Source organism: Amycolatopsis sp. NPDC004169, assembly GCF_040610315.1.
Lineage (GTDB): Bacteria > Actinomycetota > Actinomycetes > Mycobacteriales > Pseudonocardiaceae > Amycolatopsis.
Genome location: NZ_JBEXMD010000011.1, coordinates 55,307 through 111,084, shown reverse-complemented (window position 1 = coordinate 111,084; position 55,778 = coordinate 55,307). Strand labels below are relative to the sequence as shown.

Below are 55,778 nucleotides of genomic sequence, written 5' to 3'. Positions count from 1 at the left end.
CGCGGCCAAGGCCAAGGAGCTCCTGGCGGCGGAGGCGGCCGGGGTCAAGCCCGCGGTGCCCGCCCAGCCGTCCGCGCGCGACGCGGCCCGGGTGCCCGATTCCAAGGTCGGCTGAGCCACCACTACTGTTCACCAGTGCGTTTTTTCTACGACACCGAGTTCATCGAAGACGGCGTGACGATCGACCTGGTTTCCATCGGTGTCGTCGACGAGCGGGGCCGCGAGTTCTACGCGGTGTCGACGGAGTTCGACCCTTCCAAGGCGGGGCCGTGGGTCCGGGACAACGTCCTGGACAAGCTCCCGTCGCCGGCTGACCGAGCGTGGCGGAGCCGGGAGAAGATCCGCACCGACCTGCTGGAGTTCTTCGGGAAGCCGCCGGGCGGGATCGAGCTGTGGGCGTGGTTCGCCGCGTACGACCACGTGGCGCTGGCCCAGCTGTGGGGCCCGATGCCGGCGTTGCCCCGGCAGCTGCCGCGGTTCACGCGAGACCTGCGCCAGCGGTGGGAGGACGCGGGCAAGCCGAAGCTGCCCGCGGCGCCGACCGACCAGCACGACGCGCTGGCGGACGCCAAGCACAACCTGGCCCGGTGGGAAGTCATCGAGGAGTACTTCCCGCGGCGCTGACTCGCTGGCCGCTGACCTGCCGGCCGCCGCGGGGCGCTGGCCGCTGACCCCGCTGGCTGCTGACCTGGCGGCCGCCGCGGGGCGCCGGGCACTGACCTGCCGGCCGCCGGGCAGTGACCCCGCGGCCGCCGCCGAACGCTGGGCGCTGACCCGCCGGCCGCGGGGGCGCCCCCCGTTTTCCACGCTACCGGCAGGCACCGACACTTTCCGCCGCCCGCTGGACTGACCCCGCCCCGGAACGCCCCAATGCGGCCTTCGGTGCGCAAGACGCAACCAAGGCCGCCTCGGGGCGCACGGCCCGGAATTGTCGGGGGTCCCCGGTAACGTAAAAACCGGGGGACCCCCAGGCCGGGGACCTCTCAGCGGCGCGCCCGGACCGCCGAGGCCAGCTCGTCCAGCAGCGGCGCGGTGTCGTCCCACGCCAGGCAGGCGTCCGTGATCGACTGCCCGTAGGTCAGCTCCGAAGCGTGCCCCAGCGACAGCTCCTGCCGCCCACCCGCCAGGAAGCTCTCCATCATCAGGCCGGAAATCCCGCGCTCCCCGGCAGCGATCCGCGCAGCCAGCTCGGAAACCACCACACCCTGCCGCACGTGGTCCTTGCCGCTGTTGCCGTGGGAAGCGTCGATGATCACCCGCTCCGGCAGCCCCGCCTTCGCCAGCCGCGCCAGCGTGTCCGCGACCGTCGCCGCGTCGTAGTTCGGGCCGCCGTTGTGGCCGCGCAGGATCACGTGGCAGTCCGGGTTGCCCGACGTCGTCAGCAGGGCCGCCAGACCATCCGTGTTGATGCCCGGGAACACGTGGCTCGCCGCCGCCGCGCGGGTGGCGTCGATCGCCACCTGGACGTCGCCCTCCGTCGAGTTCTTGATGCCCACCGGCATCGACAGCGCGCTGCACAGCTGGCGGTGCACCTGGCTGGCCGCCGTCCGGGCGCCGATCGAACCCCACGTCACGATGTCCGCGATGAACTGCGGCGTGATCGGGTCGAGGAACTCGCACCCCACCGGCAGCCCGAGCGCCGACACGTCGAGCAGCAGCCTGCGGGCCAGCCGCAGGCCCTTGTTGACCGCGAACGTGCCGTCCAGGTCCGGGTCGTTGATCAGGCCCTTCCAGCCCAGCGTCGTGCGCGGCTTCTCGAAGTACACCCGCATCACGATGTGCAGCTCGCCGCGCAGCTGTTCGGCCTTCGCCGACAGCCGGCGCGCGTAGTCCAGTGCCGCTTCCGGGTCGTGGACCGAGCACGGGCCGACCACCACGAGCAGCCGGTCGTCGCGGCCTTCGAGGATGTCGACCGTTTCGGCACGGCCCTGGCGCACCACCTTCGCCACCGCGGCGTCGACCGGATGGTCTTCGCGCAGCAGCGCGGGCGAAATGAGCGGACTGATCGACGTGGTGCGCGCGGCGTCGAGGTCACCGATGGTGGCCGGTCCGGCGGAGAGCGTCATGGCGGGGGTGTTCCTTCCTGGTGGACACCGACCCGCGGGGGACTCGCCGAGCCGGTGGGAAAATCCGGCTCGGGGTGGAGGTCAGCGCAGGTTCACGCCGCCGTGCCCACCCGGGGCCGGCTTCGTAAACCAGAAATAGCGCTGCATGCGCATCAACGTAGCACAGCCGTCACGCGGACCGATCCGGCAGGTGGTACGGGCTGCACCGATCAAGACGAGAGCCGCTACGCTGACGTCTGACGAAATGTGACTGTCATCTCCCGAGAACAGACGGAGGCTTCTCATGCGTGTCGGTGTGCTGACCGGCGGCGGCGACTGCCCGGGGCTCAACGCGGTGATCCGCGCCGTGGTGCGCAAGGGCATCGAGGTGCACGGCTGGGACTTCGTGGGCTTCCGCAACGGCTGGAACGGCCCGCTCACCGGCGACAGCCGCCCCCTGGGCCTGAACGACGTCGAGGACATCCTCACCCGCGGCGGCACCATCCTGCGGTCCTCGCGCACCAACCCGTACAAGGTCGAGGGCGGTGTCGACAAGATCAAGCAGGTCCTGGCCGACCAGGGTGTCGACGCGCTGGTCGCGATCGGCGGCGAGGACACCCTCGGCGTCGCGAAGCGGCTGACCGACGACGGCGTCGGCGTCGTCGGTGTACCGAAGACGATCGACAACGACCTGGGCGCCACCGACTACACCTTCGGCTTCGACACCGCGGTCTCCATCGCGACCGAGGCGATCGACCGGCTGCACACCACGGCCGAGTCGCACCACCGCGCCCTCGTCGTCGAGGTCATGGGCCGGCACGCCGGCTGGATCGCGCTGCACTCCGGCCTGGCCGGCGGCGCGAGCGTCATCCTGGTGCCGGAGAAGCACTTCAACGTCGACCAGGTCGTCTCCTACGTCGAGAGCCGCTTCGAGAAGGAGTACGCGCCGATCATCGTCGTCGCCGAGGGCGCGCTCCCCGAGGGCGGCGAGGAGAAGCTGCTCACCGGTGAGAAGGACGCCTTCGGGCACGTCCGCCTCGGCGGCATCGGCACCTGGCTGGCCGACGAGATCGCCCACCGCACCGGCAAGGAGTCCCGCGCGGTGGTCCTGGGCCACGTCCAGCGCGGCGGCACCCCGACGGCCTACGACCGCGTCCTCGCCACCCGCTTCGGCCTCCACGCGGTCGACGCGGTGGCCGACGGCGACTTCGGCGTGATGGTGGCGCTGAAGGGCACGGACATCGTCCGCGTGAAGCTGTCCGAGGCGACGGCCGAGCTGAAGACGGTCCCGGTCGAGCGCTACCAGGAAGCCGAAGTCTTCTTCGGCTGAGTTCTCCGGCGAAGGGCCGCCCCGGGTGCTTCCGGGGCGGCCCTTCGCGCGTTCAGGGCCGCTGCCGCACCGCGTCGACGATGCCCTGGCTCACCACCGCGCCCGTCCCGGAGCCGAGGTAGGCGAGCATGCCGTCGCTTCGTGTACACGAACTGGTCCGGCCGCGGGACGAGGTCCGGCTGGGCGAGGACCTTCGCGGCCGCGGCGTGCATGATGCGCACCGGTTCGGGCTCGGGCGGCGGGGAGACCGCGGTGTCGGTGGGCGTGAGCACGACGGCGGCGACCGCCGCGGCGAGCCCGGCCGCGGTGACCCCGCCCCACATCGCGCGCCGGTGCCGCGGCCGGGGACGAGCCGTGGCCGCGAGCAGCTCGGCCCGCTTCCGGGCCAGGTCACCGGCCGCCGGAAGCCCGGCGGGCCCGGCGAAGTCGCGCAGCAGCTGAGCGAATCGGGCGGTCCGGGTGCACGCTAGATCCGGGCCAGCTCCTCCAGGACACCGCCGGCGGCGGCGATGTCCTCGGTCAGCGGCCGGTCGTCGAGGCTTCCGGACAGCACCGCGGCCGCCGCGTCGAAGGCGTCCCGGACCGGCAGCTCCACCAGGTCGGCCTCGCGCATCCGCAGGGCGCGGACCGCCGCCACCAGCTCGCACGCCAAAACCTGCTGGTAGGCCGCGCAGGCCGCGGTCGCCGCTCGGGCCGCCTGGGTCGAGAAGCTCGCGTGGTCCTCGATGCCGCGGGAGACGACCGCCGTGCCGAGCGTGGCCGGCAGGGCCGCCTGACGCAGCTCGGTCAGCGCGTCGTGCGCCACGTACTCCAGGATCATCACGCCCGAGCTGCCCGGCGGCCCCGCCGCGAGGAACGGCCGCAGGCCGGTGAACTCCGGCTCCACCAGGTCACCCAGGCGCGCCACCGACAGCTCCGCCACCTGGTGCACGGTCGCCCGCGCCTGGTCCAGCGCCGTCGACACGTACGCGGTGTGGAAGTGCGCGTGGTGGTAGGCGTCGTTGTGCACGGTCGAGATCATCGGGTTCTCGGTGCTCGCGTTGATCTCCACGGCGAGCACGTCCCGCAGGTAGTGGATCGCGTCCAGCGCCGGGCCCTGGACCTGCGGGAACGCTCGCAACCCGAACGGGTCCTGGATCCGCCGTCCCGGCTTCGGCGTCTGGTGCATGCCCAGCAGGCGCCGCATCTCGGCCGCGCAGGCGACCTGCCCCGCGTGCGGGCGCGCTTCGTGCACCGGTGTCGCGTACGCCTCGGGGTTGCCGTCGAGCGCGACGTACGTCAGCGCCGCGACGGCGTGGCTCGCGCGGGTCAGCGTGTTCAGCCGCATCGCCGCGAGGGTCGCTTCGGCGAGCGTCGCGGCGTTGCTGCTCATGAACGCCAGCGCGTCACCCGCCCGCACCGGCACCGGCGGCACGTGCCCGGTGACCCACGGCCGTTCGCCGGTGAGCGCCAGCGCCGCCTCGGCCAGCGGGGCCAGGTCGCCGGTGCCGATCGCGCCGAGCCGGTGCACCAGCGGCAACGCCCCGGTGTGGACGGCTTCGGCCAGCGCGCCGATCAGCTCGGGGCTGATCCCGGACCGGCCGGCCAGCAGCTGGTTCAGCCGGATCAGCAGCATCGCCCGGACCTGGCCCGGCGGCAGTTCGTCACCGCTGCCGCCCGCGTGGCTGCGCAGCAGCCGCAGGCCGTGCTCGACGGAGCTTTCGACGGTGTCGTCCTTGTTGGCCCCGACGCCGGTGGTGCGGCCGTAGACGACCCGCCGGGTGCTCAGTTCTTCGGCGAGCTTCCAGGCGTGCTCGGCGTTCCGCAGCGCGGCGATCGAGACGTCGATGCCCAGGGGGCCCTCGGTGCGCGCCGCGGTCACGACGTCCGCGCAGCGCAGGGTCCGGCCGTCCACTCGGATCACCGGCAGCCTCCTTCCGACTGCCCACACTATGAAGCTAGGGCGACGGCGGCTGCCAGGGCGGTACCGGCCAGTCCCAGTGCGGGACCGGTTCGTGCAGGTTCGGCTCGGCGCCGGGCGCCGAGAAGAGCACGGCCAGCCGGCTGCCCCACTCGAGGTAGCCGGCGAAGGCGGCGCGGAACTCGGGGTCGCCCGGCAGCCCGGCCTCGTCGGCGGCGTCGAGCAGCAGGTTCACCCACCGGCGGCGCTGCTGCTCGGTGATCCCGCGGCCGAGGTGGCGGCCGATCATGTGGGCGTGCCCGCCGTGGGTCGCGGAGTACTCGGCCGGGCCGCCGAAGACCTCGCCCAGCCAGACGGCGACGTGTTCGGCGTGGTGCGGGTCCATGTCGCGGAAGACCGGTTCGAGCAGCGGGTCTTCGAGGACGTGGCCGTAGAAGACGGTCAGCAGCTTCACGAGGGCCTCGTGACCGCCGGCCCATTCGTAGAGGGTCGGCGTGGTTTTTGGCACGATCACCGGATCAGGCAACCAGTGGGGGCCCCGGCCGGGCAACCACGTACTTTCCGGTGCGTAGGGGGAATGGGATGAAGCGGTACCACTGCGCGACGGAGCTGGCGGTCGACCTGATCGGCGGGAAGTGGAAGCCGGTGATCCTGGCCCACCTCAAGGAGGGCGCCCACCGCTACGGCGAGCTGCGGCGCCGGATGCCGTCGGTCAGCGAGAAGATGCTGACCCAGCAGCTGCGCGAGCTGGCGGCGGACGGCCTCGTGCGCCGCGAGGAGTTCGACGGCCGCGTCCCGCACGTCGAGTACCACCTGACCGAGGTGGGGGCGGAGCTGCGCCCGGCGTTGACCGCGCTGTACGAGTGGGGCGAGCGCCGCGCGGCGGAGCGCGGCATCAGCTTCGGGTGACCCCTCAGGTCTCGTCGAGACGGCGCTCCAGCGCGTCCAGCCGGCCGGACCAGAAGCGGCGGTAGGGCGCCAGCCAGGCGTCGACCTCGGCCAGCGGCTCCGGGCGCAGCGCGTAGCACCGCCGCTGCGCCGCGACCCGCACGGTCACCAGGCCGGCTTCGCGCAGCACCCGCAGGTGCTTGGACACCGCGGGCTGGCTGAGCTCGAGCTGCTCGACCAGCTCGCCGACCGAACGCTCGCCGTCGCGCAGCAGGTCGAGGATGGTCCGGCGCCGCGGCTCGGCGAGGACGTCGAAAGTCTGCATCACCCCCGAAATGTGCTCCGCCGGGCATATTGCTGTCAAGGAATGTGGATCCGGCATGGTCTGAACCATTGACCTAGTGGTCTAGTCCACTTACGGTGAGTGTGGTCCCCACCACTCCGGCACCGAAGCCGTGAGTAATTCCCCGGAGGGAGAACGATGTCCCGTTTCCGCAGGAAGAGCTTCTCAGCGCTGCTGGCCGTGGCGGCCGCGGCGGGCCTCGTCGCGGGCGGCGCGACGGCACCGGTGGCCGCCGCGGCGACCGATGCGTCCGTCGGCAAGGTGGTCGGTTACTTCACCGAATGGGGTGTCTACGACCGCAACTACCACGTCAAGAACATCGAGACGTCGGGCTCGGCGAGCAAGCTGACCCACATCAACTACGCCTTCGGCAACGTGACGAACGGCGGCTGCGCGATCGGCGACGCCTACGCCGACTACCAGAAGACCTACGACGCGGCGGGCAGCGTCGACGGCGTCGCCGACACCTGGGACCAGCCGCTGGCCGGCAGCTTCAACCAGCTCAAGAAGCTCAAGGCCAAGCACCCGGGCCTGAAGGTCATCTGGTCCTTCGGCGGCTGGACCTGGTCGGGCGGCTTCGGGCAGGCCGCGAAGAACCCGGCCGCGTTCGCGAACTCCTGCTACAACCTGGTCAACGACCCGCGCTGGGCCGGTGTCTTCGACGGCATCGACATCGACTGGGAGTACCCGAACGCCTGCGGCCTGAGCTGCGACACCAGCGGCGCGGCGGCGTTCAAGAACCTCCTCCAGGCCCTGCGGGCGAAGTTCGGCTCGAAGCTGGTCACCGCGGCGATCACCGCCGACGGCACCAGCGGCGGCAAGATCGACGCGGCCGACTACGGCGGCGCCGCGCAGTACGTCGACTGGTACAACGTGATGACCTACGACTACTTCGGCGCCTGGGCGGCGCAGGGCCCGACGGCCCCGCACTCGCCGCTCACGTCGTACTCGGGCATCCCGACCGCCGGCTTCTACTCCGACGCGGCGATCCAAAAGCTCAAGAGCAAGGGCGTCCCGGCGGGCAAGCTGCTGCTGGGCATCGGGTTCTACGGCCGCGGCTGGACCGGCGTCACCCAGAGCGCCCCGGGCGGCACGGCGACCGGCCCGGCGCCGGGCAAGTACGAGCAGGGCATCGAGGACTACAAGGTGCTGAAGACGTCCTGCCCGTCGACCGGCACGGTCGCCGGCACCGCGTACGCCAAGTGCGGCAGCAACTGGTGGAGCTACGACACGCCGTCGACGATCGCGGGCAAGATCTCCTACGCGAAGACCCAGGGCCTGGGCGGCGCGATGTTCTGGGAGCTGTCCGGCGACACCACGAACGGCGAGCTGATCACCGCCGTCGCGAAGTAGTGCTCCCCGGTGCGGCCGGCCGTGCGCGGAACGCCGGCCGCACCGGGATTCACACCGCTCCGGCGGGAGGCGTCGCCGCCGCGGCGCGCAGCAGTTCGTAGAGCGAGATGGAGTTCTTGTTGCTCGCCGGCGACACGGTCGCCGCGTCGCCTTCGCGGCCCGAGGCGTAGCGGTAGTGGTAGCGGCCGTACCCCGGCATGCCGAACTCCATCGTCGGCGCCAGGTCCGGCGCCGACTCCCGGATGAGCGCGTGCAGCGCCCGCAGCTCACCCTGCCGCGGCTCGGCGAGCGCGGCGAAGTACTCCTCGTGGGTCTTCGACGTGGTGCGCATGGCCGGGACGGTACGCCGGGGGACCGGCAAAACCGTCGGTCCTCGCGATTAGGGTCCTCTCCGTGAAGTTCAGAGGATTCGGCGAGTACGCCGTCGACTTCTTCGACGGCCTCGTGGAAGACAACTCCAAGCCCTACTGGGACGACCACGTCGAGACCTACAAGTCCGACGTCCGCGCCCCGATGGAAGCCCTGCTGGCCGAGCTCGCCCCCGAGTTCTCCGACGGCTTCGGCGAGCCCAAGGTGTTCCGCCCCTACCGGGACGTCCGCTTCGCCAAGGACAAGACGCCGTACAAGACCCACTGCGGCGGGGTGATCGAGCAGGGCCGCGGCGGCGGCGCCTACTACGTCGAGGTCGGGCCGGCGGGCCTGCGCGTCGGCGGCGGCTGCTTCTACCTCGCCTCCGACCAGGTCGCCCGGTTCCGCGCGGCCGTCGACACGGAGCTGCACGGCGAGGCCCTCCGCAAGATCCTCGCCAAGCTCGAACGGGCCGGCTGGGAGGTCAAGGGCGACCGGCTCAAGTCGAAGCCGCGCGGGTTCGACGCCGACCACCCGCGGCTGGACCTGCTGCGCTACCGCTCGGTGTACGCGGTGCGCGGCTGGGAGCCCGACGACGTCCTGCACGAGCGGGGTGCGTTCGACCGGGTCCGCAAGGCCTGGCGGCAGCTGAGGGAGTTCAACGAATGGGCCCGCGACCGGGTCGGCCCGAGTGAACGCCCGCGGCGCTGAAACCGAACCTGACCAGGCAGGCTTCTGAACACTTTCTTGAACATTCGGGATCGGTACAGACGAACGCGGCGAGAGGGTCTACGCTATGTGGACGTGAGCCGACGCGCGAAGATCGTTTGTACCCTGGGCCCCGCCACCGCGACCCCGGAGAAGATGCGGGCACTGGTGGATGCCGGCATGGACGTGGCCAGAATGAACTTCAGCCACGGCAGCCACGGCGACCACAAGCAGGTCTACGACCTGATCCGGGCCGCCGCCGCCGAGAGCGGGCGGGCGGTGGGCATCCTCGCCGACCTGCAGGGCCCGAAGATCCGCCTGGGCACGTTCGCCGGCGGGCCGGTCGAGTGGCACAACGGCGACATCGTCCGGATCACCGTCGAGGACGTCGCCGGCACCCACGACCGCGTCTCGACCACCTACAAGGGCCTGGCCAAGGACGCCAAGCCCGGCGACCGGCTGCTCGTCGACGACGGCAAGGTCGGCCTGGTGGTCAAGGGCGTCGAGGGCCCGGACGTGGTCTGCGAGGTCACCGAGGGCGGCCCGGTCAGCAACAACAAGGGCGTCTCGCTGCCCGGCATGGACGTCTCCGTGCCGGCGCTGTCCGACAAGGACATCGAAGACCTCGAGTTCGCGCTCGAGCTGGGCGTCGACTTCATCGCCCTGTCCTTCGTCCGCTCGCCGGCCGACATCGACCTGGTCCACCAGGTGATGGACCGGGTCGGCAAGGGCAGGCTGCCGGTCGTGGCCAAGATCGAGAAGCCCGAGGCCGTCTACAACCTCGAAGCCATCGTGCTGGCCTTCGACGCGGTGATGGTCGCCCGCGGCGACCTCGGCGTCGAGCTGCCGCTGGAGCAGGTCCCGCTGGTGCAGAAGCGCGCCATCCAGATCTGCCGCGAGAACGCGAAGCCGGTCATCGTCGCGACGCAGATGCTCGAGTCGATGATCAACAACTCCCGCCCGACCCGCGCCGAGGCCTCCGACGTCGCCAACGCGGTGCTCGACGGCGCCGACGCGCTGATGCTGTCCGGTGAGACCTCGGTCGGCCGGTACGCGATCGAGGTCGTGGAGACCATGGGCCGGATCATCGAGGCGGTCGAGACCGACTCGCCGGTCGTCCCGCCGCTGACGCACGTCCCGCGCACCAAGCGCGGCGTCATCTCCTACGCCGCCCGCGACATCGGCGAGCGGCTGAACGCGAAGGCTCTCGTCGCCTTCACGCAGTCCGGTGACACCGTGCGCCGCCTGGCCCGGCTGCACACCCGGCTGCCGCTGCTGGCGTTCACGCCGGAGGAGAGCGTCCGCAGCCAGCTGTCGATGACCTGGGGCACGACGACCCGGATCGTGCCGTTCGTGGACTCGACCGACCAGATGATCCAGCAGGTCGACCACGCCATGCTGGAGATGGGCAAGTACCAGAAGGGCGACCTGGTCGTCATCGTGGCCGGCTCCCCGCCGGGCACCGTCGGGTCGACCAACCTGATCCGCGTGCACCGGCTCGGTGAAGACGACCACGCTTGAGAGACCGACCGCTCAGTATGTGCGTATGGTCCTGACATGACTGAAATGGCCAGGACGGCCGCCACCGAACCGGAACTGTCCGGTGGCGGCCAACCGGTGCTCGACCGCCTGATCGCGCTGCTCGACCTGGAGAAGATCGAAGAGAACATCTTCCGCGGCGTCTCGCCCGCCCACTCGCCGGTGCGGGTGTTCGGCGGGCAGGTCGCCGGCCAGGCACTGGTCGCGGCCGGGCGCACGGTCCCCGAGGAACGCCGGGTCCACTCGCTGCACGCGTACTTCATCCGCGGCGGCGACCCGAGCGTGCCGATCGTGTACGAGGTCGACCGCATCCGCGACGGCCGGTCGTTCACCACCCGCCGGGTCGTGGCGATCCAGCACGGCAAGGCCATCTTTTCGCTCTCGGCGTCGTTCCAGAAGGACGAGCCGGGCATCGAGCACTCCGAAACCATGCCGGAGGGCATCCCGGCGCCGGAGACGCTGCCGACGCTGATGGAGCGCGCCGAGGGCTACGCGATCGGCGCGCACGCCCGGCCGCGGCCGATCGACCTGCGGTACGTCAACGAGCCGCCGTGGGTCACCCGCGAGACCGGCGAGCGGCCCGCCCGCAACCAGGTGTGGATGCGGGCCGACGGGAAGCTGCCGGACCAGCAGCTGCTGCACGTCTGCGTGCTGACCTACGCCTCGGACATGACGCTGCTGGACTCCGTGCTCGCCCGCCACGGCGTCTACTGGGACACCGACAAGGTGCTCGGCGCCAGCCTCGACCACGCGCTGTGGTTCCACCGGCCCTTCCGCGCCGACGAGTGGTTCCTCTACGACAGCGCCTCGCCGACGGCGTCCGGCGCCCGCGGCCTGGCCACCGGGCGGTTCTTCGCCCAGGACGGCACGCTGCTCGCGACGGTCGTCCAAGAAGGACTCTTGCGCGTCCTGTGAAGTTCGCCGGGAAATCACCCGCACGGGCGACTAATAGCCCGAATATCCGTCGTCGGAAAAGGGCATTCGGCCCGGGCGAGGGGGCCGGGACCGATCGGGGGACGGCCCCGGACCCCTTCGCCCGATGATCGCGCGGCACTTCCCGCGGTCATCGTCTACCCTGCTCAGAGGCCGGTCGTAGCCACGGCGGGCCGACTGTCAGGCGCCCAACGCAGTGCAGGGTGCGAGGATACAAGAGCATTCTGCAAATTGCAGATCCGGTGCCGGAATCGAAGGTGTTAATGCTCCACCGACTCCGCGCCCGGATGGTTGGATACAGGTAGCACTCGACATCCGGAGGAGCCGCGATGGCAAGGGGACAGAGCCCCACGGTTCGCCGCCGGAGGCTGGCGGGAGAGCTCCGCCGGCTCCGCGAGGCCGCGGATCTCACCATCGACGAGGTGGGGGAGAAGCTCGAGTGCTCGGCTTCGAAGATCAGCCGCATCGAGACCGGCCACGTCGGGGTCACCCCGCGTGACGCCCGCGACATGCTTGCCCTCTACGGCATCACCGGTGACGAGCAGGAAGCGCTCGTCCAGCTGGCCAGGGAGGCCCGCAAGCGCGGCTGGTGGCACGCCTACAACGAGGTCTTCACCGGCACCTTCGTCGGCCTCGAAGCCGACGCCAGCTCGCTGCGCGCGTTCCAGGCGCTGCTGGTGCCCGGGCTGCTGCAGACCGAGCGGTACGCCCGCGCGGTGATCCGCGCGCTGCGGCCGGACGCCGAGGAAGCCGAGATCCGCCGCCGCGTCGCCGCCCGGATGGCCCGCCAGGAGCTGCTGTCGGAGACCCCGCCGCCGGAGTACTGGGCGGTGATGGACGAGGCCGTCCTGCGCCGCGTGGTCGACACCCCCGAAGTGATGGCCGAGCAGCTCTACCGGATGGTCGCCCTCGCCGAGAAGCCGAACGTGACCATCCAGGTCGTGCCGTTCGGGGCCGGCGCGCACCCCGGCATGGAAGGCCCCTTCCTCATCATGGGCTTCCCCGAGCAGGCCGACCCGGACGTCGTCTACGTCGACGACAGCACGTCCAGCGGTCTCTACCTGGAGGAACCCACAGACGTGCGGCGCTACGGGCTGATGTTCGACCATCTGCGCGCCGCCGCACTGAAACCGGACGACTCGGTGGACATGATCGCCGAGGCGGCCGGTCGGTTCGCCGAACAGGCGGCCGTACCGGCTCCGGTGCACCATCCGGAACCGAGGACACAGTAAGGAGTGGGGACCATGGAAGCAGAACTCTCCGGGGCGCGGTGGCGCAAGAGCAGCCACAGCGGTGGCGGCAACGACTGCGTCGAGGTGGCGTTCGTCGGCGGCGGCGCCGCGGTGCGCGACTCGAAGGACCCCGAGGGGGGTGCGTTCCGCCTGCCCGCATCCGGCTGGCGGGGGCTGCTGGCCGCGGTGCGGACCGGCGGCCCGGCGCGCGGCTGAGGCAACGGCGAAAGACCCCTTACCCCCGCCGAGCTGGGCTCGGCCGGGAGTAAGGGGTCTTTTCACGCCTATCCCTACGTGATCACCCGATGCCCGGGGTGCCGCCTCAGGACGAACCTGAGTGCTACCAACCGGACAGACAGGGGAACACGATGCACAGCGATCTCATGCTCGACGCGGTCCGCGCCGAAGCGGCTTACCGGGCCGAGGAACTGCGGAAGGCCGGGCGCAGCGCCTGGGCCGCCCGCGCCCGCCGCGCCGTCCGCCACCTGCGGGCCGCGCACACCGACGTCGAGGTACCGGCGCAGCAGCGCCGGGAGGCTTCGCGGGAGACCGCGGGCGTCGGCAAGACCGCCCGGTAGGGGCGGCGAGATGGTGTCGAAGGCGATAAGCGGTCGGAAACTGTCGGTGGGGTAGGCAACAATGCTCCTCGTGCCCCGACTCGGCTCCGGAATCCCGCTCGTCGCCCGTACCCACGAGATGCGGCGGCTCCGCGCCGCCTTCGCCAGGGCTGAACGTGGCGAAGCCGGCGCGGTGCTGCTCTCGGGGGACGCCGGGGTCGGCAAGACCCGGCTGCTGACCGCGCTCGGCGAGCACGTCTCGGCGTGCGGTGGGCTGGTGCTCACCGGCCGCTGCATCGACGTCCGCGAGGGCGGTCTCCCTTATCTTCCGTTCGCCGAGGCGCTCGCCCCGCTGGGCAGCGCGACGGACCCGGCGGTCGCCGCCGCGGTGCGGGCCCGGCCCGCGCTCGGGCGGCTGCTGCCGCAGGGCCCGGGCTTCGAGGAGCCCCGTGCGGCCGAACACCCGCCGATGACCTCCAACGACCGGGAAACCATGGTGCGTCCCCGGCCGGAGCAGGATCTCGGTCAGCTGCAGTTGTTCGACGCGGTACTGGGGGTGCTGACCGAGATAGCGCAGGCGCGCCCGGTGGTGATCCTGCTGGAGGATCTCCACTGGGCCGACGCCTCGACCCGCAACCTGCTGTCCTTCCTGCTCAGCCGGCTGCGGGCGCAGCGGCTGCTGGTCGTGGGCAGCTACCGCGAGGAGGACGTGCACCGCCGTCACCCGCTGCGCGGCCTGCTGTCGGAGCTGGTCCGGCTCGCCACCGTCGAGCGCGTCGACCTGCAGCCCTTCGGCGCGGCCGACGCCCGCCGGTTCGTCGAGGCGCTGGCCGACGAGCCGTTGCCGTCCGATGTGGTCGCCGACATCGTCAGCCGTTCCGAGGGCAACCCGTTCTTCGCCGAGGAGCTGCTCGCCACCAAGACCGAGTGCAACGACCTGCCCGCCGGGCTGGCCGAGGTGCTGCTGTCCCGGCTCGAGCGGCTCTCCCCGGACGCCCGCCGGGTCGCGCGGGTCATCTCGGTGGCCAACGAACCCGTCATGCACGCCGCCCTCGCCGAGGTCTCCGGCCTGGGGGAGCTGGAGTTGGACGAAGCCCTGCGGGAGGCCGTCCAGCACCACGTCCTGGTGGTGCTCTCGGACGGCTCGTACACGTTCCGGCACGCGTTGCTGCAGGAAGCGGTGTACGGCGACCTGCTGCCGGGGGAGCGGTCGCGCACGCACGCCGCGTACGCGGCGCGGATCAAGGCGCGGCCACAGGGCCGCGGCCACGACGCCAAGCTGGCCTACCACTCGATGCAGAGCAGCGACCTGGCCACCGCGCTGCCGGCGTTGCTGCGCGCGATGGACGAAGCCGAGAAGCTCGGCGCGCCCGGCTCGGCGCTGCAGCACGTCGAACAGGCACTGTCCATCTGGGACGCCGTCACACCGGCGGACCGGCCGGAAGGCTTCGACGAACTGCGGCTGCTGTACGAGGCGTCGTACTTCGCGGGCACGTCCGGCGAGCCCGAGCGGGCCGCCGCCTTCGCCCGCTCCGCCACCCAGTCGCTGACCCCCGAGATCCCGAACGACCGCGCCGCCAAGGTGTGGCGGCGGCTGGCGGACGCGCTGCTCGCCCTGGAGGGCACCCTCGACGAGGCGGTCGCGGCCATCGACCGCGCCTGGAACCTGGTGAAGGACACCGAGCCCAGCTCCGCGCGCGCCTGGGTGCTGGCCAGCCGGGCCGGGTTCCTCCGGATCCTCGACCAGCCCGAAGCGGCGCTCGACAGCGCGCTCTGCGCGGTCGCCGACGCGCAGGCCGTGGGCGCGACGGGCGCGGAGGCGTCGGCGCTGGTCACCCTGGGCACGCTGGCCGACTCGCGCGGCGACGCCGCCGAGGCCCGGGAGCGGCTGCGCCAGGCCCAGCGCAAGGCGCGGGACGTCGGCGCGTACAACACCGAAATCCGCGCGACCTACTTCCTCACGCTGAGCCACGACGACCAGGGCGAGTTCGCCGAAGCGCTGGAACACGCCTCGCACGGCGTCGCCCGCGCCGAAGAAACCGGGCTGAGCTGGAGCGTCTACGGGCTGGAGCTGCGGGCGCGGCAGCTGATGCTGCGCTACCTGATGGGCGACTGGCCGGACGAAAGCGCCGGCCGCGCCGGGCGCGGGGTGTCCAGCGCGGTCGCCGCGCGGATCCTGGCCAACTGGTCGTTGTTCGTCGTCGCCCGCGGCCGGTTCGTCGAGGGCGAGAAGCTGCTCGGCGGGCTGCGGCAGCACTGGGCGGCGGACATGCAGATCCCCCTAGCGGCCGGCGGCGCCGGGATCGAGCTGGCGTACTGGCGCGGTGACCACGCCGGAGCCGTGCGCCAGACCGAAGACCTGATCGGCTGGCTGGAGCGGATCGAGCCCGGCCTGCTGGCCGGCATCCGGGTGGCCGCGCTGGGCGTGTCCGCCGCGGCGAGGCTGGCCGCCGACGCCCGCGTCCACGGCGACCAGGCCGGGGCCGAAGCCGCGGTGGCGGCCGGCGAGCGGTTCCTGGCGCACGGCCGGATGTGCGCGGTCGTCGGCCAGCCGCGCTCGGGAACGCTCGGGCCGGAGGGCCGCGCGTGGCTGGCCCGCCTGGAAGCGGCGGCGAGCTGCCTGTCCGGTCGCGGCGACGCGGAGAAGTGGGCGGTCGCGGCGGAGGCGTTCGGCTACGGCGCCGTCTACGAGCAGGCGGTCTGCCGCTGGCACGAGGCCGAAGCCCGCCTGGCCGCGGACGCCGACGCGGGAGCGGCCCTCGAAGCGGCCCACGCGGTGGCGGTCCGGCTCGGCGCGATCCCGCTGCGCGACGCCGTCCGCGACCTGGCCCACCGCGCCCGCGTCGAGCTCGACGGCGTCGAACCGGCGGCCCCGGCCCGCACGGTCACCGACCCGCTGACCGACCGCGAGCGCGACGTCCTGGAACGCGTCGCGCTGGGCCGCACGAACCGCCAGGTCGGCGAAGAGCTCTACATCAGCGAAAAAACGGTGAGCGTCCACCTTTCCCGCGTGATGGCCAAGCTGGGCGCCAGCCGCCGAGCGGAAGCCGTCGCCATCGCCTACGACCGAGGCCTCCTCACCGCCCCCACCGCCGAACACGCGTGACGGAAGCCGTAACTCACGTGATCGGAGCCGTAACTCGCGTGATTTGGGCCGTGACGGCGGCAATCACGCGAGTTCCGGCCCGGATCACGCGAGTTACGGGTTGGGAAGTCAGCGGGGGAGGCGGCGGAGGGCTTTGAGGCCCAGGGTCATGCCTCGGGACCACAGCGAACCGGGGACCGCGCGCGGCGGGCGGAGGGCGAGGCCGCGCTGGAGGGCGATCGACTGGGACTCCGTGTACTTCAGGAGGCCCTCGGCGCCGTTGCGGCGGCCGACGCCGGAGTCCTTCATCCCGCCCATCGGGACGCCGACGCTGCCGAACGTCGCCGCGTAGCCCTCGTTCACGTTGACCGTCCCGGCCTTCAGCCGGGCCGCGACCTCCCAGCCCGCGCGGCCGTTGCGGGACCAGACGCTGGCGTTGAGCCCGAACGGCGTGTCGTTGGCCCGCTCGATCGCCTCGGTGACGTCGGTGTAGCCGTAGATCGAGACGACCGGCCCGAACGTCTCCTCCGCGAACGGCAGCATGTCCGGGGTGACGCCCGAAAGCACCGTCGGCTCGTAGAACAGCGGGCCCAGGTCGGGCCGCGCGCGGCCGCCGGTGAGCACCGAAGCGCCCTTCGCGCGGGCGTCCTCGACGTGCTTCGACACCGCCGCGAGCTGCTCCTCCGACGTCAGCGAACCCATCTGGGCCTGGTAGTCCAGCGCGCCGCCGAGCCGCAGCGCCGCGGTCCGGGCGACGAACGCGCGGGTGAACTCGTCGCGGATGTCCTCGTGGACGTAGATCCGCTCGACCGACACGCACAGCTGGCCCGCCGAAGAGAAGCACGCCGTCACCGCACCCGTCGCCGCCTTCGCGACGTCGGCGTCGGGCAGCACCACCATCGGGTTCTTGCCGCCGAGTTCCAGCGAGTACGACGTCAGCCGCTTCGCCACCTGCCCGGCCAGCTCCTTGCCGGTCGGCGTGGACCCCGTGAAGCACAGGTAGTCCGACTCCTCGACCAGTGCGGTGCCGATCTTCGAGCCCCGCCCGAGCACGATCTGCCAGGTCCCGGCGGGCAGCCCGGCCTCCTCGGCGAGCTCGTGCAGCCACAGCGCCGAAAGCGCGGTCTGGTTGTCCGGCTTCTGCACGACGGCGTTGCCCGCGGCCAGCGCCGGCAGGACGTCCATCGCGGTCAGGGCGAGGGGGTAGTTCCACGGCGAGATGATCCCGACGACGCCCTTGGGGTGCCGGACCTCGCCCGCCCGGGTCAGGCCGGGGATGACGCCGGCGACACGGCGGGGCGCGAGGATCTTCGGCGCGTGCTTGCCGTAGTAGGCGGCGACCAGCGCGGTCGCGCTGACCTCGTCGAACGCGTCGAGCCGGGCCTTGCCCGCCTCGACCTGGACCAGGTCGAGCACCTCGTCCTGCCGGGCGAGCACCAGGTCGTGCAGGCGGGTCAGCACGCGGGCGCGCTCGGCGGGCGAGCGGTCCGCCCACGCGCGCTGGGCCGTGCGCGCGCCGGCGAACACCGCGCGGACGTCGGCGTCGGTGGCCTGCGGCAGCGTCGCGATCGGCAGCCCGGTGAAGGGCGCCCGCATGCGGATCGGTGCCGAGTCCGCGCCGCCGGTCACCCGGGCGACGAGCTGGGCCGCCCGCGCCGCGCCGGGCGCCCCGGCGACGCCGCCGACGGTGGGCGGCAACGTGGTGTCTTCGACTGCGTTCGCGGGGGTCGTGCTGGTCATGACGTCTCCGTTCCGGCGGAGTCCGCGCGACGTCGCGCAGGGGTTACCGACGAGTACACCATACCGTCGGTACGTCAGTTGTCCAGCGTGATGTGAATAAGATTCACGTATTGGGCGGGTGCAGCGGCGGCAGCTGGTAGTTCGGTTCGGTCGGATCCTGGTGCGCCGGGTGCGGCTGGGCCTGCGTGGCGCCGCCGTAGGGATCGCCCGGCTGCTGCGCCGGGAACGGCTGCGAGGGCGGGCCGCCGTACGCGGGCGGTGCCTGCGGGCCGGTCTGCGGGGCCTGCGCGGGGAACGGCTGCGACGGCGGATAACCCTGGTACGGCTGCGCGTACTGCTGCTGCGGCGGCACCGGGTACGGCCGCGAAGGCTGCTGGTACGGCCCCGGCGGCGGCCCGGCCGCAGCCGGGGCGGGGGGCGCCTGCCGCCCGGCCAGCGCCGCGGACACCAGCGCCAGCAGGGCGACGATCCCGCCGCCGACCAGCAGCCAGAACCCGATCCCGGTCGTGTAGTGCGACTTGACCGTTCCTTCGTCCGTTTCGTAGGTCAACGTGGCCGAGACGTCCATGCCGAGCATCCACACCGCCGCGGTCACCCCGGCGGCCCCGGCGATCAGGGCCGTCCGGGCGCCCGAACGCAGGCCCGGCCCGGCCGAGCGGCGCGCGCCCGCGAGCGCCAGCCCGGCGCCGGCCAGCAACACGACGGAGGCGGCGGTGAGCGGGATGCCGTACCGGGCGACGTGGGTCTGGTCGTAGAACTTCTTCGCCTCGCCGGTGGGCTCGACCGCGAACGAGCGCGACCACGCGCTGACCGTCTGGCTGCTCTCGGTCTTGTCGTCCACCACCTGCTCGAACGACGTCTGCGGCAGGAACGACCCGACGATCACCAGCGCCGCGGCGAGGACACCGAGGATCGCGGCGAACAGCCGGAAGACGGCACCCGGGTCGGCCGGCGGCGGCGTGGGCGGCGGACCGTAGGAGTACGGGTACGGGGCGGCGGTCATCGGAACTCCCCTCGTTCGGAGGGGATTGGACCATGAATCGGCCTGCGGGATAAGGGGCAAAGCACCCTGGTGCGGCCGCGCTGGTCAACTCGGCGCAGTGGTGGCGTCCTGGTAGAGCAGGACGGCGATGCGCTTCCACTCCTCGAGCAGCTGCCGTCGCCGGTTCGGGTCGCCGCCGAGCTCGGCGTCCAGCGCCAGCCCGCGGGTGAGGTTCACGGTGAGCCAGAACAGCATTTCCGCGCGTTCCGGCGGGAGCTCGCCGGCGACCTGGGTGACGTGCTCCAGCGTGGCCCGGCCGAGGGCGCGGTCGACCGGGCGGATGGCCGCCCGCAGCTCGGGATCGGTGCGCGCGGCGACCCACAGCTCGGTGACGGCGGTCGAGAGCGTGCCGGAGTAGCCGGCCCACAGCAGGTCGATCGCCGCGGCGACCCCGTTGCCGCCGCTCGGCAGGTCGTCGAGCGAGGCCGCGAGCTGGCGGCGCAGCTTCGTCGTCAGGTGCTCCACGGCGGCCGCCATCAGCTCGGCCTTCGCGGTGAAGTGGTGCTGCACCGCGCCCTTCGACACGCGCGCGCGGGCGCAGATCTCCTGCACCGACGTGCGTGCGTAGCCGATCTCGACCAGGCAGTCGATGGTGGCGTCGAGCAGTGCCGTGCGGGTCTGTTCGCGCCGCTGCGCCTGGGTCCGGTGCGCCGTCTCGGTCACCGCGGCCTCCCTGCTTTACCTACCGGACGGAATGGATGTACATTCCGAGTAGAACTTACATGCTGATCGGAATGTTTTCCAGCAGGAGGGTCCCGTGCCGCTGCAACTGCCGAAGAGCTCGTGGAGCACGACCGAGCTCGATGACCTCCGCGAGCTCGCGCGGTCGTTCCTGCAGAAGGAAGCCGTCCCGCACCAGGAGCGCTGGGCGGCGGAGAAGAAGGTCGACCGCGAGCTGTGGACGAAGGCGGGCGACGTCGGCCTGCTGTGCCTGTCCATCCCCGAGGAGTACGGCGGCGGCGGTGGCACCTTCGCCCACGAAGCCGTCCTCTACGAAGAGCAGGCGCGCGCCGGCGACAGCGCGTGGGGCGTCACCGTCCACAACGGAATCGTCGCGCACTACCTGCTCGCCTACGCGTCGGAAGAGAAGAAGCGCGAGTGGCTGCCGAAGCTGGCCAGCGGCGAGATGGTCGGCGCGATCGCGATGACCGAGCCCGGCACCGGCTCCGACCTGCAGGGCATCAAGACGCGCGCGGTCCGCGACGGCGACCACTACGTCATCAACGGCGCCAAGACCTTCATCACCAACGGGTTCCACGCCGACCTCGTCGTCGTCGCGGTGAAGACCGACCCGGACGCGGGCGCGCAGGGCGTCTCGCTGGTCGTGGTCGAGACGGACACCCCGGGCTTCCGCCGCGGCCGCGTCCTCGACAAGGTCGGGCTCAAGGGCCAGGACACCGCCGAGCTGTTCTTCGACGACGTCCGCGTGCCCGCCGCGAACCTGCTCGGCGACGCCGAGGGCCAAGGCTTCTTCCAGCTGATGCTGCAGCTGCCGCAGGAACGGCTGATCATCGCCGTCACCGCGGTCGCCGGGCTGGAGGCGGCGGTCGACCTCACGCTCGAATACACCAAGGAGCGCACGGCGTTCGGCCGGCCGATCTTCTCCTTCCAGAACACCAAGTTCACCCTCGCCGAGGCGGCGACCGAAGCCGCGGTGGCGCGCGCGTTCCTCGACCAGTGCATCGAACGCCACCTGCGCGGGGAACTGGACGTGCAGGGCGCGGCGATGGCGAAGCTGTGGACCACCGAGCGCGTCAACAAGGTGATCGACGACTGCGTGCAGCTCTTCGGCGGCTACGGCTACATGACCGAGTACCCGATCGCGCGGGCCTGGGCCGACGTCCGCATCTCCCGGATCTTCGGCGGCACCAGCGAAATCATGAAGGAAATCATCTCCCGCTCGCTCTGAAAGGTGCCGCTCATGAAGGCAGGTCCGCTCAGCGGCCTGAAGGTGGTGGAGCTCGCCGGTCTCGCGCCCGGGCCCTTCGCCACGATGATCCTCTCCGACCTCGGCGCCGACGTCGTGCGCATCGACCGCGCGCAGCCGGGGGAGGACGTGCTCGGCATCGGGACCGACCCGCTCGCCCGCGGCCGCCGGTCGGCCGGCATCAACACCAAGACGCCCGAAGGCGTCGAGCTGGTGCTGAAGCTGTGCGACACCGCCGACGTCCTCATCGAGGGGTTCCGGCCGGGCGTCGCCGAGCGGATCGGGCTCGGCCCGGACGTCGTGCACGCCCGCAACCCACGGCTGGTCTACGGCCGGATGACCGGCTGGGGTCAGGACGGCCCGCTGGCCCGCGCGGCCGGCCACGACATCAACTACATCGGCATCGCCGGCGCCCTCGAACCGATCGGGCGCGCGGGCGAGCGGCCGGTGCCGCCGCTGAACCTGGTCGGCGACTTCGGCGGCGGCGGGCTGCTGCTGGCGATGGGCATCCTGGCCGCGTTGTACGAGCGGAACACCTCCGGCCGCGGCCAGGTCGTGGACGCGTCGATGGTCGACGGCGCCGCGCTGCTCACCACGAGCCTGCACGGGATCAAGGCGGCCGGCCTCTGGTCGGACGAGCGCGGCGAGAACATGCTCGACGGCGGCGCGCCGTTCTACGACACGTACGAGACCGCGGACGGCAAGTACGTCGCCGTCGGCGCGATCGAGATGCGGTTCTGGGGCGACCTGGTCAAGGTCCTGGAGCTGGACCCGGCGGAGCTGCCGCTGCACATCGACAAGACGCAGTGGCCGCGCCTGCGCGAGATCGTCGCCGGGGCGATCGCCAAGCACACGCGCGACGAACTCGTCGCGCGCGCCGAAGGCACCGACGCGTGCCTGACGCCGGTGCTCTCGCCCACCGAGGCGGCGTCGCACCCGCACAACGCGGCGCGCGGCACGTTCGTCGAGATCGGCGGGATGGTCCAGCCGGCGCCGGCGCCGCGGTTCGATCGGACGCCGCCCGCCACGCCGGAAGCCCCGCGCGTCAAGGGTTCGGACACCGAAGCGGTGCTCGCCGAACTGGGCGTCACGGACTTCGACGCGCTGCGGTCGGCGGGGGTGATCGCCTAGTTCTTCGCCAGGTCGGAGCGCACGACCGAGTAAAGGACGTGGTCGCGCCACTCGCCGTCACGGAAGTCGTAGCCGCGAAGGACGCCTTCGCGGGTGAAGCCGGCTTTCTCGAGCGAGCGCTGTTCGGCGCGGTTGCCGACCTCGGTCGTCGCTTCGACCCGGTTGAGCTGGGTGTGGGCGAAGAGGTACTCGACGAGCAGGCGCTGGGCCTCGGTGCCGTAGCCGTGGCCGCGCGCTTCCGGCGCCAGGACGAGGCCCATGTTCCAGCAGTAGGACGCCGGCCCGGTGCGGGTGCGGTGCCAGGAGACGAGCCCGAGGACGCGGCCGCCGAGCGTCGGCACGAGCATGCCGGTCTCGCTGGTGAGCATCCCGGTCTCCAGCCACCGGCGGCGCAGGTAGCCGGGATCGTGCCAGCCGAACCACTGGTGCTCGCCGGCGGCGACGGGATCGTTGGTCAGCCGCTCCAGGAGGTCGAGGTCGCCTTCGGCCACCGGCCGCAGCTCGACTCCGACACCGTCGTCATCCATCGGACGACCTTATCGGCCGCTTGACCGGAACCGGCAAGCCCGAGCCACCCGCATCCCCCGGTCGAAGCACACCCGATCACAGAACGGTCAACACGCGTGATCTGAACGCCGACACGCGTGATTGCCGGGTCGACACGCGTGATCGGAGGGTCGACACGACGAAACCGAAAGCGCCGGCCGTGTCGACCCTTCAATCACGCGAGTCGACTCCCCAATCACGCGAGTCGACCCTTGGATCACGTGAAGGTGCCGTGGCGGCCTTCGCCGGCGGTGAAGCGGGCCGCGCCGTCGACCGCCTCGGCGGCCAGGACGCCCGTGCCCATGGCCGCGGCGAACTCCGCGGTCAGCGCGTCCTCTTCGGACTCGCCCCACTGGGCCAGTGCCGACCGCCGGTCGCCGCGCAGGCACGCCTGCGGGAACGCCGCCAGCTGCCGGGCCAGCTCCTGGGCCGCGGAGACGGCCTCGCCCGCCGGGACCAGCCGGTTGGCCAGGCCGATCTCCAGGGCCTCGGTCGCGTCGACCGGGCGTCCGGTGAGGATCAGGTCCATCGCGCGGGACTGGCCGATCAGCCGCGGCAGCCGGACCGTCCCGCCGTCGATCAGCGGGACGCCCCAGCGGCGGCAGAACACGCCGAACACCGCCGTCGTGTCGGCCACCCGCAGGTCGCACCACAGCGCCAGCTCGAGCCCGCCGGCGACGGCCGGCCCGTGCACCGCCGCGATCACCGGCTTGCCGAGCGCCATCCGGGTGGGCCCCATCGGGCCGTCCCCGTCCGGGTGAGTGCGGTTCATCCGGTCGGTGCCGATCGCCTTGAGATCGGCACCCGCGCAGAACGCGCCGCCGGCCCCGGTCAGCACCGCGACGGCCGCGTCCGGGTCGGCGTCGAAGGCGCGGAACGCGTCGGCCAGCTCGGCCGCCGTGGGCCCGTCGACGGCGTTGCGGGCGGCCGGGCGGTCGATGGTGATCGTCGTCACCGCGTCGGCCCGTTGCACCAGCACGTTCCGGGACATGGCCGCTCCTGGTTCGATCGAGGTGTCTTCCGTGGACGCCTTCCCTACAGTATTGGGGTGGCCACTCCCAGGACGGGGACGGCGAGCCGGGGAGGAAGCACATGTCGGGCGGCGTGAAGAAGATTCTCATCGTGGGCGTGGTCGCGCTCGTGCTCTTCCTCCTGATCACCCAGCCCACCCAGTCCGCCGACTTCGTGCACCGCGTGCTCGGCTGGCTCAAGGACGGCGCCGAAGCGATCGTCACGTTCTTCCGGGCGCTCTTCTCCTGACCTGGTGCTCCTCCGTGCCGGTACCGCCACGGGCGGTGCCGGTGACTACCCTGCGTGCAAACGGACGGTAAATCACCCAGTGTCACCAATCTCGGATTTCGGACTCCGGCACTCGACCATCCGGGTGGATTGCGGCCGAAAACGCGCAGGTCGTCGAATTCGTACCAGCCGGGGTCTGGCGAAGGGGACCACCCCGGCCCTACGGTGCTCACATTGCGTGATCGGGTGGTTCGCCATCCCCCCGGAGAACCCCGGTACGCAGGCAGTTTCCACTCAGCAAGGTGCAGGTTGGTGCGTGCGGCACCACCGCGTGGGACAGGCGTCAGGGCCTGTCCGTCGGGGACCTACATAGGAGGCAGGGATGACCGGAGATCCCGGAGTGGACGCGTTGATCCGGCAGTGGGCCGCGGAGCGCGAGAGGACTCCCGAGGAGCAGGAGGTCGACCGCATCGCTTCCGCGTGGCTGGCCGACGCTCCGGCGCAGGCGCCGGGCATTCCGGGCCAGCGCGCCCGGACCGGCCAGTCGCGGTTCGTCCCCGTCGAGTCGGCCGACCCCGGCTACCTGGCCGCGATGCGCAGCCGGCTGCCGGAGGTGCCCGAAGAGCTCCTCACCGCCGCCGCGGGCTGGTGGCAGATGGTCGGCGGCGTCGCCGAAGCCGAGGAGTGGTGGGACGCCGGCATCAGCCCGCTCGACCAGCGCGCCCTCGACTACCGGGCGGCCGGCCTCGCGCCGTCCGACCTGAGCCGCAGGCTCGGCCCGATGACCGTCCTGCAGCACCTGCGCCGCGGCAGTGCCCCGGCCTGGTGCGTCGCGCGGCTCGCGCGGCAGCAGAAGTCCGCCTGACGAGACGTTTTCCACTCGGCCGGGTGACCCGGCGTGGTGAGACGATGGCGACGGCCCGCGTAACGCTAACCTGCGCGGGCTCGTTGACAGAGTGTCGACACACGCTGGAGGACCGGAGTTTCGTGCGCACCAGGACCGGAAAGACCGAGGACGACCCGATCGGCGATCCTGCCGAGGAAGCCGCCCCCGCCGCACCGGCACCGCGCGCTCCGGGCGTGGCCGTGCTCACCCGGCTGCTCGTGGTCCTCGCCGTGCTGGCCGTGGCCGGCGGCGGGATCTGGCTCGTCACCCGGGCCTCGACGCCCGAGGCGAGCCCGACCACCACCGAAATCCCGGCCCTGCAGGTCAAGGCGGCCGACGTCCGCCCCGGCTCGGTCGCCCCGGCGGGCGGCGCGGTGGCGGGCGGGGCCGAGCAGCAGACATCACCCCAGCAGGCCCGCCCCCGCGAGACGGGCCCGGCGACACTGTCCCAGTGGGCGGCCCAGGTCGCGGCGGCCACCGGCGTCCCGGCGCGGGCGCTGCAGGCGTACGGCAACGCGGAGCTGGCGATGCGCGCGGACCAGCCGGGCTGCAAGATCTCCTGGGCGACACTGGCCGGCATCGGCCGCATCGAGTCGAACCACGGCCAGTACGCGGGCGCGGTCCTCGGCGCGGACGGCCGCCCGTCCAAGCCGATCATCGGCGTACCCCTCGACGGCTCGGCCGGGGTCCAGGCCATCGGCGACACGGACGGCGGCCGCTACGACGGCGACCCGAGTGTGGACCGCGCGGTGGGCCCGATGCAGTTCATCCCGAGCACGTGGCGCAAGTGGGCCTCGGACGGCAACGGCGACGGCTTGGGCGACCCGCAGCAGATCGACGACGCGGCCTTGGCGGCGGCGCGGTACCTGTGCGCGGGCGGGCGGGACATGGCGAGCCCGAGCGGGTGGTGGGCGGGGATCCTGTCGTACAACAACTCGACGGAGTACGCGCAGAAGGTGTTCGGCTTGGCGGACGGGTACGCGAAGGCCGCCCAGGCGGCGCGCAAGCAGGGCTGAGGTCACTCCGGGTCGTTTGGCGGGCCCACCCGTAACCAGACGAGCCCCACCCGATCCCTGGGGGCTGACCCCGGATCCATTCTATCGGCGCCCCCCGACGAAGAACCGGAATCCGGTGCCGGGTGACCGAGCTGTCCACAACCGTCCCGGATTGGGGATTGCTGCCGTTCGCCCGGGCCGCGACCTGCGCTGCGAGCCCGGCCACCCCGGCCACGACCGCGCGACAGCTCTCAGCCGGCCAGTGCTAGCGTCGACTCGTGCCAGACCCTCACCCGCCGGTCGGCTCCCCCTGGGGTCGCCGGATCGCGATCGTCGCGACCTGCCTGGTGAGCCTGCTCGTCTGCTGCGGGCTCGCCTGGTGGCAGTGGGACCGCTTCACCTCCGCGAACGGCACCTTCCAGAACCTCGGCTACGTCCTGCAGTGGCCGCTGTTCGGGCTCTTCCCGGCCTTCATGTTCTGGCGGATCCGCAAACTCCGGCAGAAAGCCGAAAGCGAGCCCCCCGAACCGGCCGCCGTGAAGCCCGAGGTGCCCGCCCCGCGTCCCCGCCCGGACACCCCGGGCACCCCCGTCACGGACGAGGACGCGGAACTGGCCGCCTACAACCGTTACCTGCGTGAACTGCACGCCCGCGACGAGCAGGCAGCAGAGTGAGCAAGAGTGAGGACCACCCGATGACCACCAGCACCGAAGGCGCCCGCACCGCCGCCCCGCTCGCCGGCCCCCTGGTCCGCTTCCGCACCGCCGCCTACGTCACCGGTGTCGGCCTGCTCGGCCTCTGCTTCGTCATGGTGCTGCGGTACGCCTTCGGCAACCCGACGCCGTCCGCGGTCTACTCGCCGATCCACGGCGTCCTCTACATGATCTACCTCGTGCTCACCATCGACCTGGCCATCAAGGCCCGCTGGTCGATCAAGGGCACCGTGCTCGTGCTGCTGGCCGGCTGCGTCCCGTTCGTCTCGTTCCTCGTCGAGCGCCGGGTGACGCACAAGGTCAAGGCCGGGCAGAAGCTGTAACGCGGCGGAACGTCAACGCCACCAGCACCGTGCAGGCCGCGAACGCCGCGGCCGTGGCGAACGCCGCCGTCATGCCGTCGACCGTCAGCTGCGGGCCCGTCGTGGCCGCCGAGCGGGTGACCGAGCCGAACACCGTCACCAGGACGGCCAGCCCGAGCGTGCTGCCGACCTGCTGCATCGTCTGCAGCACGCCGCCCGCGGCGCCCGCGTCCTCGCCCGGCACGGTTGCCATCACGATCACGTTGAGCGGCGCGAACGACAGCCCGGCGCCGAGCCCCATCAGCAGCAGCGGCCCCAGCAGCGCCGGGAAGTACGTGCTGCCGGTGGTGAGGAACGAGAGCCACACGACGCCGGAGACCATCAGGAGCGAGCCGGTGACGGCCATCGGCTTCGGCCCGTAGCGGGGGAGCAGCCGCGGCACGAGCCGGCTCATCGTGAAGATCAGCGCCGCCATCGGGAGGAACGCGAACCCGGTCGCCAGGGCCGCGAAGTGCCGGATGTCCTGCATGAACTGGGTCAGGAAGAAGAACATCGACATCATCGCCATCGGGCCGAGGAAGAAGTTGACGTAGGCCGCGCTGCGGTTGCGGTCGGCGAACAGCCGCAGCGGCACCAGCGGCAGCGCCGTCCTGGCTTCGATGGCGACGAAGCCGGCGAGCAGCACCAGGCCGGCGGCGAGCGAGCCGAGCGTCACCGCGTTGCCCCAGCCGTCGGACGCGGCGTGGGTGAAGGCGAACACGAGCGAGCCGACGCCCAGGGTGCCGGTGATCGCGCCGGGCAGGTCCAGGTGCGCGCGACGGCGTTCGGGCTCGGCCACGAACCGCGGCGCGAGCACGGCGATCGCCAGACCGAACGGGACGTTGATGAACAGCGCGGCGCGCCACGAGATCCACTCGGTGAGCAGGCCGCCGACGATCAGGCCGATCGCGAAGCCGCCGCTGGACATCGCGGAGAACAGCGCCAGCGCGCGGACCCGCGCCTTGGCCTCGGTGAACGTCGTGGTCACCAGGGCCAGCGTGCTCGGGCCCGCCATGGCGGCCCCGACCCCCTGCAGGACACGGGCGGCGATGAGCAGGGCGGCCGAATCGGCGAGGCCGCCGGCCAGTGACGCGAGCGTGAACACGGTGACGCCCGCGACGAACATGCGCCGCCGCCCGAACAGGTCGCCCGCGCGGCCGCCGAGCAGCAGCAGACCGCCGAACACGAGGCTGTAGGCGGTCATCACCCAGGACAGGCCGGTGGCAGAAAACCCCAGGTCGGACTGGATGCGCGGGAGCGCGACGTTCATCACGGTCGCGTCGAGGACGAGCATGAGCTGGCAGGTCAGGATGATCGCCAGGACCAGCCCGCTGCGGTGGGGGCGCGCCGGTGCGGGCGCGCGGTCGAGCGTCTGTTGCGACAAGGAATACTCCCCCGAGGAGTAAGAGAAGAAGCGGAGAGGTTCTCCACTTGCGGGCGATCCGATAATATGGAGAGTGTCTCCGGATGCGCAAGTGAATTCGGAGAATCTCTCCGGTTACCTGAGGAGGCCGGGATGCCGGACACGGAGCGTCCGATGCGCGCGGACGCGCGCCGCAACTACGAGCGCATCGTCGCGGCGGCGAACGACCTCTTCACCACCCAGGGCGCCGACGTGCCGCTGGACGACGTCGCCAAGAAGGCCGGCGTCGGCGCGGGCACCCTCTACCGGCACTTCCCCACGCGGGAGAAGCTCTTCGAGGCGGTCTACCGCGACGAGATCACGGTGCTCGCCGACCGCGCGTTCGCCCTGCACGAGGAGCTGCCGCCGTGGGAGGCCCTCGAGGCGTGGCTGCGCGCCCAGGTCACCTGGGTCGTCGAGCGGCACAAGCTGGCGACGATCCTCAAGGAGTCGATCGACTCCGGGTCGGAGACGTTCCTCTACTGCCAGAAGCGGCTTCGCGAAGCGACGGGGGTGCTCGTCGAAGCGGCGCAGGAAGCCGGGCTGGTCCGGCCGGACGTCGTCGGCGCCGACGTCCTCCGGCTGGGGCACGGCGCCGGGATGGCCGTGCGCAACTGCAGCCCGGAGGACGGCGAGCGCGTGCTCGAGGTGATCCTGGACGGCCTGCACGCCTGACGCAGGCCGCCCGTGGCTCAGCTCCCGATGCCGGTCATCGAGCGGACCTCCATCTCGGCCTGCTTCTCCGCGTCCGCCTTGGGCCGGCCCACCAGCGTCCCGACGAACCCGCACAGGAACGAGAACGGGATCGACACCAGACCCGGGTTCTTCAGCGGGAACCAGGCGAAGTCGATGCTCTTGAAGATCGAGTCCGGTGCGCCCGAGACGACCGGCGAGAACAGCACCAGCAGCAGGCAGGCGATCAGGCCGCCGTACATGCCCCACAGCGTGCCGGTGGTGTTGAACCGCTTCCAGAACAACGAGTACAGCAGCGTCGACAGGTTCGCCGACGCGGCCACGGCGAACGCCAGCGCGACCAGGAACGCGACGTTCTGCCCGTTCGCCAGCACCCCGCCGACGATCGCCAGCGCGCCCACCGCGATCGCGGTCAGCCGCGCCACCCGGACCTCGTCCGCCGGCTCGGCCTTGCCGCGCTTGAAGATGTTCGCGTAGACGTCGTGGGCGAACGAGGCCGACGCGGTGATCGTCAGCCCGGCCACCACCGCGAGGATCGTCGCGAACGCCACCGCGGCGATCACGCCCAGCAGCAGCGTCCCGCCGATGTGCAGCGCCAGCAGCGGCGCGGCCGAGTTCTCCCCGCCCGGCGCGCTCTTGATCTCGTCCGAGCCGACCAGCGCGGCCGCGCCGAAGCCGATCACCAGCGTGCACGCGTAGAAGACGAGCATGCACACGGTGGCCCAGACGACCGAGCGGCGCGCCTCCAGGGAGTTCGGCACCGTGTAGAAGCGCATCAAGAGGTGGGGCAGCGAAGAGAGGCCGAGCACCAGGGCCAGCGCGAGCGACACGAAGTCGAGCTTGGTGGTGTCGTCCTTGCCGTAGGAGCCGCCCGGTTCCAGCAGGTGCCCGCCCAGCGGGCTCTTCTCGGTGGCGGCCTGGAGCAGGTTCGAGAAGCTGAAGCCGTACTTGCCGAGCAGGAACACCGCCATCAGCACGACGGCGAGCATCAGCACGCCGGCCTTGATGATCTGCACCCACGTGGTGCCCTTCATCCCGCCGACCAGCACGTACAGCACCATGACCAGGCCGACCACGCCGATCACCAGCGCCTGCCCGAGCCGGGTGTGGATGTCGAGCAGCAGGGCGACCAGGCCGCCGGCGCCCGCCATCTGGGCCAGCATGTAGAACAGCGAGATGACCAGGGTCGACGTCGCCGCCGCGGCCCGGACCGGGCGCGGCTTCATCCGGAAGCTGATGACGTCGCCCATGGTGAACCGGCCGGTGTTGCGCGTCAGCTCGGCGATCAGCAGCAGGTCGACCAGCCAGGCGACCAGGAAGCCGATGGAGTACAGGAAGCCGTCGTAGCCGTGCACGGCGATCGCGCCCGCGATGCCGAGGAAGGACGCCGCCGAGAGGAAGTCACCGGACAGCGCGATGCCGTTCTGGCGGCCGGTGAAGGCGCTGCCGGCGGCGTAGTAGTCCGACGTCGAGGTGTTCCGGCTGCCGGCCCGGTAGACGACGTACAGGGTGATCGCCACGAAGAGGGCGAACACGACGGTGTTGACGACGGGGTTGCTGGTGGCCGTCCCACCCGCGGCGAGCGCGGTCATCGGCGCTTCCCGTCCACGAGGCCCGCGCGCGCCCGCAGCTCGGCGACCCGCGGGTCGAGCCGGCGGCGGGCGTAGCGCAGGTAGAACCAGGTGATCAGCGCGGTGCTGGCGAACTGGCCGAGTCCGAGCAGGATCCCCACGTTGACCTGGCCGAACACCTTGCGGCTCATGAACTCGTGCGCGTACGCGGCCAGCAGCACGTACGTCATGTACCAGGCGAAGAAGGCGAAGCTCAGCGGGAAGACGAAGCCGCGGAACCGGCGTCGCAGCGAGACGAACTCCGGGCTGGCCTGGATCGCGGGGTAGTCGGGCTCCGGGGGAGCGGCGGGCCGGCGGGGCGGCTCCCCGGCCGGGGCGGACCCGGCGGGCAAGACCGGGAACCGGCTCGTCTCCTCGAGGGCGTTGCCCGGCGCGGGCCGCGCTACGTCGTACATGGGTGCCTCCGGCAGAGTGCCTCCGTGGCGGCGGGCCCCGGGGCGCCTGCGGGGCAGGGGTGCCGGGCCGCCCTTGCGGACTGCGAGGGCACATCGTAACTACGCCATCCGGCGGCTGCCGAAGTGGCCGGACCGTCCGGTCGGTTCGCGGGGCGGTATTCGTTTTCCTGTCGAACACATCGAAAGCGTGACCGGCGACAACGCACTCCGGAGAACTCCGGTAATGCTCCAAAGAATTGTGACTCGTCGTTGTCGGGCACGAAGTCCGTTAGGGCAAACGGGCTAACGCTGCTGGTCGTTCTGCCGAGGTGGTCACCGAAAGTAGCCGAATTGCCGACTTGATCCTGCTCGCGGGTGGTGCGAAGGGTCCCGCGGCCGGTGAAGATCCACTGGTCAGTGTAGGGTTTCGAAAGAAATCACCAGGTCGGGGCCGGGGAACGCGCAACGCCACAACATCGGGCACATCTTGAGACTTGACCCACCCGTTGGTGGTACCGAGTGTAGATCGACCGAGGGATGCTGCTAGCCTGTCTGGGCTAATCGGGTGACGACCGGATGCACTGGGTCCACAGTCCGGTAACCGGAATTGCCTCTTAGCGGGCACTGCGGTGGAATGTCGTGGCCGGTGTCCGGTCGCGAAAGCACTTTTCGCAGGTCAGCGCCCGAACGGGGAAGACAATTGACCGGCACGGCATCGGGGGTACGATTCTTTGGCCCAGCTGACCGCAGCGATCGATTGGCACCGATAAAGTTGATCTCGACCACCGTGCACAACGCAACTTGCGACATGCACGTGCATAGTCCCGCGCGGCAGCGCGCCGGGCACGGGACGGCGAGGCGGTGCCTGCCCGGGAACGGGCGCACGGACGGCCGGGCTGCCGGGGACGAGCGAGGGCGCCGGGGAAGCGGCAGGGCGGGGGCGGCACGGCCGTCCGGCCCGTCGCGCACCGGGACGCCGCGCCGCCGACGCGGATCCATGACGCCGGACAGGGAGTCACTCACGTGACCGTTGCAGGAGAAGGTCAGGTGCCCGTCGGGGAACTGCTCGGCCGAGCGCCCCGGCGGTCGAAGGGGAGGGCCGTGTGGCGCGCGCTGGTGCAGTGGCGCGACTGGAGCCTGCCCGTCAAGCTTTCGGCCGTCACGGTCGTGCCCATCGTCCTCGCCCTCGTGCTGGGCGTCGCGACGATCGCGGCCCAGGTCGGCCGCTCGGACGAGTACCAGCGGCTCGACCGGCTGGTCGCGCTCGGCGGCGGGGTGCGCACGCTGACCGCCGCCCTCCAGCAGGAGCGCACGGTCACTTCGGCGATGCTGACCGCCGGCACCGTCGGCGGCACCCCCGAGCTGGCCGCGGCGCGCAAAGCCACCGACGCCGCGACCGGCCCGTTCACCGCGGAGCAGGCCCGCGCGGCCGAGGTCGAGCCCGGCGTGTCCGGGGCCGCGGGCGCGGCGTCGGCGCAGGTCGGCAACCTCGCCTTCCTGCGCCGCCAGGTCGACGGCGGCCAGCTCGACCCCGCGCAGGCCATCACGGCGTACTCCGCGCTCACCGGGTCCCTCATCAGCCTCGACACCGCGGCCACCGCCGGCGCCGGTGACGGCACCCTCGGCGGCCTGCCCGCCGGGCTGCACGAACTGCTGGTGGCCGGCGAGCAGGTGTCGCTCAGCCAGGCCCTCGTCTCCTACGGCATCGGGCGGGCCGGGCTGACGCCGAGCGAGCTGGCCACCCTGCGCGCCGCCGAGCTGCGGCTCGCCGACCGGCTCGTCGACTTCCGCTCCGCGGCGGGCGACTCGCTGCAGCGCGACTTCGCCGAGATCGCCGAAGGCGCCCAGGCCCAGAGCCGGGCCCGGATGGTCGAAACGGTGCTGAACGCCCAGAGCGGCGCGGTCGACGACGCCTTCCGCGCGCTGCCTGCCGCGGACTGGGCCGCCGCCTCCTCGGCGATGCACACGCAGATCGGCCGGCTCGCCGACCGGCTCGGCGCGTCGGCGTCGCAGACCGCCGCCGACCTGGTCGACGACTCCAGCAGCGGGGCCGGCCTGCTCGCGGTGCTGCTGTTCGCCGCGATGGTGCTGGCCGTCGCGGTCGTCTTCCTCATCACCCGCCAGTTGCTGCGCTCGCTGAAGGTGCTGCGCCGCAGTGCCCTCGACGTCGCCGAGACCGCGCTGCCGGAGGCGGTCCGCAACATCCAGGAGGGCCGGGCGCAGGGCACCGACGTCCAGCCGGTCGGCGTGCACACCGACGACGAGGTCGGCGAGGTGGCGCGGGCCTTCGACAAGGTGCACCACCAGGCGCTGCGGCTGGCGACCGAGCAGGCCGCGATGCGCACCGGCTACGGCAGCGTCTTCGTCAACCTGTCGCGGCGCAGCCAGAGCCTGGTGCAGCGGCAGCTGCAGCTGATCGAGCAGCTCGAGCGGGACGAGGAGGACGCCGATCAGCTGGCGACGCTGTTCCAGCTCGACCACCTCGCCACCCGGATGCGGCGCAACAACGAGAACCTGATGGTGCTCTCGGGTGCCGAGCCGGGCCGCCGGTCCGGGAAGCCGGTGGGCACCACTGACATGCTGCGCGCGGCGGTGTCGGAGATCGAGCAGTACCAGCGCGTCCAGGTGCAGCCGCCGCCCCCGGCCCGGATCGTCGGGTACGCGGCGAGCGACCTGATGCGCCTGGTCGCGGAGCTGCTGGACAACGCCACGGCGTTCTCCGCGCCGGAGACCAGCGTGACGGTGGCCTCCCGGCTGGGCGAGAACGGCTCGCTCGAGATCGACATCCTGGACAAGGGCATCGGGATGAACGAGTGCGAGGTGATCGAGGCGAACACCCGGCTGACCGAGGCCGGGTCGGTCGACCTGGTGACGTCGCGCCGGATGGGCCTGTTCGTCGTCGGCAGGCTGGCCAGCAGGCACCGGATCGGGGTGTCGCTGCACGGCGGCAAGGACATCGTCGGCGTCCGCGCCACGGTCGTCGTCCCGCCGGAGCTGGTGATGCCGGTGACCGACGGCCCGGCGACCGGCCCGATCGGCGCCCTCCAGCAGCACGCGGCGAGCCCGGCGGCGGGCAACCGGCTGCCGCGCCGCCCGGTCAACGGCTCGTCCCGCCCGCGGCCGGTGGTGCCGCAGCAGCCGGCGATGGGCGAGGAGCGGTGGCCGTCGGCGAGCGACCTGGCCGGGCTGTCCGGCGTGCGCCCGCCGTCGGACCTGGAGATCTCCGGGACGGCGCTGTTCGCCCCGATCGAGAAGGACGACGACGTCCCGCCGCAGCGCCCGGCCCTGCCGCAGCTGCCCGCGGTGCTGCCGCTGCCGGGCCGCCCGCCGCGCGCGGACGACCTGCCGGCGGGCAAGGACCTGTTCACGGCCAACGAGACGACGCTCAGCGACTGGTGGCAGGAGGCGACCGCGGGGCAGGAGCCGCCCCCGCCGGCCCCGGCCCCGGACCGCTCCGAGACGACGCCGATCTTCGACGAGATGCTGTCGGCCTGGTTCCGCGAGGACAAGCCGGCCGCCTCCGAGGAAGAGCCGGCCGCCGCACAGGAGACGCCGCCGGAGGAGCGCCGCAGCTGGGACTTCGCCAGCGACGAGAACTTCCGCACGGTCCAGGAGGTGACGAAGAAGGCCGAGCCGACGGCGTTCACGGACGCGGGCCTTCCGCGCCGCCGCCGCGGTGAGCAGCTCCTTCCGGGCAGCGCCACCCCGGCCGTCCCGGCGGCCCCCCAGCCGGCCCCGCCGCGCCCGGACCTCCCGGTCCGCGACCCGGCGGACGTCCGCGGCCGCTTGAGCAGCTTCCAGCAGGGCGTGACCCGCGGCCGCCGCCAGACGGCGGCCCAGCGGTCCCGCCCGGCCCAGCCGACGACACCGGGGACGCCGGTGGGCCCGGGCCTCGGCACGGCCCAGTCGGCAGGCCAGGCGGCCCAGCAGGCCCAGCCGGCGGCCGAGCAGAGCGCGAAGACGGCCTCGCCGGCGGCGGGGCAGGGTGCGGACGCGTCGCAGGCCGCGCAGCGGCTCCGGCCGCAGCCGGCCGCCGCGCAGGGTGCGGAGGCGGGCCAGGGCACGGACGCGTTGCAGGCCGCGCAGCAGCTTCGGCCGCAGCCGGCCGCCGCGCAGGGTGCGGAGGCGGCCGGTCAGGGTGCGGATGCCTCGCAGGTGACCCAGCAGTTCCGGCCCCAGCCGGCGGCCGAGCAGAGCCCGGCCACGGGCCGGCAGGCGGCGGCGCCGGCCACCCCGCAGCAGCCGGGTGCCGCCGAACAGGCCGTCCCGCAGCAGCCGGGTGCCGCCGAGCCGGAACCGGAGCGGGCCGCACCGCAGCCGGCGACCGCCCAGCAGGCGCCGGAAGCCACCACGCCGCCGGACGAGACGAGCACCCGGCCCCCGGCGGGCGGCGCGCTGCCCAGCCGTCGTCCGGCGACCGAGTCCACCTCCGACACCCTCCCGCGGCCCGCCCTCCCGCAGCGCTCCGGCCGTCCGCCCGGCGTCTTCCAGGAGTCCGGGCAGCTGCCGGTCGCCAACGGCCGTCCCGCCGTCCCGCCGTCCGCGCTGCCCGCCCGGAAGCCACCGGAGACGCCCGCTCCGCGCCGCGAAGAGACCGCCGTCGAGGCCACCACCGAGTGGAACTTCGGCACCGACGACGGCTGGCGCGCGGTGCAAGCGGTGTCCCAGTCGGTACCCTCCACCTTCACTTCGGCAGGATTGCCCCGGCGCCGTCGCGGGGAGCAGCTGCTCCCGGGCAGCGCCGGACCGTCCACCGGGGCCACGGCCCCCCGACCACAACGGGACGCACACGACGTGCGCGGCCGCCTGCGGAGCTTCCAGCAGGGCATCGAGCGCGGACGCCACCGCACCGCACAGGCGGCCGAGACCAACCACGAGACCTTGGAGGGTGAATGACCTCGCCGAGTAGCGCGCAGCCGACGCAGAACCAGTTCGGCTGGCTGGTGAACGACTTCGCGGAGCGGGTGCCCGGCGTGGCGCACGCCGTGGTCGTCTCGGCGGACGGCCTGCTGCTGACCGCGTCGAACCGGCTCCCGCTCGACCGGGCCGACCAGCTCGCCGCGGTCGCGTCCGGGCTGGTCAGCCTCACCCAGGGCGCGGCCCGGTGCTTCGAGGCAGGCGCGGTCAACGAGACCGTCGTCGAGATGGAGCTGGGCATCATGGTGCTGATGTCGATCAGCGACGGCTCGTGCCTGGCCGTGCTCGCCGCCCCCAACTGCGACATCGGGCAGGTCGCCTACGAGATGACGATGCTCGTCGACCGGGTCGGTCAGATCCTCACCCCGGAGCTGCGCGCCCAGCTCCAGGGCTCCGGGGGGTCGCTGATCGGCGAACCGGTGGGATGATGGCGCGATGAGCACGGGGTCCGGATTCGACGGCGAACCACCCGGGGGGCACCGCCCCGCCGGGCGTGGGGACGACGGCACGTTCGCCGACGTCCTCAACGGGTTCACGCTGGATTCCGGCCGTGCCCGCCGGAAGCGCAAGAAGAGCAAGGAGTCCCCGCAACCCCCGGCCGCCGGTGCGCACGCGGCCGCGGATCCGCCGGCGCCCGCGCCGTCGGCCGACCAAGGAGATCGTGTGACCTCTTTAGTCTCGCCCCCCGGCAGTACCGACGGGGACAGTCCCAGGCCGGGTGGGCTGTTCGACCCCGGCCCGCCCAGCGGCGAATTCGTCATGCCCGCGGTGTTCGAGCCGCCGCCCGCGCCGGAGGAGCTGACGGCGATCGTCCGGCCGTACGCGCTGACCGGCGGCCGCACCAAGGCCAATTACGCCCTGGAGCTGGAGACACTGATCTCCGCGAAGGACTACGCTGCCACCGGTGGCTTCCCCGAAGTGGCCGCGGAGCAGATCGAGTGCATCTCGATCATGGAAGAGTGCCGGACCCCCCGTTCGGTCGCCGAGATCGTTTCGGCGCTGCGGGTGCCACTGGGCGTGGCCCGGGTGCTGATCAGCGACGCGGCCGACGCGGGGCTGGTCACGGTGCACAAGACGATTACGGGCAATGACGGCGCCGAGGCACATCTGGTGTTGATGGAAAGGGTTTTGAGTGGACTCCGTCGGCTTTAAGGCACCGCGGGACACCGCGCCCCCGACCATGACCTCCGCCAAGATCGTGGTGGCCGGCGGCTTCGGCGCGGGGAAGACGACGTTCGTCGGGTCGGTGTCGGAGATCGTGCCGCTGACCACCGAGGCGATGATGACCGACGCCAGCGTGGGGGTCGACAACCTCGACCACACGCCGGGCAAGTCGACGACCACGGTGGCGATGGACTTCGGCCGCGTCTCGCTGGACGCGGACCTGATCCTGTACCTGTTCGGCACGCCCGGGCAGCAGCGGTTCTGGTTCATGTGGGACGACCTGGTCCGCGGCGCCATCGGCGCGGTGGTGCTGGCCGACACCCGCCGGCTGGCCGACTCGTTCGCGCCGATCGACTTCTTCGAGGACCGCGGGCTGCCGTACATCGTCGGCATCAACACGTTCGACGGCGTGCTGGAGCACGACATCAACGACGTCCGCGAGGCGCTGTCGATCGACCCGAACATCCCGATCGTCCGCTGTGACGCGCGGGACCGCGAGTCGACCAAGCAGACGCTGATCACGCTGGTCGAGTACGCGATGCGGCAGTGGATCGCGCTGCGGGCGGCCAACGCGCGCTGACGGTGGTGGAGCCAAGGCCCGGGGGGACCCCCGGGCCCGGCGCCGCTCACGCACGGCGGTAGCGCAGCAGCACGACCTCGTCGTCGAAGACGCGCGACTGCGCCAGGGTGAGGCCGAGGCGCGCGGTGCCCTCGGCGAACGGCCGCTTGCCGCCGCCGAGGACGACCGGGTGCACGAACACCTGGTACTCGTCGATCAGGCCGCGGGCGGTGAGCTCGGCGGCCAGTTCCGCGCCGCCCATCAGCAGCACGTCCTCGCCCGGTTCGGCCTTCAGGGCCGCCACCGCCGCACCGAGGTCACCGCCGACGACGCGGGTGTTCCAGTCAGCCTTCTCCAACGTCCGCGAGAACACCACCTTCGGCGTCGCCCGCCAGACCGGGGCGAACGCGATGTCGTGCGGGTGGTCCGAGATCGACTCGGCGGTCGGCCAGTACGCGGACATCATGTCCCAGACCTTCCGCCCGTAGGCGAACTCGCCGCAGTGCGCGGTCACCTGCTGCGAGTAGGCCGACAGCTCCGGGCCCAGCACCGGCCAGTCGAACTCGCCGTTCGGGCCTTCGACGCAGCCGTCGAGCGAAGTGTGGACCATGTGGACGATCTCGCGCATTTGCCTCTCCTCCTGGTGGGCTGACCGAGGAGGTCGGAGCCGCGGACGCGGACCGGACACGCGCGCCGGAGAAACTTTCAGTACTCGTCGTGGCGCCGCCACCACGAGCTGGGCGCGTCGTCGCCGCGGCTCTCCTCTTCCCAGGCTTCCTGGCGGCCGAGCGGCGTGACGTCGAGGTAGCGGTGGGAGGCGAGGAACATCTCGCCGCCGCGCCCGGTGGTGAAGTAGGTGCGGTAGACCCGGTCGCCGTCGCGCAGGAAAACGCTGACGCCGAAGCCGGAGCCGACGCCGCAGTCCTCGGTGAAGTCGCTGCCGTGCGCGGACAACCACGGCACGTCCCAGCCCATCCGCGCCTTGTACCGCTCGATCTCGGCCAGGGTGGCGGGCGCGACGACCTTGAGCGTGACGTCGCGGGCGTGCAGGTGGGCCAGGTGCGGCAGGTTGTCGAGGACCAGCGAGCAGCCGGGGCAGCCCGCCTTGTCGCCCGGGTGCAGCATGAAGTGGTAGACGATCAGCTGGCGGCGGCCGTCGAACAGGTCGAGCAGGCTCTGCGTCCCGTCGGCCGAGTCGAACGCGTAGTCCTTGGTGAAGGGCACCATCGGCAGCCGGCGGCGTTCGGCGGCGAGGTGGTCCGCCGCCTTCATGAGCTCCTTCTCCTTGACGAGCAGCGCGTCGCGGGCCGCCTGCCACTGTTCGGGCGAGACGATCTCGGGCAGGGCGTGGTGGGTCGCGGTCATCGGGCGTCCTTTCCTCGGATGAAGCGGGTCAGGTCTTCGAAGCTGGAGGTCCAGCCCTCGTCGTGGCCGTCGCGGTCGGCGACGGTCGGGAAGCCGGTCTGGACGAAGGTCATCTCGGTCTTGCCGTCGAGGTCGGCGAAGCCGATCGTCACGAGGGTCTCGGTGCGCAGGTCGCCCTCGGTGTCCCAGGCGAAGGTGAACACGAGCCGTTCGGGCGCGGTGACCTCGCGGTAGACGCCGTGCATCCAGTGCTCGTCGCCCTCCGGGGAGCGGATGCACGCCCGCCAGGCGCCGCCGGGCCGGGTGGCGAGGGTGACGGCGGAGCCGGTGTAGCCGTGCGGGCCGAGCCAGCTCGCCAGCTGGTCGGGGTCGGTCCAGGCGGCGAAGACGAGCTCGCGCGGGGCGTCGAACACGCGGGTGATGGTGAGGTCAGGCATCGCCGGTCAGCCTCCGCAGGTGGTCCTCGAGGCGGTCGAACCCGTCGTCCCAGAACCGGCGGTAGGTCGCGACCCAGTCCGCGACGTCCTCCAGCGGCTTGGCTTCCAGCCGGCAGGGCCGCCACTGGCGGGTGCGGCCGCGGGTGATCAGGCCGGCTTCTTCGAGGACCTTCAGGTGCCGGGACACCGCGGGCAGGCTCATCGGGAGCGGCTCGGCGAGCTCGTTCACCGTCGCTTCGCCTGCCGAGAGGCGCGCGAGGATGGCGCGGCGCGTCGGGTCGGCGAGGGCCGAGAACGTCCGGCTCAGCGTGTCGGTCATTTCACCATCCTGTTAATTAACGAACTCATTAAATACAGGCCGGAGCAGGCGGGTGTCAAGGTTCTCCGGGGCTGCCGTGAGAGCCGCGTCACTGGTCCTCGGGTTTCCAATAGTAGGAAGTCAAAGTATTTTGGAGGGATGAGCAGCGAGCTGTACCGCCCCGTGCACCCCGTCCGCTTCGTGACCGCGTCGAGTCTCTTCGACGGGCACGACGCGTCGATCAACATCATGCGGCGGATCCTGCAGTCCCAGGGCGCGGAAGTGGTCCACCTCGGCCACAACCGGTCGGTCGACGAGGTCGCCACGGCGGCCATCGCCGAGGACGTCCAGGGTGTCGCCATCTCTGCTTACCAGGGTGGGCACGTCGAGTACTTCTCCTACCTGGTCGAGCTGCTGCGCGAGCGCGGCGCCGGGCACATCAAGGTCTTCGGCGGCGGGGGCGGGGTGATCGTGCGCGAGGAGATCGAGCTGCTGCACTCGCGCGGCGTCGCCCGGATCTTCTCGCCCGAGGACGGCTACGAGATGGGCCTGCCGGGCATGATCAACTTCATGATCAAGGCCTGCGACGTCGACCTCGCGGCCGAGGCGCCCTCGCTGGACAAGGTGCTTTCCGGGGACGTCGCCGCGCTCTCGCGGGTCATCACCCAGCTGCAGGCTTCGCAGCTGCCCGGCGATCTGCTGGGCGGGATCACCGAGGCCGCGGGCAAGCGGGAGGTGCCGGTGCTCGGCATCACCGGCACCGGCGGCTCGGGCAAGTCGTCGCTCACCGACGAGCTGATCCGCCGCTTCCGCCTCGACCAGGAGGACAAGCTGCGGATCGCGGTGCTCGCCGTCGACCCCTCGCGGCGCAAGGGCGGCGGCGCGCTGCTCGGCGACCGCATCCGGATGAACTGCCTCGACGGCTCGCCGGTCTACTTCCGCTCTCTGGCCACCCGCACGACGTCGGGGGAGATCCCGGCCGGCCTGAGCGAGTCGATCCTGGCCTGCAAGGCCGCCGGGTACGACCTGGTGATCGTGGAGACGCCGGGGATCGGCCAGGGCGACGCCGGCATCGTCGACTTCGTGGACGAATCGCTGTACGTGATGACGCCGGAGTTCGGCGCCGCGTCGCAGCTGGAGAAGATCGACATGCTCGACTTCGCCGACGTCGTCGCGATCAACAAGTTCGAGCGCCGCGGCGCCGAGGACGCCCGCCGCGACGTCGCGCGCCAGCTGGTGCGCAACCGCGAGGCCTTCTCGTCGGCGCCGGAGGACATGCCGGTGTACGGCACGAGCGCGGCGAAGTTCAACGACGACGGCGTCACCGCGCTGTACCAGCACCTGCGCGGCATGCTCGCCGAGCGGGGCCTCGGCGTGTCCGCGGGGACGCTGCCGCAGGTCGAAGGCAAGGTGTCCACGGACGCCTCGACGATCATCCCGGGCAACCGGTCCCGGTACCTGGCCGAGATTTCCGACACCGTGCGCGGTTACCACGCGAAGACGCAGGCGCAGGTCGCCGCGGTCCGCAAGCGTGATGCACTGGCCCTCGCGCGCGAAGAACTGGCCAAGGCGGACGCGTCGACCGACGCGCTGGACGGCCTGCTCGCCGCCGCGGAGTCCGATGTGGACGGCGAGTCGGCAAAGCTCCTCGAGCGGTTCCGGTCGCTCGCCGAGGAGTACCGCCAGGACGAGCTGGTCGTGAAGATCCGCGACAAGGAGCTGCGCACGCAGCTGTGGCGCGACACGCTGTCGGGCAACCGGATCCCGCGCGTCGCCCTGCCGCGGTACGCCGAGTCCGGCGAGCTGCTGTCGTTCCTGCGCCGCGAGAACCTGCCGGGCTACTTCCCGTACACCGCGGGCGTGTTCCCGTTCAAGCGCGACGGCGAGGACCCGGCGCGGATGTTCGCCGGCGAGGGCGACGCGTTCCGCACCAACCGCCGGTTCAAGCTGCTGTCGGCCGATTCCGAAGCCAAGCGGCTGTCCACGGCGTTCGACTCGGTGACCCTCTACGGCCACGACCCCGACACGCGTCCCGACATCTACGGCAAGGTCGGCACGTCGGGCGTGTCCATCGCGACCCTCGACGACATGAAGGTCCTCTACGACGGCTTCGACCTGACCGCGCCGAACACGTCGGTGTCGATGACCATCAACGGCCCGGCGCCGACGATCCTGGCCTTCTTCCTCAACACGGCGATCGACCAGAAGCTGACGGCGTTCCGCGAGGAGCACGGGCGCGAGCCGTCCGACGCCGAAGCCGCCGAGCTGCGCGAATGGGTGCTGAAGAACGTCCGCGGCACGGTGCAGGCCGACATCCTCAAGGAAGACCAGGGCCAGAACACCTGCATCTTCTCCACCGAGTTCAGCCTCCGGATGATGGCCGACATCCAGGAGTGGTTCATCGAGCACGGCGTGCGGAACTTCTACTCGGTGTCCATCTCCGGGTACCACATCGCCGAGGCCGGGGCGAACCCGATCTCGCAGCTGGCGTTCACGCTGTCCAACGGCTTCACCTACGTCGAGTCGTACCTCGCGCGCGGCATGGACATCGACGACTTCGCGCCGAACCTGTCGTTCTTCTTCTCCAACGGCATGGACGCGGAGTACTCGGTGCTCGGCCGGGTGGCGCGGCGGATCTGGGCGGTCGCCATGCGCGAGCGCTACGGCGCGAACGAGCGGTCGCAGAAGCTCAAGTACCACGTGCAGACGTCCGGGCGGTCGCTGCACGCGCAGGAGATGAGCTTCAACGACATCCGGACCACACTGCAGGCGCTGTGCGCGCTGTACGACAACGCGAACTCCTTGCACACCAACGCGTTCGACGAGGCGATCACGACGCCGTCGGAGTCGTCGGTGCGCCGCGCGATGGCCATCCAGATGATCATCAACAAGGAGTGGGGCCTGTCGAAGAACGAGAACCCGCTGCAGGGTTCGTTCGTCATCGACGAGCTGACCGACCTGGTCGAGGAGGCCGTGCTGGCCGAGTTCGACCGCATTTCCGAGCGCGGCGGCGTGCTGGGCGCGATGGAGACCGGGTACCAGCGCGGCAAGATCCAGGACGAGTCGATCCTGTACGAGCGCAAGAAGCACGACGGCTCGCTGCCGATCATCGGCGTCAACACCTTCCGCAACCCGCACGCGGGGGAGGAGGACGTCGAGGTCGAGCTGGCCCGGGCGACCGAGGACGAGAAGAAGTCCCAGCTGGACCGCCTCGCGGACTTCCAGCACCGCCACCACGAGGAGGCCCAACAGGCCCTCAAGGCCCTGAGGGAGGCGGCCACCCGCGGCGGCAACCTGTTCGGGGTGCTGATGGACGCGGCCCGGGTGTGCTCGCTGGGCCAGATCACGGAGGCGTTCTTCGAGGTCGGCGGCCAGTACCGGCGCAACGTCTAGCGGCGTACCGCCTTCAGCCGCCACACCGGGACCAGGACCCGGCCGTCCGCGTCGGTGCGCAACCGGCGTCGGCCAGCGCGACGACCCCGGGCTGCGGGGCACCGAGGTCCCACGGCCGCGCCTTATTCAACGTACGGTGAGATCACTTCATCCTGCACCCGATGTCACCCCGGTGGTAGTCCTGGAGACATGAAATTCGGGATCTCGACGTTCGTGACCGACGAGGGCATCCGGCCGGACGTGCTGGGCGCGGCGCTGGAAGAGCGCGGCTTCGACTCGCTGTGGCTGGCCGAGCACTCGCACATCCCGGTGAGCCGGGAAAGCCCGTACCCGGGCGGCGGCGACCTGCCGCGCGTGTACTACCGCACGCTGGACCCGTTCGTGGCGCTGACCGCCGCGGCGACGGCGACGTCGGAGCTGCTGCTCGGCACCGGCATCGCCCTGCTGATCCAGCGCGACCTGATCCACACGGCCAAGGAGGTCGCGTCGCTGGACCTGATCTCCGACGGCCGCGCGCTGTTCGGCGTCGGCGTCGGCTGGAACCGCGAGGAGATGCGCAACCACGGCACCGACCCGAAGACCCGCGGCGCGCTGATCGACGAGCAGCTGGCCGCGCTCAAGGAGATCTGGACGAAGGACGAGGCGGAGTTCCACGGCGAGCACATCGACCTCGACCCGATCTTCAGCTGGCCGAAGCCGGTCCAGAAGCCGCACGTCCCGATCTACATCGGCGGCGAGAGCGAAGCGGCGCTGAACCGCCTGGCCAAGTACGGCGACGGCTGGCTCCTCCGTGGCTACACGAAGTACCAGGAGGCCCAGCGGGTGCGGGGCTGGCTGGCGGACCAGGGCCGCGAAGACGTCAAGTTCGCGGTGTTCGGCGGCCCGACGACGCCGAAGGTGATCGACGGCTTCCGCGAGGCCGGCGTCGAGCGGTACACGTTCCTGCTGGACACGCTGCCGGAAGCGGAGACGCTCAAGGCACTGGACGAGCTGGCGGAGGTGGCCGCCGCACACCGCTGACGCCCGCGCCCGGCACCGGAAACCGTCGGTGCCGGGCGATGGAGTGGAACCGGGGGGCGCCCCCGCGGGCGAGGGTGCGGCGGCTACTTGCTGGGCAGCAGTCGCATCGCCGGCCACGCCGATGCCGAGGCTCACGGCGTGGATCCGGACCGTGTGCCAGCGGCGAAGACCGTGCGGCAGCTTGCCGTCGCGGTAGTCGACGTGCTGGTCCCAGTCGCAGACCTGGGCCAGGCGTCTTCCAGGCGGGCGGAGTGCCGGAGCAGGGCTGCGCCGGTACTCCACGGCGGTCCACCCCGCGGTCGCTTCGATGATGCCGTCGCGGTCGTGCGTCCGCGGGTCGAGCACGCCGAGCAGGGCCTGCTCGACCAAGCTCCCCGAGCGCGCGGCCGGCGTCGGTGACGTGGGGCGAGCACATGCCCGCGCGTCCAGCCGGACAGCAGCGGCGACGGCGCCAGGACCTGCTCGTCGGTCAGCCGTCCAGCGTGTGGTGGAATCGGGGGCGCCCCCGCGGTTCAGACGGCGGCTACCTGCTGGGCAGCAGTCGCACCGCCGGCTACGCCGATGCCGAGGTCCACGGCGTGGACCCAGACCCAGGCGACCGGGATCACTTGTCCAGCAGGAGGTGCACCGACAGTTCGAGGCGGTTCGCCACGTCGGCCGCCGAGGCGCGGCGGGTCACCCAGGCCACCAGGTTCGCCATCCAGACGTCCGCGACCACGTGGAAGATGTCCCGGTCGGCCTCGGCCGGCTCCGCGATGCCCATCGCCTTGGCGAACATGTTCTCCATCAGCCGCCCGACCTGCTCGACCTCGGCGGCGGCGGACGTGTCGGCGAACATGAACGCGCGCACCATGGCCTCGGTCAGGTGCGGGTCGCGCTGCATCATGCGCGTGTTGCGGCCGAGGACGAACATCAGCCGCTCGGCGGGTGTCTCGCCCGGGATGGCCTGGCGCTCCAGCTTCTCCTGCGCGCGCTCGAACTCGCGGGCCAGCCCGGAGACCAGCAGGTGGATCTTCGAGGGGAAGTACCGGTACAGCGTCCCGAGCGCGACGTCGGCCTTCTCGGCGACGGCCCGCATCTGGACGGCGTCGTAGCCGCCCTTCGAGGCGAGCGCGAGGGTGGCGTCGATGATCCGGCGGCGGCGGTCGCGCTGGGCGGCCGAGCCGAGCTCGTCGGCCCCGATCGCGCTCAGGCCGTTGCCGCGGGCCTTGGTCTTGCCTGGCATCGGCATTCCCCCGTCCTTCGGAACTTGTTCCAGTTCAAGACGTAGATTACCTGTCCTGGCGAACCTCGCGACAATTGACCCACTGGCCGGAAAACTGTAACACGTTCTACACTCGTGAGTAGTGTCCCGTCCTGCGAGGAGGCCCCATGCCGGTCGCGCTCAGCGAGGAACAGATCGCGCTGGCCGAGGCGATCCACGCCTGGTCCGCCGCGCACGCCCTGAGGAAAGGGGTGCCCGCCGGCTTCGCGGAGCTGGGCCTCTTCGGCGTCGCCCTGCCCGAAGAGGTCGGCGGGGCGGGTGGCAGTTTCGCCGACCTCGCCGCGGGGCTCGCCGCGGCGGCCGAAGAACTCGTTCCGGGGCCCGTGCTGAGCACCGCACTCGCCGGTCTCCTGCTCGCCGACGTCCCGGACGCGAAGGAGCTCCTCCCCGCCCTCGCCGAGGGCGAAGCCACCGCCGCGGTGCTGCTCGAGCCCGTGTCCCTCGAGGACGGCGTCAGCGGGCCCGTACCCGGGGCGCAGCCGGACGCCTGGCTGCTCGTGCCGGTCGACGGCGGCCACGTCCTGCTCGCGCCCGGGACGCCCGGCGTGACCGTCGAGCCGCTGGACGCGTTCGACTTCTCGCGTCCGCTGGCGCGCGTCCGCTTCTCGGGAGTCCGTGCCGAGCCCCTCACCTTGCCGCCGGTCGCCGAACTGGCCGCGACCCTGGCGGCGGCCGAGGCGGCGGGCGTGGCGCGGCGGTGCCTGACCATCGCCGTCGAGTACGCCAAGGTCAGGGAGCAGTTCGGCAAGCCCATCGGGGCGTTCCAGGCCGTCAAGCACCTGTGCGCCGAGATGCTCTGCCGCGCCGAAGCCGCCGAAGCGCTGGCCTGGGACGCCGCGTCCGGGCAGCACCCGCTTTCGGTGGCGAGCGCGGCCGTGGTGGCACTGGACGCGGCCGTCGCCAACGCCAAGGACTGCATCCAGGTCCTCGGCGGGATCGGCTTCACCTGGGAGCACGACGCCCACCGGTACCTGCGCCGGGCGGTGGCCCTGCGGCAGTGGCTCGGCGGGGCGTGGCGGCGGCGGGCGGCGTCGCTGGCGCTGTCCGGGAGCGAGCGCACGCTGGGCGTCGACGTCGGCGACGATCCCGCGCTGCGGGCCGAGGTCGCCCGGATCGCCGCGCTGCCCGCCGACGCGCAGCGTGTCGCGCTGGCCGACGCGGGGCTGCTGACGCCGCACTGGCCGGCGCCCTACGGCCGGGGCGCCGACGCCGCGGAGCAGCTGCGGATCGACGCAGCGCTGGCTGCCGCGGGCGTCCGGCGTCCGGACCTGGTGATCGGCGCGTGGGCGGTGCCGACGATCCTCCAGCACGGCAGCGACGAGCAGCGCGAGCGGTTCGCCCGGCCCACCCTGCGCGGCGAGCTCACCTGGTGCCAGCTGTTCAGCGAGCCCGGCGCGGGATCCGACCTGGCGGCGCTGCGGACGGCGGCCCGGCGCGTCGACGGCGGCTGGCGGCTGTCCGGGCAGAAGGTGTGGACGTCGCTGGCCCGCGAGGCCGACTGGGGCATCTGCCTGGCCCGCACCGACCCGGACGCGCCCAAGCACAAGGGCATCACGTACTTCCTCGTCGACATGCGCGCCGAGGGGATCACGACGCGGCCGCTGCGGGAGATCACCGGCGAGGCGGTGTTCAACGAGGTGTTCCTCGACGACGTGTTCGTGCCGGACGCCGACGTCGTCGGCCCGCCGAACGGCGGCTGGCGGCTGGCGCGCACGACGCTGGCCAACGAGCGGGTGGCCATCGGGAGCGGTTCGGCGGTCGGGGAGAGCGTGCAGACGCTGGTGTCCACTGTGGACGCCTCGGCGCTGGACGACGTCGCCATGGACCGGCTCGGCGCGCTGGTCGCGGACGGCGTCGCGGGTTCGGTGCTCGACCTGCGGGCGGCGCTGCGCCGGCTGGAGGGGCAGGACCCGGGCGCGGAGTCGAGCGTCCGGAAGCTGCTCGGCGTGCAGCACCGGCAGGACGTGGCCGAGTTCGCGCTGGAGCTGGCCGGCTCGGGTGCCTTGCTCGCCGACGGCCCGGCCCAGCACGAATTCCTGCTCACCCGCTGCCTTTCCATCGCCGGCGGCACCACGCAGGTCCTGCGTTCCCTCACGGCCGAACGCCTCCTCGGCCTGCCCCGCGGCTGATGCCCCGCCGATCACGCGTGATGCCTCTCCGATCACGCGTGAAGCCCCGCGGCGCACGGGTGGGTTGCGTAGCGCAACGGTGCGAAAGGACCGTTCGCGCCGTCGGGGGCAAAACTGTCGGGGTCGTGTTCTAGCGTTGCGGTCGTGGAGTTCAGCGCAGACACCCAGGCCACCTACCTCCCCGCGGATCCCCCGCGGGACGGGGTGCTGGCCCTGTGGGGCGAGGACGTGGCCGGCGGGACCACGATCGAGCTCGTGCTGCCCCGCGGAGCCAAGTTCGCGCGGACGAAGGTCGAGGCCGAGCTGGTGCCGCTGGAGCGGGCGCTGCCCCGGCTGCTGTCGGTGGGGGAGGAGGCCAGCCCGGCGGTCGCGGCGTGGTCGGCGGCCGTCAACGCGGGGGTGAACCTGGTCGCCCGCGGGCGGCTGCGCCCGGCGGCGTCACCGGGCGGGGCGGCGGCCTGGCGGATCGGCCCGCTGGACGCCGCCGACGAGGAACTGCTGCGGGGGCTGGCGGGCGCACTGCCCCCGGAGGCGTACGCGCTGCCGCTGACCGGGTTGAAGCGGATCCGCCTGCACTCGCCGGACTCCCTGGTCCGCGCGTTGTGGGACGCGACGGCCGACCTGCTGGTCCGCAGCCCGGCCGCCCCGGTGGGGGTGGGCGATCCGGCGTTCGCGGCGCGCGAACCGGCGTTGCTGGGCCCGGATGGCGCGGCGTGGCTGGCGGAGCTGGAGGCCCGCGAGCCCCGCGGCGTCCAGGTGCTCCTGCGGGTCGAGGGCGTGGACGACGAGTCGTTCGCCGGGGTGCTGGCGGTGCGCAGCATGGCGGAGCCGAGCCTGGTGGTGGAGGCGGCAACGCTGTGGGACGCACCGGACGCGGTGCTGAACCGCCTCGGCGACCAGGTCGAGACGCAGCTGCTGCTGGGCTTGCGGCGGGGAGCGCGGGCGTGGGCGCCGCTGGGCCGGGTGCTGACCCAGTCGACACCGGCTTCGCTGGCGTTGTCCGACGAAGAGGTGGTCGACCTGCTCACCGACGGCGCCAGGGAGCTGGGTGGCGCCGGCATCGAGGTGCTCTGGTCGAAGGGCCTGTTCGCGGGCGAGGTGAAGGCCCGCGCGAGCGCGACCCAGGCACCGGCGAGCGTCACGGAGGCGGAGTTCGCGTTGCGTTCGCTGCTGGAGTTCCGCTGGCAGCTCAGCCTGGGCGGCGAGCAGCTGACGGAGGCCGAGGTGGCGGCCCTGGCCGAGGCGAAGAGGCCCCTGGTCCGCCTGCGGGGGCAGTGGGTCCGGGTGGATACGCAGCTGCTGGCCCGGGTCCGCGGCCGGACCCGCAAGCTGGACGCGGGCGAGGCACTGGCGGCGGCCTTGACGGGCGAGCTGGAGGTGGACGGCGAGAGCGTGGAATTCGCCGCCCCGCCCGCGCTGGGTGGGCTGGCCGCACGCATCCGCGACCGAGGGGAGGCGGCGGTCCCGACCCCACCGGGGTTGCAGGCGACGCTGCGGCCGTACCAGCAGGCGGGGTTGTCGTGGCTGGCGACGATGACGGGCCTGGGATTGGGCGCCTGCCTGGCCGACGACATGGGCCTGGGCAAGACGATCCAGCTGATCGCCCTGCACCTGCACCGGCGCGAGCTGGCCAGGGCCGGTGGGCTGGGGTCGGGCCCGGAGCGGTTGCCGGAGGCGATCGAAGCGGAGGTCGAGCTGCAACCGGGAGAGGGGCAGCCGAGGGCGAGCACCCGGGCGGTGGTCGAGGCGCCATCGGCGCTTGGCGGCGAGCGGGCCGGCGAGGCGACTCGATCGGCGGCCGAGCTGCAACCGGGAGAGGGGCAGCCGAGCGCGAGCACCCAGGCGGTGGTCGAGGCGCCATCGGCGCTTGGCGGCGAGCGGGCCGGCGAGGCGACTCGATCGGCGGCCGAGCAGCAACCGAGCGAAGGGCAGCCGAGCGCGAGCACCCAGGCGGTGGTCGAGCTGTCCCCAGCCCTCGGCGGCGAGCGGGCCGGCGGAGTGACTCGATCGGCGCTCGAGCCACTGCCTGCTGAAGGGCGCCATGGCGAGGCGGCCGAGCCGCGGCCCGGCAAGGGGCAGGCCGGCGGACCGCAGACCGAGCCGCCGATCGGCGAGCAACCGGCGGCCGCTCCATCGCCGGCGGCCGAGCCCCTTCCGGCCGGCGATCGCGAGTCGATGCCTCCGAGCGGCGAACCCCTCCCAGCGGCCGGCGGCGGTGGGCCGACCCTCGTCCTCTGTCCCACCTCCCTCCTCGGCAACTGGGAACGCGAGTTCGCCCGCTTCGCCCCGGAAATCCCCGTCCGGCGGTTCCACGGCGGCCGCCGCCACCTCGACGACCTCGCCCCCGACGAGGTCGTCCTCGCCACCTACGGCGTCCTCCGGCGCGACCGCGCCACGCTGTCCGAAGTGGACTGGGGCCTCATCGCCGCCGATGAAGCGCAGCACGTCAAGAACCCGCTCTCCGCCACCGCCAAAGAGCTGCGCAAGATCCCCGCCCAGGCCAAGGTCGCCCTCACCGGCACCCCCGTCGAAAACCGGCTCACCGAACTCTGGTCCATTGTGGACTGGACCACCCCCGGCCTGCTCGGCCCGCTCGACCGCTTCCGCCGCACCGTGGCGCGCCCGATCGAACGCGACCGCGACAAGGCCGTCACCGCTCGGCTCGCCGCCACCGTCCGGCCGTTCCTCCTCCGGCGGCGTAAGACCGATCCGGACATCGCCCCGGAACTGCCGCCGAAGACCGAGACCGATCGGTTCGTCCCGCTCACCGCCGAGCAGACCACGCTCTACGAAGCCGTCGTGCGGGAAAACCTCGCCGAAATCCGGGAAACCAAGGGCATCGAACGGCGCGGGCAGGTCCTGAAGCTGCTCACCGAGCTCAAGCAGATCTGCAACCACCCCGCGCAGTTCCTCAAAGAACCGCACGGCGCGCTCACCGGCCGCTCCGGCAAGCTCGCGGCGTTCGAAGAACTCCTGGACGTCATCCTCGACGAAGGCGAAAGCGTCCTGGTCTTCAGCCAGTACGTCCAGCTCTGCCGCCTGCTCGAACGGCGCCTGAAAGACCGCGGCCTGCCCACCGAACTGCTCTCCGGCGACAGCTCCCCGGCGAAGCGGCAGGACATGGTCGACCGGTTCCAGGCCGGCGAAATCCCGGTCTTCCTGCTCTCCCTCAAGGCTGGCGGCGTCGGGCTCAACCTGACCCGCGCCACCCACGTCATCCACTACGACCGCTGGTGGAACCCGGCGGTCGAAGACCAGGCCACCGACCGCGCCTACCGGATCGGGCAGGACAGGCCGGTCCAGGTGCACCGGCTGATCGCCGAAGGCACCCTCGAAGAGCGGATCGCGCAGGTCCTGGAAAAGAAACGCGGTCTCGCCGAGTCGATCGTCGGGGCCGGGGAAGACTGGATCACCGAACTGTCCGACGACGAGCTCGCCGACCTCGTCCGGCTCGGGAGCGGGTGATGCCGCCGAGGCGCAACTTCGGCACGACGTGGTGGGGCCGCGCCTGGGTCGAGGCCCTGGAACAACGCGCGAAGCTCGACCCGAACCGGCTGCCCCGCGGGCGGACGTACGCGCGCAAGGGCACCGTCAGCGAGCTGCACTTCGGGGCCGGCGGGATGACGGCGTGGGTGCGCGGCAGCCGGCCGGAGCCGTACAAGGTGACCATCACCATGCGCACCTTCACCGACGGCGAGTGGGACACCCTGCTCGGCGTGGTCGGCACCCAGCTCGGCCACGCGGCCGCACTGCTCGACGGCGAGCTGCCCGGCGCGCTCACCGAACAGGCGCGCGAGGCGGGCGTCGACCTGCTGCCCGGCCCCGGCGACCTGCGGCCGCGGTGCTCGTGCCCGGACTCGGCGAACCCCTGCAAGCACGTCGCCGCGGTGTACTACCTGGTCGCCGACGAGGTGGACCGGGATCCGTTCACGCTCTTCCTGCTGCGCGGACGGCCGCGGTCGGACGTGCTGGCCGAGCTCCGCGCCCGCCGGTCGCCGGCCCGCAGCGAGAAACCGACGCTCCCGAAGCCCGCCGACGAGGGCCTGACCCCGCGGGCGGCCTACGCGCGAAAACCGGGTGCGATCCCCGCCCTGCCGCCACCACCGCGGGTACCCGGGCCGCCGGCGGTCCTGGACCTCGACCCGCCCCCGGCCACCGGCTGGACGGCGGCGGCCCTCTCGGCCCTCGCGGCGGACGCGGCCGCCCTGGCCCGAGACCTGCTGGCCGGCGGCCCGGCCCCGGCGGAGCTGACGTTCGAGGAAGACCTGGCCCGCCGCGCGGCCGGCCGCACGAGCGCGGAGATCACCGCACTGGCCACGGCGGCGGAGGTGTCCCCGAAGGACCTGGCCCGCTGGGCCGAGGCCTGGCGCGAAGCCGGCCGCGGCGGCCTCGCCGCCCTGCGCGAGACCTGGCAGCCAGGGCCGGGCCCGATGGCCGAAGGGCAGGAAATCCTGGCGGACACGGGAAAGCCGACACTGTGGCGAAACCGCCTCACGCAAGGAGAGCTGCAGCTGCGCTACGGCCGTGACGGACGCTGGTACCGCTTCGTCCGCGAAGGAGCCGAGTGGCGCCTCGACGGCCCACCCTCGGCGAGCCCGCTGGACCTCGTCTACTGAGCCTGCTGACCGTCGGAAACCCGCTCGGCCTTCCAGGTGTTGTACGTGTGGTCCAGGAACCGCGCCACGCCGCGGACCACGTGCGCCGACCGCACCGACGTGAACACGTCGAACGCGTGCTGCGCCCCCGCCAGCTCCGCGTACGCCACCGGCTGCCGGGACTTCTCCCGCAGCCGCGCGACGAACTCGCGCGCCTCCCGCACCGGCACCAGCGAATCGTCGCGGCCGTGGATCACGAAGAACGGCGGGGCGTCCGTCGTGATCCGGTCCAGCGGGGACGCCGCGATGTAGTCGTCCAAGTGCGCCACCGGGTCGCGGTCCGGGGCGAACACGCGGCGGGCGATCAGGGTCTCCAGCCGGTACTTGCTCGCCGGTGCACCGGACGTCGCCGCGAAGTCGTACACGCCGTAGTGGGGGACGCACGCCTGGACGCTCGTGTCCACGTCCTCGAACGACGGCTGCAGCGCCGGGTCGTTCTGGGACAGCGCCAGCAACGCCGACAGGTGCCCGCCCGCCGAACCGCCCGTCACCGCCACGAACCGCGGGTCGCCGCCGTAGGAGGCGATCGACGAGCGGATCCAGGCCAGTGCCTGCTTCGCCGCGACGATGTGCGCCGGCCAGCGGTGGGCCGGCGCGAGGGGGTAGTTGATCGCGACGCACACCCAGCCCCGGCGGGCCAGGTAGCGCATCAGCGGCCTGCCCTGCTCCTCCTTGTTGCCGATCACCCACGCGCCGCCGTGGACCTGCAGCAGCACCGGCGCGCCCGCAACGTCCTCGAGGGGCCGGTACACGTCCAGCAGGAACCGCTTGCCGCCCGGGGCGTACGCGATGTTGCGGTCGACCCGGACGTCCGGGGCGCCCATCCGGAACGGCAGCGCCAGCTCGCCCCACGGCAGGCCCAGATCGGACCGGCCCAGCTCCGACGCGTAGTCCGCACCCAGAGCCGACCTGAGCGCCTCCTCGATCTCCTCGCGGGCGCCGTGGCCGGTGCGGACCAGCGCGGCCAGCCCCGCGGCGGACGCCGCCGCCATCGCCAGGCCCGCCTTCGTCGACCGGTCGCCCACACCGTGGCGGGCCACGTGGACCAGGGAATCCGCCGCCGTCAGCGCCATGAGCTGGGGTGCCAGCTCGCCGGTCAGCCAGCCGGCGAAGAACACCGGGATCGTCGTGGACCGCGCCCGCAGCGGGCGGAGCGCGTTGGCGGTGAGACCGAGCTGGACCGCGCGACGGATCAGGAAATTCGGCTGCACCACCGCGATGATACCGGCGAGTAGGGTGACGCGCCGCTCACTGGACGTGGCTTACCCTGGGCGGCATGCAGAGACTGAGCGGCCTCGACGCGAGCTTTCTCTACCTGGAGACGTCGTCGCAGGTCCTGCACGTCTGCGGGCTGCTGGTCCTCGACGGGTCGACCGTCCCCGGCGGCTACTCCTTCGCGAAGTTCCAGGACCGGCTCGAGGAACGCGTCCGGGCGATCCCGGCGTTCCGCCGCAAACTGCACAACCCGCTGTGGAACCTCAGCCACCCCGTGTGGGTCGAGGACGAGGAGTTCGACCTCGACCACCACGTGCACCGCATCGGCGTGCCCGCTCCCGGCGACCGCGCCGAGCTGGCCGCGCTGTGCGCGCACATCGCCGGGCAGCAGCTCGACCGGGCGCACCCGCTGTGGCAGCTCTACGTCATCGAAGGCCTCGCCGACGGGCAGCTCGCCGTGCTGCTCAAGATGCACCACGCGAGCGTCGACGGCGTGAGCGGGGCCAGCCTGATCACCCACCTGGCCGGGCTCGAGCCGGACGCGCCGATGCCGGCGGTCGAACAGCCGCGCAACACCGGGCTGCCGTCGCCGCTGGACCTGCTGCGGTCCGGGGTCGGCAGCGTCGTGAAGCGGCCCGCCGAGGTCGCCCGGCTGCTGCCCGACCTGCTCGGCCTGATGCCGCGCTGGGTCGGCCGGGCGTTGCGCGGCAAGGGGATGCCGGTCCCGTTCACCGCGCCGCGGACCTCGCTCAACGGCACGATCACCGGCCACCGCAGCGTCGCCTTCGCCCAGCTCGACCTCGCCGAGATCAAGGACGTCAAGAACGCCTTCGGCGTCACGGTCAACGACGTCGTGCTCGCGCTCGTCGCCGGCGCGCTGCGCGAGTTCCTCGCCGAACGCGGCGAGCTGCCGGAGGACCCGCTGGTCGCCACCGTCCCGGTGTCGGTGCACGACCGGACCGAGCGCGACCACGGCAGCAACAAGGTTTCCGCGTTCTTCGCCTCCCTGCCGACCCACCTGGCCGACCCGGCCGCGCGGGTGTTCTTCCTCGCCGAGGCCAACCGGCGCTCGAAGGACCACCACCACGACATCGACGCCGACATGCTGCAGGACTGGGCGCAGTTCTCGGCCGCGACGGCGTTCGGGCTCGCCGTGCGCGCGTATTCGGCACTGCGCCTGGCCGAAAAGCACCCGGTGGTGCACAACCTGGTCGTCTCGAACGTGCCCGGGCCGCCGATGCCGCTGTACTTCCTCGGCGCGCGGATCACCGGCTTCTACCCGCTCGGCCCGGTCTTCCACGGCGCCGGGCTGAACGTCACCGTGCTGTCGAACGCGGGGACGGTGCACGTCGGCCTGCTCGGCGCCCGTGAGCTGGTCAAGGACCTGTGGCCGCTCGCCGACGCGCTCCCGGACGCGCTCGCCGAGCTGCTCAAGGCCGCGGGCTGAGCACCACGACCGGGATCTCCCGGTCGGTCCAGGCCTGGTACTTCGCGAAGTCCGCGTACAGCTCGACCAGCCGCGGCCACAGCTCGGCGCGTTCGGCGCCCTCGGCGACCCGGGCGGTGACGGGAACCCCGCGCCGGCCCTTGAGGTGCACGCGGGTTTCCGGGTGCGCCAGCAGGTTGAAGTACCACTGCGGGTGCCGGGGCAGCCCGCCCTGCGAGCCGACGATGACGACGTCCTCGCCGGAGCGCAGGTACAGCAGCGGCGTGGTGAACAACCGCCCGGACCTGCGGCCGCGGTGTTCCAGCAGCAGCGTCGGCACCGGCTTGCGGAACCCGGCGCCGATCCGCCACGTGCTGCCGACGCGGCCGCCGGTCAGCCGGAAGACCGCCACCTGCGCCTTCGCCGCGTACTTCATCACCTTCGCCGTCACCGGCGAGTCGAGGCCGCCGGGCTTGGCGTCGGGCAGGCTGAAGCGTCCCATCATGGCTTCCTTCCTCGGAGGGAGTGGACCGCGGCGAGCAGGGCGGGCACCCAGCGGTCGGCGGCCAGCACGCAGGCGGCGTGCCCGGCCGCGACCTCGTAGGTGGCCGCGCCGGGGATCCGGCGGGCCAGCGACCGCTGGTGGGCGGGGGCGATGAACCGGTCCCGCGCGGTCACCACGACCGCCGACGGCAGCCGCAGCGTGTGCAGCCACGGCGTCGAGTCGAACCGGCCGATCTCGTCGACGGCGACCGCGATCTCCCACGGCCGGGTCGACCGGAACTCGCGCACGCCCCACCGGTAGTCCTCGACGCGCTGCCGCGGCGCCTCCGGGACCACCGGGAGCCGCACGCGCTCGCGCAGCCGCCGCAGCGCCCGGCCGGTCACGTCGAGCGCGACGCGCTGGCGCAGCCCGCGGCGGAAGCTGCTCGCGGTCGAGCACAGCACCAGTCCGGTAACACGTTCTGGTTCGGCGCGGGCGACGAGCTGGGCGACCAGTCCGCCCATCGAGTAC

Annotated in this window: 52 protein-coding genes (2 of these 52 running past the window's edge); 31 read left to right on the top strand and 21 right to left on the bottom strand. The window is 72.2% G+C overall.

Annotated features, from left to right (window positions below; genetic code table 11):
- Together ABZX11_RS17425 and ABZX11_RS17420 are read left to right on the top strand one after the other, a co-directional pair.
- A protein-coding gene (locus ABZX11_RS17425) for a lysophospholipid acyltransferase family protein (RefSeq protein ID WP_176175964.1) crosses the window boundary here: on the top strand, nt 1-115 show its final stretch. The gene continues 647 nt to the left of window position 1, outside the view; 115 of the gene's 762 nt are visible here — the last part of the coding sequence; the start codon falls outside the window, past its left edge; it ends in the stop codon at nt 113-115.
- Between the two features lie 20 nt (nt 116-135).
- The gene (locus ABZX11_RS17420; protein ID WP_176175965.1) at nt 136-624 is read left to right on the top strand and encodes a polyadenylate-specific 3'-exoribonuclease AS; all 489 of its coding nucleotides are present in this window, start codon (nt 136-138) and stop codon (nt 622-624) included.
- A 359-nt stretch (nt 625-983) separates the two neighbouring features.
- Here ABZX11_RS17420 and ABZX11_RS17415 read toward each other — a convergent pair whose 3' ends face one another.
- Nucleotides 984-2,066, bottom strand: coding sequence for a 3-deoxy-7-phosphoheptulonate synthase (locus tag ABZX11_RS17415; RefSeq protein ID WP_176175966.1), 1,083 nt, complete (start codon nt 2,064-2,066; stop codon nt 984-986).
- A gap of 283 nt (nt 2,067-2,349) precedes the next feature.
- On the opposite strand from ABZX11_RS17415, the gene ABZX11_RS17410 reads away from it, so the two are divergent.
- Both ABZX11_RS17410 and ABZX11_RS17405 read left to right on the top strand, forming a co-directional pair.
- Nucleotides 2,350-3,375 (top strand): 6-phosphofructokinase, encoded by a 1,026-nt coding sequence (locus tag ABZX11_RS17410; protein ID WP_176175967.1) that lies wholly within the window; start codon nt 2,350-2,352, stop codon nt 3,373-3,375.
- Nucleotides 3,376-3,516: 141 nt separating this feature from the next.
- On the top strand, nt 3,517-3,816 hold the full coding sequence (locus ABZX11_RS17405; RefSeq protein ID WP_354913956.1) for a hypothetical protein: 300 nt from the start codon (nt 3,517-3,519) through the stop codon (nt 3,814-3,816).
- Nucleotides 3,817-3,841: 25 nt separating this feature from the next.
- Here the strand turns inward: ABZX11_RS17405 and ABZX11_RS17400 are convergent, their stop codons facing one another.
- Both ABZX11_RS17400 and ABZX11_RS17395 read right to left on the bottom strand, forming a co-directional pair.
- Nucleotides 3,842-5,278 carry an aromatic amino acid ammonia-lyase gene (locus tag ABZX11_RS17400; RefSeq protein ID WP_354913954.1) on the bottom strand — a complete coding sequence of 479 codons (1,437 nt, stop codon included), beginning with the start codon at nt 5,276-5,278 and terminating at the stop codon, nt 3,842-3,844.
- 34 nt (nt 5,279-5,312) lie between these two features.
- On the bottom strand, nt 5,313-5,789 hold the full coding sequence (locus ABZX11_RS17395) for a group II truncated hemoglobin (protein ID WP_354913952.1): 477 nt from the start codon (nt 5,787-5,789) through the stop codon (nt 5,313-5,315).
- 68 nt (nt 5,790-5,857) lie between these two features.
- On the opposite strand from ABZX11_RS17395, the gene ABZX11_RS17390 reads away from it, so the two are divergent.
- Nucleotides 5,858-6,184 (top strand): helix-turn-helix domain-containing protein, encoded by a 327-nt coding sequence (locus ABZX11_RS17390; protein WP_176175971.1) that lies wholly within the window; start codon nt 5,858-5,860, stop codon nt 6,182-6,184.
- A 4-nt stretch (nt 6,185-6,188) separates the two neighbouring features.
- Here ABZX11_RS17390 and ABZX11_RS17385 read toward each other — a convergent pair whose 3' ends face one another.
- Nucleotides 6,189-6,488 (bottom strand): metalloregulator ArsR/SmtB family transcription factor, encoded by a 300-nt coding sequence (locus tag ABZX11_RS17385; RefSeq protein WP_303247034.1) that lies wholly within the window; start codon nt 6,486-6,488, stop codon nt 6,189-6,191.
- Between the two features lie 156 nt (nt 6,489-6,644).
- Between ABZX11_RS17385 and ABZX11_RS17380 the strand changes: the two genes are divergently transcribed.
- Nucleotides 6,645-7,859 carry a glycoside hydrolase family 18 protein gene (locus tag ABZX11_RS17380; protein WP_176175973.1) on the top strand — a complete coding sequence of 405 codons (1,215 nt, stop codon included), beginning with the start codon at nt 6,645-6,647 and terminating at the stop codon, nt 7,857-7,859.
- 49 nt (nt 7,860-7,908) lie between these two features.
- Here ABZX11_RS17380 and ABZX11_RS17375 read toward each other — a convergent pair whose 3' ends face one another.
- Nucleotides 7,909-8,190 (bottom strand): DUF1801 domain-containing protein, encoded by a 282-nt coding sequence (locus tag ABZX11_RS17375; RefSeq protein WP_354913950.1) that lies wholly within the window; start codon nt 8,188-8,190, stop codon nt 7,909-7,911.
- Nucleotides 8,191-8,252: 62 nt separating this feature from the next.
- On the opposite strand from ABZX11_RS17375, the gene ABZX11_RS17370 reads away from it, so the two are divergent.
- From ABZX11_RS17370 to ABZX11_RS17340, 7 genes are all read left to right on the top strand, one after another.
- On the top strand, nt 8,253-8,918 hold the full coding sequence (locus ABZX11_RS17370) for a DUF2461 domain-containing protein (RefSeq protein WP_354913948.1): 666 nt from the start codon (nt 8,253-8,255) through the stop codon (nt 8,916-8,918).
- Between the two features lie 93 nt (nt 8,919-9,011).
- The gene (gene pyk / locus ABZX11_RS17365) at nt 9,012-10,436 is read left to right on the top strand and encodes a pyruvate kinase (RefSeq protein ID WP_176175976.1); all 1,425 of its coding nucleotides are present in this window, start codon (nt 9,012-9,014) and stop codon (nt 10,434-10,436) included.
- 36 nt (nt 10,437-10,472) lie between these two features.
- Nucleotides 10,473-11,369: an acyl-CoA thioesterase II gene (gene tesB, locus ABZX11_RS17360; RefSeq protein WP_176175977.1), complete on the top strand. Its 897-nt coding sequence runs from the start codon at nt 10,473-10,475 to the stop codon at nt 11,367-11,369.
- A gap of 347 nt (nt 11,370-11,716) precedes the next feature.
- A complete protein-coding gene (locus ABZX11_RS17355; RefSeq protein WP_176175978.1) occupies nt 11,717-12,619 on the top strand; it encodes a helix-turn-helix transcriptional regulator in 903 nt (300 codons plus the stop codon).
- Between the two features lie 12 nt (nt 12,620-12,631).
- A complete protein-coding gene (locus tag ABZX11_RS17350; RefSeq protein WP_176175979.1) occupies nt 12,632-12,835 on the top strand; it encodes a DUF397 domain-containing protein in 204 nt (67 codons plus the stop codon).
- A gap of 152 nt (nt 12,836-12,987) precedes the next feature.
- The gene (locus ABZX11_RS17345) at nt 12,988-13,197 is read left to right on the top strand and encodes a hypothetical protein (RefSeq protein ID WP_176175980.1); all 210 of its coding nucleotides are present in this window, start codon (nt 12,988-12,990) and stop codon (nt 13,195-13,197) included.
- A 61-nt stretch (nt 13,198-13,258) separates the two neighbouring features.
- Entirely contained in the window at nt 13,259-16,282 is a 3,024-nt protein-coding gene (locus tag ABZX11_RS17340; RefSeq protein ID WP_354913945.1) for an AAA family ATPase, read from the top strand.
- A 108-nt stretch (nt 16,283-16,390) separates the two neighbouring features.
- Here ABZX11_RS17340 and ABZX11_RS17335 read toward each other — a convergent pair whose 3' ends face one another.
- The 3 genes from ABZX11_RS17335 to ABZX11_RS17325 all read right to left on the bottom strand — a co-directional run bounded on the left by ABZX11_RS17335 (nt 16,391) and on the right by ABZX11_RS17325 (nt 19,706).
- On the bottom strand, nt 16,391-18,001 hold the full coding sequence (locus tag ABZX11_RS17335) for a succinic semialdehyde dehydrogenase (RefSeq protein WP_354913943.1): 1,611 nt from the start codon (nt 17,999-18,001) through the stop codon (nt 16,391-16,393).
- 103 nt (nt 18,002-18,104) lie between these two features.
- Entirely contained in the window at nt 18,105-19,004 is a 900-nt protein-coding gene (locus tag ABZX11_RS17330) for a hypothetical protein (RefSeq protein WP_354913941.1), read from the bottom strand.
- Nucleotides 19,005-19,088: 84 nt separating this feature from the next.
- Nucleotides 19,089-19,706 carry a TetR/AcrR family transcriptional regulator gene (locus ABZX11_RS17325; protein WP_176175984.1) on the bottom strand — a complete coding sequence of 206 codons (618 nt, stop codon included), beginning with the start codon at nt 19,704-19,706 and terminating at the stop codon, nt 19,089-19,091.
- A gap of 94 nt (nt 19,707-19,800) precedes the next feature.
- On the opposite strand from ABZX11_RS17325, the gene ABZX11_RS17320 reads away from it, so the two are divergent.
- Nucleotides 19,801-20,952, top strand: a complete 1,152-nt coding sequence (locus ABZX11_RS17320; protein ID WP_176175985.1) for an acyl-CoA dehydrogenase family protein — start codon at nt 19,801-19,803, stop codon at nt 20,950-20,952.
- 12 nt (nt 20,953-20,964) lie between these two features.
- A complete protein-coding gene (locus tag ABZX11_RS17315; RefSeq protein WP_354913938.1) occupies nt 20,965-22,101 on the top strand; it encodes a CaiB/BaiF CoA-transferase family protein in 1,137 nt (378 codons plus the stop codon).
- Here the strand turns inward: ABZX11_RS17315 and ABZX11_RS17310 are convergent.
- On the bottom strand, nt 22,098-22,628 hold the full coding sequence (locus ABZX11_RS17310; protein WP_176175987.1) for a GNAT family protein: 531 nt from the start codon (nt 22,626-22,628) through the stop codon (nt 22,098-22,100). The two genes, ABZX11_RS17315 and ABZX11_RS17310, sit on opposite strands and share 4 nt — an antisense overlap.
- A 236-nt stretch (nt 22,629-22,864) precedes the next feature.
- Complete coding sequence (locus ABZX11_RS17305; protein ID WP_354913936.1) at nt 22,865-23,638, bottom strand: crotonase/enoyl-CoA hydratase family protein; 774 nt, start codon at nt 23,636-23,638, stop codon at nt 22,865-22,867.
- Nucleotides 23,639-23,739: 101 nt separating this feature from the next.
- On the opposite strand from ABZX11_RS17305, the gene ABZX11_RS17300 reads away from it, so the two are divergent.
- The 5 genes from ABZX11_RS17300 (at nt 23,740) to ABZX11_RS17280 (ending at nt 26,803) form a co-directional block, all read left to right on the top strand.
- Nucleotides 23,740-23,907 (top strand): hypothetical protein, encoded by a 168-nt coding sequence (locus ABZX11_RS17300; RefSeq protein ID WP_014466828.1) that lies wholly within the window; start codon nt 23,740-23,742, stop codon nt 23,905-23,907.
- 361 nt (nt 23,908-24,268) lie between these two features.
- Nucleotides 24,269-24,751 (top strand): hypothetical protein, encoded by a 483-nt coding sequence (locus tag ABZX11_RS17295; protein ID WP_013224355.1) that lies wholly within the window; start codon nt 24,269-24,271, stop codon nt 24,749-24,751.
- Between the two features lie 122 nt (nt 24,752-24,873).
- A complete protein-coding gene (locus ABZX11_RS17290) occupies nt 24,874-25,788 on the top strand; it encodes a lytic murein transglycosylase (protein WP_354913934.1) in 915 nt (304 codons plus the stop codon).
- Between the two features lie 302 nt (nt 25,789-26,090).
- Nucleotides 26,091-26,441 (top strand): hypothetical protein, encoded by a 351-nt coding sequence (locus tag ABZX11_RS17285; protein WP_354914138.1) that lies wholly within the window; start codon nt 26,091-26,093, stop codon nt 26,439-26,441.
- A 20-nt stretch (nt 26,442-26,461) separates the two neighbouring features.
- Nucleotides 26,462-26,803 (top strand): DUF3817 domain-containing protein, encoded by a 342-nt coding sequence (locus ABZX11_RS17280; protein WP_176175990.1) that lies wholly within the window; start codon nt 26,462-26,464, stop codon nt 26,801-26,803.
- Here ABZX11_RS17280 and ABZX11_RS17275 read toward each other — a convergent pair.
- Nucleotides 26,781-28,205 (bottom strand): MFS transporter, encoded by a 1,425-nt coding sequence (locus ABZX11_RS17275; RefSeq protein ID WP_354913932.1) that lies wholly within the window; start codon nt 28,203-28,205, stop codon nt 26,781-26,783. The two genes, ABZX11_RS17280 and ABZX11_RS17275, sit on opposite strands and share 23 nt — an antisense overlap.
- A gap of 132 nt (nt 28,206-28,337) precedes the next feature.
- On the opposite strand from ABZX11_RS17275, the gene ABZX11_RS17270 reads away from it, so the two are divergent.
- Nucleotides 28,338-28,898, top strand: coding sequence for a TetR/AcrR family transcriptional regulator (locus ABZX11_RS17270; RefSeq protein ID WP_354913930.1), 561 nt, complete (start codon nt 28,338-28,340; stop codon nt 28,896-28,898).
- A 17-nt stretch (nt 28,899-28,915) separates the two neighbouring features.
- Here the strand turns inward: ABZX11_RS17270 and ABZX11_RS17265 are convergent, their stop codons facing one another.
- Together ABZX11_RS17265 and ABZX11_RS17260 are read right to left on the bottom strand one after the other, a co-directional pair.
- Nucleotides 28,916-30,508: a cation acetate symporter gene (locus tag ABZX11_RS17265; protein WP_176175993.1), complete on the bottom strand. Its 1,593-nt coding sequence runs from the start codon at nt 30,506-30,508 to the stop codon at nt 28,916-28,918.
- Nucleotides 30,505-30,942, bottom strand: coding sequence for a DUF485 domain-containing protein (locus ABZX11_RS17260; RefSeq protein ID WP_354913928.1), 438 nt, complete (start codon nt 30,940-30,942; stop codon nt 30,505-30,507). Before ABZX11_RS17260 ends, ABZX11_RS17265 begins: the two co-directional genes overlap by 4 nt.
- Before the next feature lie 1,026 nt (nt 30,943-31,968).
- Between ABZX11_RS17260 and ABZX11_RS17255 the strand changes: the two genes are divergently transcribed.
- From ABZX11_RS17255 to ABZX11_RS17240, 4 genes are read left to right on the top strand one after another with little or no spacing between them, the layout of a single operon-like run.
- Nucleotides 31,969-35,817, top strand: coding sequence for a nitrate- and nitrite sensing domain-containing protein (locus ABZX11_RS17255; protein ID WP_354914136.1), 3,849 nt, complete (start codon nt 31,969-31,971; stop codon nt 35,815-35,817).
- The gene (locus tag ABZX11_RS17250) at nt 35,814-36,266 is read left to right on the top strand and encodes a roadblock/LC7 domain-containing protein (RefSeq protein ID WP_004561253.1); all 453 of its coding nucleotides are present in this window, start codon (nt 35,814-35,816) and stop codon (nt 36,264-36,266) included. The genes ABZX11_RS17255 and ABZX11_RS17250 overlap by 4 nt, the downstream gene beginning before the upstream one ends.
- A 7-nt stretch (nt 36,267-36,273) precedes the next feature.
- Nucleotides 36,274-36,990 (top strand): DUF742 domain-containing protein, encoded by a 717-nt coding sequence (locus ABZX11_RS17245; RefSeq protein ID WP_254897236.1) that lies wholly within the window; start codon nt 36,274-36,276, stop codon nt 36,988-36,990.
- Between the two features lie 28 nt (nt 36,991-37,018).
- Nucleotides 37,019-37,582, top strand: coding sequence for an ATP/GTP-binding protein (locus ABZX11_RS17240; RefSeq protein ID WP_004561255.1), 564 nt, complete (start codon nt 37,019-37,021; stop codon nt 37,580-37,582).
- A 46-nt stretch (nt 37,583-37,628) separates the two neighbouring features.
- Here ABZX11_RS17240 and ABZX11_RS17235 read toward each other — a convergent pair whose 3' ends face one another.
- The 4 genes from ABZX11_RS17235 to ABZX11_RS17220 form a co-directional block, all read right to left on the bottom strand.
- Nucleotides 37,629-38,189: a dihydrofolate reductase family protein gene (locus ABZX11_RS17235; protein ID WP_354913925.1), complete on the bottom strand. Its 561-nt coding sequence runs from the start codon at nt 38,187-38,189 to the stop codon at nt 37,629-37,631.
- A gap of 77 nt (nt 38,190-38,266) precedes the next feature.
- Nucleotides 38,267-38,926, bottom strand: a complete 660-nt coding sequence (locus tag ABZX11_RS17230; RefSeq protein WP_176175997.1) for a DUF899 domain-containing protein — start codon at nt 38,924-38,926, stop codon at nt 38,267-38,269.
- On the bottom strand, nt 38,923-39,363 hold the full coding sequence (locus ABZX11_RS17225) for an SRPBCC domain-containing protein (RefSeq protein ID WP_354913923.1): 441 nt from the start codon (nt 39,361-39,363) through the stop codon (nt 38,923-38,925). The genes ABZX11_RS17230 and ABZX11_RS17225 overlap by 4 nt, the downstream gene beginning before the upstream one ends.
- A complete protein-coding gene (locus tag ABZX11_RS17220; protein WP_176175999.1) occupies nt 39,356-39,682 on the bottom strand; it encodes a metalloregulator ArsR/SmtB family transcription factor in 327 nt (108 codons plus the stop codon). Before ABZX11_RS17220 ends, ABZX11_RS17225 begins: the two co-directional genes overlap by 8 nt.
- 138 nt (nt 39,683-39,820) lie before the next feature.
- Here ABZX11_RS17220 and icmF point away from each other — a divergent pair, with 138 nt between their 5' ends.
- Both icmF and ABZX11_RS17210 read left to right on the top strand, forming a co-directional pair.
- Nucleotides 39,821-43,054 (top strand): fused isobutyryl-CoA mutase/GTPase IcmF, encoded by a 3,234-nt coding sequence (gene icmF / locus ABZX11_RS17215; RefSeq protein ID WP_176176000.1) that lies wholly within the window; start codon nt 39,821-39,823, stop codon nt 43,052-43,054.
- A 189-nt stretch (nt 43,055-43,243) separates the two neighbouring features.
- Entirely contained in the window at nt 43,244-44,074 is an 831-nt protein-coding gene (locus ABZX11_RS17210; protein WP_176176001.1) for an LLM class F420-dependent oxidoreductase, read from the top strand.
- 604 nt (nt 44,075-44,678) lie between these two features.
- Here ABZX11_RS17210 and kstR read toward each other — a convergent pair.
- Entirely contained in the window at nt 44,679-45,305 is a 627-nt protein-coding gene (gene kstR, locus ABZX11_RS17205) for a cholesterol catabolism transcriptional regulator KstR (RefSeq protein WP_176176003.1), read from the bottom strand.
- 140 nt (nt 45,306-45,445) lie between these two features.
- On the opposite strand from kstR, the gene ABZX11_RS17200 reads away from it, so the two are divergent.
- From ABZX11_RS17200 to ABZX11_RS17190, 3 genes are all read left to right on the top strand, one after another.
- Nucleotides 45,446-47,467 carry an acyl-CoA dehydrogenase gene (locus tag ABZX11_RS17200; RefSeq protein ID WP_354913919.1) on the top strand — a complete coding sequence of 674 codons (2,022 nt, stop codon included), beginning with the start codon at nt 45,446-45,448 and terminating at the stop codon, nt 47,465-47,467.
- 144 nt (nt 47,468-47,611) lie between these two features.
- On the top strand, nt 47,612-50,932 hold the full coding sequence (locus ABZX11_RS17195; RefSeq protein WP_354913917.1) for an SNF2-related protein: 3,321 nt from the start codon (nt 47,612-47,614) through the stop codon (nt 50,930-50,932).
- Nucleotides 50,932-52,083, top strand: a complete 1,152-nt coding sequence (locus ABZX11_RS17190; RefSeq protein ID WP_354913915.1) for an SWIM zinc finger family protein — start codon at nt 50,932-50,934, stop codon at nt 52,081-52,083. Before ABZX11_RS17195 ends, ABZX11_RS17190 begins: the two co-directional genes overlap by 1 nt.
- Here ABZX11_RS17190 and ABZX11_RS17185 read toward each other — a convergent pair.
- Nucleotides 52,077-53,333 (bottom strand): alpha/beta hydrolase, encoded by a 1,257-nt coding sequence (locus ABZX11_RS17185; protein ID WP_354913913.1) that lies wholly within the window; start codon nt 53,331-53,333, stop codon nt 52,077-52,079. The genes ABZX11_RS17190 and ABZX11_RS17185 overlap by 7 nt on opposite strands.
- Nucleotides 53,334-53,398: 65 nt before the next feature.
- Here ABZX11_RS17185 and ABZX11_RS17180 point away from each other — a divergent pair, with 65 nt between their 5' ends.
- Nucleotides 53,399-54,784, top strand: a complete 1,386-nt coding sequence (locus ABZX11_RS17180; RefSeq protein WP_354913911.1) for a wax ester/triacylglycerol synthase family O-acyltransferase — start codon at nt 53,399-53,401, stop codon at nt 54,782-54,784.
- Here ABZX11_RS17180 and ABZX11_RS17175 read toward each other — a convergent pair.
- Both ABZX11_RS17175 and ABZX11_RS17170 read right to left on the bottom strand, forming a co-directional pair.
- On the bottom strand, nt 54,768-55,265 hold the full coding sequence (locus ABZX11_RS17175) for a nitroreductase family deazaflavin-dependent oxidoreductase (RefSeq protein ID WP_354913909.1): 498 nt from the start codon (nt 55,263-55,265) through the stop codon (nt 54,768-54,770). The two genes, ABZX11_RS17180 and ABZX11_RS17175, sit on opposite strands and share 17 nt — an antisense overlap.
- On the bottom strand, nt 55,265-55,778 hold the 3' portion of the coding sequence (locus ABZX11_RS17170) for an alpha/beta fold hydrolase (protein WP_354913907.1). The gene runs 335 nt beyond the window's last position; the window shows 514 of its 849 coding nt (coding positions 336-849); its start codon lies off the right edge, out of view — the gene reads right to left on this strand; the stop codon is at nt 55,265-55,267. The genes ABZX11_RS17175 and ABZX11_RS17170 overlap by 1 nt, the downstream gene beginning before the upstream one ends.

Excerpts from the sequence above, each read along its gene's own strand:
- ABZX11_RS17415 (WP_176175966.1), bottom strand. The coding sequence starts at position 2,066 with ATGACGCTCTCCGCCGGACCGGCCACCATCGGTGACCTCGACGCCGCG.
- ABZX11_RS17410 (WP_176175967.1), top strand. The coding sequence starts at position 2,350 with ATGCGTGTCGGTGTGCTGACCGGCGGCGGCGACTGCCCGGGGCTCAAC.
- ABZX11_RS17390 (WP_176175971.1), top strand. The coding sequence starts at position 5,858 with ATGAAGCGGTACCACTGCGCGACGGAGCTGGCGGTCGACCTGATCGGC.
- ABZX11_RS17385 (WP_303247034.1), bottom strand. The coding sequence starts at position 6,488 with ATGCAGACTTTCGACGTCCTCGCCGAGCCGCGGCGCCGGACCATCCTC.
- ABZX11_RS17380 (WP_176175973.1), top strand. The coding sequence starts at position 6,645 with ATGTCCCGTTTCCGCAGGAAGAGCTTCTCAGCGCTGCTGGCCGTGGCG.
- ABZX11_RS17375 (WP_354913950.1), bottom strand. The coding sequence starts at position 8,190 with ATGCGCACCACGTCGAAGACCCACGAGGAGTACTTCGCCGCGCTCGCC.
- tesB (WP_176175977.1), top strand. The coding sequence starts at position 10,473 with ATGACTGAAATGGCCAGGACGGCCGCCACCGAACCGGAACTGTCCGGT.
- ABZX11_RS17355 (WP_176175978.1), top strand. The coding sequence starts at position 11,717 with ATGGCAAGGGGACAGAGCCCCACGGTTCGCCGCCGGAGGCTGGCGGGA.
- ABZX11_RS17350 (WP_176175979.1), top strand. The coding sequence starts at position 12,632 with ATGGAAGCAGAACTCTCCGGGGCGCGGTGGCGCAAGAGCAGCCACAGC.
- ABZX11_RS17345 (WP_176175980.1), top strand. The coding sequence starts at position 12,988 with ATGCACAGCGATCTCATGCTCGACGCGGTCCGCGCCGAAGCGGCTTAC.
- ABZX11_RS17340 (WP_354913945.1), top strand. The coding sequence starts at position 13,259 with ATGCTCCTCGTGCCCCGACTCGGCTCCGGAATCCCGCTCGTCGCCCGT.
- ABZX11_RS17335 (WP_354913943.1), bottom strand. The coding sequence starts at position 18,001 with ATGACCAGCACGACCCCCGCGAACGCAGTCGAAGACACCACGTTGCCG.
- ABZX11_RS17330 (WP_354913941.1), bottom strand. The coding sequence starts at position 19,004 with ATGACCGCCGCCCCGTACCCGTACTCCTACGGTCCGCCGCCCACGCCG.
- ABZX11_RS17315 (WP_354913938.1), top strand. The coding sequence starts at position 20,965 with ATGAAGGCAGGTCCGCTCAGCGGCCTGAAGGTGGTGGAGCTCGCCGGT.
- ABZX11_RS17310 (WP_176175987.1), bottom strand. The coding sequence starts at position 22,628 with ATGGATGACGACGGTGTCGGAGTCGAGCTGCGGCCGGTGGCCGAAGGC.
- ABZX11_RS17305 (WP_354913936.1), bottom strand. The coding sequence starts at position 23,638 with ATGTCCCGGAACGTGCTGGTGCAACGGGCCGACGCGGTGACGACGATC.
- ABZX11_RS17300 (WP_014466828.1), top strand. The coding sequence starts at position 23,740 with ATGTCGGGCGGCGTGAAGAAGATTCTCATCGTGGGCGTGGTCGCGCTC.
- ABZX11_RS17295 (WP_013224355.1), top strand. The coding sequence starts at position 24,269 with ATGACCGGAGATCCCGGAGTGGACGCGTTGATCCGGCAGTGGGCCGCG.
- ABZX11_RS17280 (WP_176175990.1), top strand. The coding sequence starts at position 26,462 with ATGACCACCAGCACCGAAGGCGCCCGCACCGCCGCCCCGCTCGCCGGC.
- ABZX11_RS17270 (WP_354913930.1), top strand. The coding sequence starts at position 28,338 with ATGCCGGACACGGAGCGTCCGATGCGCGCGGACGCGCGCCGCAACTAC.
- ABZX11_RS17265 (WP_176175993.1), bottom strand. The coding sequence starts at position 30,508 with ATGACCGCGCTCGCCGCGGGTGGGACGGCCACCAGCAACCCCGTCGTC.
- ABZX11_RS17260 (WP_354913928.1), bottom strand. The coding sequence starts at position 30,942 with ATGTACGACGTAGCGCGGCCCGCGCCGGGCAACGCCCTCGAGGAGACG.
- ABZX11_RS17250 (WP_004561253.1), top strand. The coding sequence starts at position 35,814 with ATGACCTCGCCGAGTAGCGCGCAGCCGACGCAGAACCAGTTCGGCTGG.
- ABZX11_RS17245 (WP_254897236.1), top strand. The coding sequence starts at position 36,274 with ATGAGCACGGGGTCCGGATTCGACGGCGAACCACCCGGGGGGCACCGC.
- ABZX11_RS17240 (WP_004561255.1), top strand. The coding sequence starts at position 37,019 with ATGACCTCCGCCAAGATCGTGGTGGCCGGCGGCTTCGGCGCGGGGAAG.
- ABZX11_RS17235 (WP_354913925.1), bottom strand. The coding sequence starts at position 38,189 with ATGCGCGAGATCGTCCACATGGTCCACACTTCGCTCGACGGCTGCGTC.
- ABZX11_RS17230 (WP_176175997.1), bottom strand. The coding sequence starts at position 38,926 with ATGACCGCGACCCACCACGCCCTGCCCGAGATCGTCTCGCCCGAACAG.
- ABZX11_RS17225 (WP_354913923.1), bottom strand. The coding sequence starts at position 39,363 with ATGCCTGACCTCACCATCACCCGCGTGTTCGACGCCCCGCGCGAGCTC.
- ABZX11_RS17220 (WP_176175999.1), bottom strand. The coding sequence starts at position 39,682 with ATGACCGACACGCTGAGCCGGACGTTCTCGGCCCTCGCCGACCCGACG.
- icmF (WP_176176000.1), top strand. The coding sequence starts at position 39,821 with ATGAGCAGCGAGCTGTACCGCCCCGTGCACCCCGTCCGCTTCGTGACC.
- ABZX11_RS17210 (WP_176176001.1), top strand. The coding sequence starts at position 43,244 with ATGAAATTCGGGATCTCGACGTTCGTGACCGACGAGGGCATCCGGCCG.
- kstR (WP_176176003.1), bottom strand. The coding sequence starts at position 45,305 with ATGCCGATGCCAGGCAAGACCAAGGCCCGCGGCAACGGCCTGAGCGCG.
- ABZX11_RS17200 (WP_354913919.1), top strand. The coding sequence starts at position 45,446 with ATGCCGGTCGCGCTCAGCGAGGAACAGATCGCGCTGGCCGAGGCGATC.
- ABZX11_RS17190 (WP_354913915.1), top strand. The coding sequence starts at position 50,932 with ATGCCGCCGAGGCGCAACTTCGGCACGACGTGGTGGGGCCGCGCCTGG.
- ABZX11_RS17180 (WP_354913911.1), top strand. The coding sequence starts at position 53,399 with ATGCAGAGACTGAGCGGCCTCGACGCGAGCTTTCTCTACCTGGAGACG.
- ABZX11_RS17175 (WP_354913909.1), bottom strand. The coding sequence starts at position 55,265 with ATGGGACGCTTCAGCCTGCCCGACGCCAAGCCCGGCGGCCTCGACTCG.